We start from the raw sequence: 57,671 nt of genomic DNA, 5'->3' as shown, positions 1-57,671 counted from the left end.
TATGAGTAAGTTGCGCTCGATCCGACCGCCGGGGATTGATGGGACGATGAGTATGCACGAGCGATATTCGAGACACCATGTGGCACCGAAGGTCTTCGAAATCGAATCGTCGATCCCGTCCCAGCCCGGATGGGAAGTCTGCGGGAATTCTTCGTAGCTGACGCCCGGCGGAATCGTGATGCGGATGTAGTGCTGGTTCCCGGGAAGCACCCCGTTGAAGTGGGCGAGTTTCTCGATCAGCGCGGTCGCATAATGCTCAGAAGTGTAGAGCATCGGGCTGCTCGGGGTGTTCCAGCGTCCCGGGAAAAGGCGGGCTCCCTCGTCATCATAGATTGGATGCTTTCCTGCAGGGTCACCAATCCGGTAGCTGTAGAGAACCCTGTCAACGATCCCCGGCTTCAAGCGCCGCCGCCATAGGCCGCTCGGCCGAGGAGATTGATAACAAGATCGGCGCCAATTCCCGTGTCGGTAGCCACGTCAATCGGCCTCTGGTCCTCAAGCATTGGGTGCGAACGGTAGAGAAACTCGCGCGCCTTGATCTCGTCGTGATAGATCTCCATCGCAAATTCCCAGACCTTGGCGACGGCCGCGACACGATTGCCTTCGTCAACGGTGAGCTTTGGCTCGCTGGCGCTTTTGCGCCGCGTCAGCGTTGCACGGGGCACGAAGCGATACGGGAAGCTAGCGTCGTCCGGCGCGATCGCCTTCGACAACCGCTCTAGCGAGGAGAGCGGGAGTCCAGCCTTGATGCGGTTCGCGATCGCCAGCGGCGATCGCGGGCCTGTCTTTAGCCCGAGCGAGTCAGCGAGGCCGCATGCTTCCGCGATCATCATTATTCTCCTTCGTTCATATGAGCCATATATATGGCTCATATGGTCAAAAGACAAGATCGAACCGGTCGGACAATGGAGCTTGCTCCTCCCTGCAACCCGAGACAGCCTCAGCTAAACGCAGCCGTGCGTTCAACCCGCCAGAAAGCAAATTAATGCAGAGCCATCTTTGTCCGGTTCCAAGTAACCGCGGCACTTGAATGACCGCCCTTGGCGCGATGCCGAACGGCTGCTGGTTGATGGGACTGGCGGCAAGCTTGGTGGGGTACAGGGACCTAGCCTCTCTTATTCACGACGCTCGGTTTCGGGCCCGCTCTGGGCATTTGCTGCGGCTGGCTGTATTGCGCGGACGACCGGCATCGCTGGCGTTTGTTTCACCGCATTCGGATTGATGGGCTTTTCGGGTTGAAGGGCTGGGCTCGGAGTTCTGCGGCGCTGCCGCATGGGCTACGTCGGCGCAGGCTTCAGCCGGAGAACGAGGGCGCGGAACAGGTCGGCATCCGGACAGGCGGAAGCGAAGGCAATGCGGATGCGGCTAGCACTTTCTACGACGCGCGCAGCGACCTTGAGCAGCCGCAGGCGCAAGGTGGTAAACTCCGCGCTTGCCAGAGCAGCGGTCCTGGGCATCGCCTGCTGGATGCGCCATAGCAGCCAGTATGCGGCAGTGTGCAGTATCAGGCGCATCTGATTGGCATTGGCCGAGCGGCACGAGGTTCGGTCGCTGGCGAGCTGGGACTTGTGGCGCTTGATCAGGTTCTCGGCCTGACCACGCGCGCAGTAGAGCGTGTCGTAGATGTGCTCGGCCGATCCTGTTGCCAACGAGGTGACGACATAGCGGATGTCCATGCCCAGCGTGCTGGCCTCGATCCGTGCAACGACGCGACGCTGGCACTTCCAGGTCTTTGCCCCATAGCGGGTCTCGGCATAGTTGCGCAGGACGGGACACTGACGCTGGGCGCGCTTGACCGCGCAGGCATCGGCGACCGCAACAATGGCGGGATCGGCGCGCAGCGCTGAATTGGTGGGCAGGCCGAACACGTAATCGACGCGGGCCGCATCGCAGTAGGCCATGACCTCGGGTCGACCATAGTGCCCGTCGCCGCGGATAGTGATGTGGGTATCGGGCCAATTACGGCGCAGGTGACGCACCAGGCGTCGGATGTGCCCCGCCGCCTCCTTTCCAGAAGGCGTCTTGCCTGTGCGCAGCAGCATGGCCACCGGCCTGCCGGTCGCGGTGTCGTAGATATGGATCGGTAGGAAGCAGCGCTCCCCATGATGCCCGTTCCAGAACGAGAGCTGTTGATAGCCATGCACGACGTCGCACGTGTCGTCGATATCCAGCGTGACCGCTGTCGGAGGGGCGGGATAGCTGGCGCAGTAGATGTCGATCATCGCGGCCATCATGCTGGCCAGTTCGCGCGTAGTCGGTGCATTTTCCCACCGGCTCATCGTCGGTTGGCTGGCCAGCCCCGCGCCCGATTCCGGCAGCTTGCCGAGCGCCAGGCGGAAGCCTGGATCGTCGCGCAGAGCATCGAGATCATCGGCATCCTCATAGCCGCACGCAATCGCGAACACACGGGCACGCAGAATGTCATCCAGGCGATGGATCACCCGCGCTGGATCGCGCGGATCGGCAATACAAGCCGCCAGGCGCTGGCAAATCCCCATCGCGCGCTCGGCCTGTGCAAGCAGTAGAACACCGCCATCCGAGGTAAGCCGGCCACCGTCGAACGCAGCTGTGATTTTCTTGCGGCCGACTGCTGGGAATCCAAATGAGCTTGCGATATCATCGTTCATGGCGGGTGTGGCCCGTGGCATTTTCTGCCCTGCGGCAGGTTCGGCTTAGACACCCAGTTCCTAATTCAGATCAGAGGCTTACGCCACTCCCGCCAACCCTTCAGGACACTTTTGGTGAATAAGGCGGGCTAGTGTGCCGCCCACGTGATCGCCACCGCAGATAGCCTCGGGTAATCACATACTCTCAGGAGGCGTTTACCGCACGAGGTATATCCCCCGCTTCGGCCAGCGCCCACTGCACCGCCTGCTCCATCTCGGCGATCTCGGCATCGGTCAGTTCGTCGAACTGACCGCGCTTGCTATTGGAAAGACGTCCGCCGTTCTGAAGCATCAGGCGGATCAGCAACGCGGCGCGGCGGTCCGGCATATCGACGATTGTGCGGACCCCTTCCATCGCGCGGTCAAACATCGCCAGGAAGCTTAGTTCTTCGCGCAGATCCGTACGGACGGTATCGACCACGCGGTCATAGAGATATTCGGCGACAGAGGTGGCGTCGAAGAAGCGATAGAACAGCGCGCTGTCGCTGCGGACCGCGATCTCGCGCTCGCTGGTCCAGCCCCATTCGATCGCGCTGAGCAGGGGCCTTGAGAAGCCCTCCAGCACCGCGTCATAGCTGCGCCGATCGCGGACGATGGCGGCCGACACAGGAAAGATCATGCTGTCTGGGCTGAAACCTGTCTTGCTCAGCACATGATGAACGATGAAGCGGTGGATGCGACCGTTGCCGTCCTCGAACGGGTGAATGAAGACAAAGGCGAAGGCCGCGACTGCCGCTGCCACGACAGGCTCGATGTCGTCAGCGAGCATCCGCGCCATCAGCGTCATCCAGCCCGTCATCAGCGAGGGAACGTCTTCAGGTCGGGGGCAGATGAAATGCACCTCCTCGCGGAGATCAACGGTCGTCTCGCCGACGAAATTCTGAAAGCTGCGCCAGTCGGTCGCGACATAGCGGCGATCGACGATCGCATTTTGCAGCCGAACGATCGCTTCCTTGTCGCCCATGTCAAAGCCGGAGGCGGAGCGCAGCGCAGCGACGAACCGCTCGGTCCGATCCGGGCTGGGCGCCTCCCCCTCGATCGCAAAGGACGCGCGCGTCTCCTTGGTGAAGATATGCCGCACCGCCCGGGCAAGCACGGCCGGGTCATAGCGTTCGATGATCGCACGTGCTTCGGCATCGATATAGAGGCCGATCTGCCCTTCCAGCTTCGCCGTGCGGCGCACCGTGGGGCACAGGTCCGGCGTCCCGAGCAAGTTATCGATAACGCGGTGCCGCGACGAGTTCCGCCTTGCCCCGACGATATGCTTCTGCGGATCGAGCGCCTCGACATAATTGCCCGCCGCGGCATCGGGAACATCGAGAAGTTCGCCAGTCAGATACTCATAGAAGAACCAGGCGCGCCGCGCGTAGCTGCCGCTCGGCTCAGTGCGGACCCATGCCGCGATGACCTCGGCGTCGATAGCAACGAAGGTCGCGGCCAGCACGGCCAGATCCAGGGGTTCATAGCGTAGGGCAAAGCGCAGGTTGGCGATGATGTCGTCATCGGTCGCATAGGAGCGCGGGTAGAACTCGACCGTGCGATCAGCGATCACGTCGGTGCGCCGCGCACCCGAGACGAGGTAGCTTTCGGTATAGGGCGGCGGACTCTGCGGCGCAAACTTCGCCCGCAGCCAGATGTGCCCCAGTTTCGGCCGATTGTCACCTATGTCATCGTTCATGTGAAAAACACTTAGCGAGTCGATTTAAACCTTCGAATCAGTGAGGATCATCGGTCATTCCGCATCGTATCGAGATCTCCTCCCCAGGCGAGCTTGCCGCGAGCGCTACAAAGCTTGGCCTGCGAATGGAGCGAGAGGAGCAACCTTAACCCCGCTTCCACCGCCTCGCGCTTCGTCTTAAAGCCAATAGTACGGAGCACCTGAGTCATAAGATCATCGTCGGTTACGGTTTTGGTTCGCACAAGTTATTTCTTTCCTGGTTCTTCCCCATTACGCTCATAAAGCTTCGGATCAGTTGGGTTCATATGCTTGCTCCCGTCCCGAACCCTATCCGCGTTTGATCGAACGTTGGTCGCTAGGCGAGACTGCGAAAAGTGATCGACCACCGCGTCCCTTCCATTTCCGCGATGCTGTGCTCCCATGCATGCCGTGCCTGGCCACTCAGATGATAAATCGAGCGCGACGCCAGTGGCGCGTTCCGTCGCTCAAACCTCGTTCCTATCCGACGCCGAAACCGCATCGCGGCAGGTTCGCCCAGCGATATCCCGATGACATGCTCGAAAACAGGACGGTCGCGATGCCATCCGATGCCGGCGCCTGGATCATAGCGGATCAACAAAGCCTGGACGAGATCCTCAGCCCGAAGACCAGCAAAGGACGCCGCCATTGCCTTCAAAGGCAGCAGCCAATCCGGCATCGGTTCGGTTGGCGTGAAAGCACCTGTCTGGAAATCATAGCTCCAGCCGTAGCTCCGGGTCAGACGCTTCCCCATCCACTGCTGGAAGCGAAAGGGCGTAAGATCGCTAGCATCGATCCGGGCGATCAACGCCCTCTCCTCTTCCGCTGTGATGAACTCATGCCCCTGTCGCAGCCCCGGCAGAAGCGGCTGTCCAAACAGATCGGCCTGACTGGCGGATGGATGCGCGAACATATTCACCGCCCCGCTTCTGCTCAAAACGCCAGGCTGGTCTGCACCGGCTTGGTCAGGATCTCCTCGACCAAAAACAGATGCGCAGGCGGGGTGACCAGCAGATCCGTTTCGGGCACCTGGCAATCCAGCCACTGCATGACCTGCCGGCGCTGGATTATGGCGCCATGGCGCTCCTGATAGCGCATCACCTCTGGGTTCGCGTCAACGGTGATGATCCGGTAGCTGACCGGCCAGTCGCCAATGGCAGGCTCCCAAATGGCGGCGAGATAGAAGAAATTGCCGTCCTCCATGGTCACCCGGAATTTCTTCTCGCCATTGCGGATGTGAAATTCAGACGCCGGCACCAAGCAGCGATTGCTCGGGAATGATCGCCCTTCGGATCGGATGAACTCGTAGCACACGCCATCGCTAAAGCGCGGGTTGGAGCCCCAGGCCGCCTCAATCATCTCAACTTCATGCACGTCATCCGGGTTACGCCGGATGATGGCACGGCGACTTCCGAGTGCCTCGGAGTCGAAGGGCGTTGCTTTCGAGTCCATGACAGGAACATACAGAGAACAATTGGCAGGATCAAGGTTATCCGGCGAATTGGGTTGATGGGTCAAATCCCCGGTTCTTCATCAACGGACCAATACGCCGCCTTCATCAGCCTCAGCGAGGATCGCCGCCTTCTCGACATCCAAAAACTTCCTGCGTCGCTCGGTTCGCGCGATGATCTCCACCCGATCCTTCACTTGGCCTCCATTGGGGTCCAGAAAGAGGCTCCGTAGCGGAGGTCCATCAGCGCCTAGCCGAAATGCCGCAACACGCCCGAAGGCGGACGCTTACTCATCAACTACCTGATCCAGTTTTCAACCTGCAGGCCGCGAATGCGGGAAAACTCGCCCGTGTTGTTAGTCACGAGGATTGCGCCTGCGGCGTAGGCATGAGCTGCGATAAACAGATCGTTCGGACCAATGGGCTTGCCCGCGGCCTCATGCTCGGCGCGAATGCCGCCATACTCCGCGTCAGCAGGCACATCGAGCGCCAGAACCTGCACACTTTCCAATATCGCTTCGACATGCGCCAAGAGTTTCGCAGACCCTTTCCTGGCGCACCCATATCGCAGCTCTGCGGCTGTGATGATGCTCACGCAAATCGCGTCCGGGCCGACCTCGGCAATGCGCTTTGCCGCGCTGCCGTCAGGATGTCGCAGCAGATCGGAGACGATATTGGTGTCGAGCATGTAGAGGGTCAAAGGTCGATTTCCTTGGCCGGGAGAAGCGTCTCGTGCACATCAGGAAACTGATCCTCTGGCCCGAGCGGGTCTAGTCCGGCCAGCACTTCAAGCAGGTTCTTGCGGCGCACCGGCTCGATAATAAGCCGATTCCCATCACGATAGATGTTCACCCGATCCCCCGGCATCTCGAAGTCTGCGGGAATGCGGACGGCTTGGCTCTTGTTGTTACGGAAGAGCTTGGCTTCACGAGGCTCTGAATATGACTGCGGATGCGGCATGATCGCCCTTCTTGTTCATGTGTATATGCATAAACATATACATCATGCTGTGAAAATTTTCAACCTTCAACGCCGCCAGCCCCGTCCCTAGATGAGGCAAAACGCCGGAGCAGAAATGAGGCCGACCAGCGAGCCATCAGCCCAATATACCGGAGAACCAGGATCAAGCTGTCCGGCGAAGGGAGTTGATGGCACAGCCGGTAGAGTGACCGGCTGCGAGGTTCGGGGCTGATCAACGATCCCCCGTAGCGCATTCCCCCATATGGCTGCGTTGTTGGCAACCCTTTCGCAGCAGCTTTGGCAGGAAACGGCGATGAACCGGTCGGACTTGTCCCGCGTTCACGCCCAGCGTGCGCCAAGCCTTCAATCAACCCGGTTTGCCGCACGACCGGGAGCAAGCGCCGCCAAGAAGGAGGAGAGATGTGCAACGATTATAGGCTGGAGGTCGACATCGCCTCGATCGCCGAGGATTTCGAGGATCTCAAAATCAAGATCAAGATGCCCGAGGGCAAGCCCAACGTGCCCGCGCGTGAGGACATCAAGATGACCGACATGGCGCCGATCGTCCGATCGGTAGAGGGCGAACGGGGTACAGGGGAGCTGGTCAACCGACGATGGAGCTGGCCGGGCACGAAGGGCAAACCCGTCTATAATTTCCGCTCCGAGGGGCGCGAGTTCACCTCTCATCGCTGCCTCATCCTGGCGGACGGCTTCTACGAATTTACAGATCCCGCCGATCCCAAGCAGAAGCGGCTCGACAAATGGCTTTTCACCATGGCCGATCATCGCTTGTTCTGCATCGCAGGCATATGGCGTGAGAGCCCGCTGGGCGAAGCCTTCACCATGCTCACTATGGACGCGGGACCGGACGTGGCTCCCTACCATCATAGGCAGATCATCCCCCTCACCCGCGAGCAATGGGCCGACTGGCTCGATCCGACCGTGCCCGCTGGGCAAGTGCTGCGCTGGCTGCCGCAAGGAAGTTTGCCCGTCACCCAAGTCTACGGCTCGCCGCCAGCGCAGGGAGCGCTGCTCTGATGACTACCGATGCCACCCTCGCCCGCTTCGTCGAGGCGCAGGAAAATAGCTACGCCACCGCATTGGCGGAGATCCGGGCTGGCGCCAAGCGCTCGCACTGGATGTGGTACATTTTCCCGCAGCTGCGCGGCCTGGGGCAAAGTCCGACCGCCCATTATTATGGCATCGCGTCGATCGACGAAGCCCGCGCCTTTCTTGATCACGACCTGCTTGGCCCGCGCTATCGCGAATGTGTTGAAGCGCTACAGCAACTGGCCACTGATGACCCCGTCGCCGTGTTCGGTAGCGTGGACGCCATTAAGCTGCGCTCATCGCTAACCCTGTTCGAGGCGGCGGAGCCATGTCCGTTGTTCGCGGGCGCATTGGACCGATGGTTCAACGGAGAGCGCGACCCGGCGACTCTGCAAATGCTTGCAGACTGATCCATCTGAAGACGGGCGGAGGAAAAATGGCGATTCATCCCGCTTGACGAATCGCCCGGCCGAACGGAACATAAAGGGAACATCTGAGTCGATATGTTCCCATGATTTGCCCCGCTTCCACATCTGACCGGCCCCGCGCCACCACTCCTCTTGCCGCCCTACTGGCGGAACTCACGCAGGCGCGCGCCGCGCGGGGGCCTGCCCTGCCCTTCGGCATCGACGCGATCGACCAGCGCCTAGCCGATCGTGGGTTGGACGGCGCGGCCTTGCATGAGATTGCCGCCGCGTCTGCGAGCCTCAGCGATGACGCTGCCGCGACGCTGTTCGCGGCCGGCATTGCCGCCCGCTTTGCAGCACAGGCCGGATTTACCGTATTTTGGGCGCTCACAAAGTTCGACCTCTATGCGCCGGGGCTGGAGCAGATAGGGCTAAGACCCGAGCGGGTTCTCTATGCGCAGGGCACGAGCGACAGCGCCGTCCTCGCCATGACCGAGGATGCCGTGCGCGACGGCTCGCTTGCCTGCGTCATTGCGGAGGTCAAATCAGCTGATCAGACCGCGACCCGTCGGCTGCAGCTTGCCGCCTCTGACGGCAAGACCCCGGTTCTGCTCTACCGCCGCCATCGTGTCCGCGATCGCTGCCCGTTAAGCGGGCTTTCCTCTGCAATGACCCGCTGGCGCATCGGCTGCGTGCCCTCCGCGCGTCTTCCCCATCCCGGGGTCGGGCACGCGCGTTGGTCGGTCGAGCTCGTCCGTCAGCGAAACGGCAATCCCTTCTCCCTCGAACTGGACGCGTGCGATGATCAGGGTCGCCTCGCTCTACCTGCCGCAGCTTCCCATAGAGCGTCTGCGGCAGCTGGAGCGGCCAGCCAAGCGGCCTGAGCCCGCTGGCCTGTCGATCCGCGCCCGTTTGGCCGAGCCGGTCGATGACAATCCAGGCGCCTGTTCAGTGCCGCGCGGCGGTCACTGGCGGCCCGGCGCACGCTGGGCGCGTGATGATGCGAAGCGTCCAAGCCAGAGCGTAATCGACGCATTGCCCGCGCACCAGCGCCCCACCATGCGCGAAATGGGCCGCCGCAGCGAGTCGGCGGAGCATCCTTTCAAAGCTATGCCAGCTGATGAAGGCGGCACCAGCACCCGGTCTGCCCCCGCTGTCACATGGACGACCCTATGGGGGCAGCCGACAATTCTGATCGCGCGGACAGGGCAGCGTGAGGTGGTGACCGCCGCCTGCCCGGTGGCACTTAAGCTTGGCCTGCGTCCCGGCATGGCGGCCGCGCACGCCCGCGCGCTGGTGACCGACCTCGATGTGCGTGACGCCGATCCCGAGGCCGATCGGACCTGGCTCGAGCGCCTGGCCCTCCACGCGGTCGGTCATTGGACGCCGACAGCCTGCCCGTCAGGCAACGACGGAATGTGGCTGGATCTCACCGGCACCACCCACCTCTTCGGAGGCGAGGCGCGCTTCTGCCGACGGCTGCTACGTTTTCTGGAGCGGCTGGGCTTTACCGGCAGCATCGCCATCGCCGGTACGCCTGGCGCCGCCCATGCGCTGGCGCGCTATGGCGGCAAGGCCATCACCCTGCTACCGCCCGGCACAGAGACCCAGGCGATCGCCGATCTGCCGCTAGCGGCATTGCGGCTGGAACCCGAGGCGCTGCTGTCGGCGGCGCGCTTCGGCCTTGAACGGATCGCCGATCTTTATCCCATGCCGCGCGGCCCCCTGGCCCGTCGCATGGGCCTGGCGACCGTCCGTCGACTGGACCAAGCGCGTGGACTGGTCGCCGAGCCGATCGTTCCCGTCGTACCGTTCGAAGCGCCGCGTGCGGAGCGGCGGCTGCTCGAACCCATCGGCACCGCCGAGGCCATCACGCAGGTCATCGGTGATCTGGTCAACGATCTGGTGGTCCTGCTGCAGGAGCGCGGCATGGGCCTGCGCGCTGCCCATCTCACCTGCGCGATTGTCGATGGTACCGAGCAGCATGTCGCGATTGGCACCGCCCGCGCCACACGCGATGCCCGGCATTTAAAGCGCATGCTCGGCATGCGGATCGAGCGAATCGACCCTGGGCTTGGTATCGAGGCGATGATGCTCGTCGCGCCGCGGATTGAGGAACTTCGGGCACAGACGCTGGAGGCGGGCCTCGGCACAAGTGACCGCCCAGATGTCGATGCTGCCGCGGATCAAGCCGATGGAGTTCTACGATCTCGTCATCGAAGTCGCGATCGTCCGTCCGGGTCCGATCCAGGGGGACATGGTCCACCCTTATCTCCGCCGCCGCGAGGGCAAGGAGCAGCCCGAATATCCCAAGGAGGAGCTGAAGGCCGTGCTCAAGAAGACGTTGGGCGTGCCGCTCTTCCAGGAGCAGGCGATGAAGGTGGCGATTGTCGGCGCGGGGTTCACCCCCGCCGAGGCCGACCAGCTGCGCCGCGCCATGGCGACGTTCAAGCTGACGGGCGGGGTCAGCCATTTTTACGACAAGCTGGTGAACGGCATGGTATCACGCGGCTACCCAAAGGACTTTGCCGAGCGCACCTTCAAGCAGATCGAGGGATTCGGCAGCTACGGCTTTCCCGAAAGCCATGCGGCAAGCTTCGCCAAGATCGCCTATGCGTCCTGCTGGATGAAGCATCATCATCCTGACGTCTTCTGCGCGGCGCTGCTGAATGCCCAACCCATGGGCTTCTATGCCCCGGCGCAGATCGTGCGGGATGCCCGGCAACATGGCGTCGAGGTGCGGCCAGTGTCGATCAACCACAGCCATTGGGACTGCACGCTGGAACCGGCGCGAGGCCGCTACAAAGCGGTGCGCCTAGGCTTTCGGCAGGTGCGCGGGCTTGCCAATCTCCATGGCGCGGCGATCGTCGGCGCGCGCGGTCCGGCGCCGTTCGGGAGCGTTGAGGAGGTCTGGCGCCGCGCCGGCGTGCCGCGCGCCGCGATTGAGCGGCTGGCGGAGGCGGACGCTTTTTCCTGCATCGCACAGGACCGGCGGCAGGGGCTATGGAAGGTCAAGGGTCTGGGCGAAGCGCCGCTGCCATTATTTGCCGCCGCCGACGAGCGGGAGGGGAAATTCTCGCCCGAAGGTCTAGAGGCGCCCGTCACGCTACAGCCGATGACGCAAGGGCGCGAAGTGGTGGAGGACTATCGCTCGCTCCAGCTGTCGCTGCGCGATCATCCGCTGAGCTTCCTACGCCCGCAGCTCGACCGGATGCAGGTCGTGCGCTGCGCCGACCTTCGCGCCATCCGGGACGGGCGCAATGTCGAGGTAGCTGGCGTCATCCTCGTGCGGCAGCGGCCCGGGTCAGCCAAGGGCGTGCTGTTCGTGACCATCGAAGACGAGACCGGCGTTGCCAACGGCATCCTCTGGCCGAACAAGTTCGAGATTTATCGCCGGCAAGTGATGTCCGCATCCATGATCGCTATACGGGGGCGGCTACAGAAGGAAGGCGAGGTCATCCATGTCATCTGCGATCGGATCATCGATCATGATGACATGCTGCGGTCGATCGGCAAGAAAGACTTTACGGTTATGCCCGGTCGCGGTGACGGCGCGAGCCATGGCGGTGGGCCAGATCCACGCGATCCAAGGCTACGGGACGGGCGCACGCTCGCGTCACCGCCCTTTCACATCAAAGACAATCGAGAAGACATGGTGCCAATCCGCAGTCACGATTTCCATTAATTTCCAATTATCAATTCTGACGGCTCATTGAGCCTCCCACCCACCATGGCCGCTATATGGCCGATTACGGGATGGCAGCTTTCGGGTGAACCAGCGCAAGCTGTGGGCGGAGAGCAAGATTCGTTCACGTCAGTCCGATCCGCGAGAGGCGGTGATTAAACACCTATGAGCACTTTTAGCGGTAGCCGATTTTCACAAATTTTAGAATGCGGTTCAATCGTACTCTGCTTTAACAATGAAATTCTGCTGTGATAACCAATCTGATTTGATATTAGCTGCATCAGCTGCTGATGCCGCTATTCCAAACGAAGTGTTAATAGTAGTGATTGTCTCAATAGTTCCCGATTTTCCGCCCTCTATAGCTGCAGCTATTTCGTCGAAATAGGGCATCCAAAAGAGATCTGTATTTTCGACCAAAGGCTCTCGCGCCGGTTCATTGTATGTCGCAGCGAACCATCGCCTGTTTTGAGTATCAAACTCCCGAGACGCGGATCCTGAAGCTTTGCCCCAGCCACTCGAAGTGTAAAAATTCCCGGTATTATGACTATAGATTTCAATTGATATAAATTTTAGAGCAACCGAGCTTCGAAAATATCTAATTATCTGGGCTCTCTGCTCCTTTAAAATTTCGGTATGAAGAGCATCTGCGATAAAAAAATCGTCTTCTCTCAATGGATGCTGCGCATATATGTATCCTGGCAGAAGCTTTCTGCCACTCTTTGAAAAGTATTTTTCAGCAAAATCCAACGACACATTTTCAATCTCAACAGATCCTGCCGCACTCTTTTTGAAAAGTGATTTGGCTGATCGCAGAGTAGTGGTACTGGCAGCAGCGATTAATTCCCCCTGAGCCCTGCGACCTTCTGCAAAGGCATTCCGGAAATTCCCGAAAGCCTTACCAACTTTGCTTTCTGATATTTTGTCCCAGCCAGCATCCTTCGCGAGCGAGCCAATACCTTTAGCTACCATGTGCGAGGCCGCGAATGAATCATGCATCAATTTGGACCAGTCGGTCTTTGCTTCGTCTGAAACGACGTGGATCAAACGCGTCTGCATGTTACCTCAACTCAGGGTTATTCTACTGAAAACGGAATGAGAACTAAGCAATGCTGTTGTGATCCGCAAGCATCTTAGTAGCCCTGCTGCATCAACGCTCGGGAGGTCCCTAACATGAACCCGAAATCGAGGGTCCATCCCTTTCATTCATTCCACAAGAGCTGATAACGTCTGGAATGTTGGCCCCTTCGGCGCAGTGACGCGCCCAAACCAAGTGCCGTGAACATGTAACGATCCGTCCTCCAGACCTATAAGCGCTTGAAACTCCCCAACGGAGGTTTTGGGAAAAGCATATGGCTGGTGGACCGACTGAAACTGGCGCGTTCCGGCTCGTGGACTTGCAACCAGGACTTTCGGCTGCCGGTCTCAAGGGCGAGCATGCGCGATTTGGAAACGCTCGATGCCAAGTGACCGGCCGTAGTTGCCACTATCAGCAGCTTCCTTCTTATACATCCAACCAGGCAGCTCATCCGAGGCGGGCCTGATCGATGTGCAGCTTTGCCTTTGTCCGTAGTCTCATGCGGAGATGTTCGACCAAGAACGGGAGGTTGGCGCGCGTCAGGGGATAAGGCTTTTGCTGGATCGGCATGGGCAGTTTGATCGTCAAGACACGCTTGCCCGCGGATTCTCGCTGCGCCTTGTATCTAAACCGCTCGGACCACGTCCCGCGCCTGGTCACATCTGCTTTTTCAAGTTCGGCACAGAGTGCAGTTCCGCTTCCCTTCACGAAGACAGAAAATTGCCACGTCAGTTCCGTTGCATCAGCGCCCCAGCCGACTAGATCGCCATCGTCGCTACGGACATAGCTTAGCGATACTGCATTGTACGGGTTGCCAGTGAAATGACCGTTGTTCATCTCGGTAATCTGTAGGCCGAGATCCTCAAACGCCGGCTGAAGCGCCGTGATCACTTCCTGGCGAAGTTTCCGACGCTCCTGCCTCACGGCGTCAAGGGCTGTCTGGTGTTCGGCTACGAGCTTCTGGACGATGGGACTGAAGAGCCCTTGCGACGGGCAAACGTGCTCGCCGAGGAAGGCAAGGTAATCCTTGACCAGCTGGTCCCCAGCCCGCGGAGGGGATCGATCGATGACGGAGGAGAGAACCTGCGTGACATGACCGTAATGGGCCATCGTCCACACGCTATCTTCGTGGATGTCCGATTGGAAAACGCCGCCAGTAGGAATTTCGAACGGCCGCGCGCTCATCATCCCCTCCGCCACCCTCGTTGCGGCGTCAGCGTCCTTCGCAAGGAAGACGAAGTTGCACTGCCAGCTGGGGCCCTCGGAGTAGTATTTAGCAAAGAACTCTGTGGCCCACTGACGATAGCGCCTCCTCTGAGCCGGTCCCTCAGCTGAACCAATCTTCAGTTCGATGATCGCAAGACGGCGAAGAATGGGGTCATACACAATGACATCGGGCCGTCCGGGACGGTCTCTCGACGCTATGGCCTGATCGAAGACAACTGCGAACTCGTCACCGACGTGCTCGCGAAGTACGATGATGTCCTTGGGATCAGACGGAGGGGTGGATGCAGTGCCTCGAAACGCCGGACAAAGGCCAAACAGCACATCGGTCCCATATCCATGGGTTTGCCAAGGTGTAAGGAGGTAGGCGAGGAAGTTACTATGCCGCACCTCATCGGTGAGACGTCCCATCGCAGCGAACGGGTTGGCCGCCAAGAGCTGAGATGCCAAGATTTGAAAATCCTCTGACGCAGCCAAGCGATCGACGGCGGCCTGGCCGCCCGGCTCATCGACAATCTTAAGAGATTTGGAACTCGCCGGGTCCCCTTCTATCAGGAAGTCTAGGACTGGCTGGTAGCGAGTGTAAAATTGGCTTAGCGACATAAACCCCTGTGGTGTTTAGCGATGTATAGCTGACGACGAGCTGTGGATAGAGCGCGTTCTCGTTAAAATGCACTTAAGAAACGCAGGGACTTATCCAGTCCATCCGCGATCAAAAGCGTTGGCGCCCGGCACGAAACTACTCGTTGAGAAAAACGCAGACGGCCTTCTTCTCAAGCTCCTGTCGATCGTCACCCCGACCGATATTGAAGCGCTTCGGATCGCTATGGTCGATCGGGCCATCGTTGTCGGTGGCTGATATGGACGAGATCATCGCCGAACAGGCGCAGCTACGTTCGCGCAATTGATACCAGCATATCCTATTGGCTGGGCGTCGGCTCCCAACATTCAGGCAAAGATTCAGAGGGTTGACGCGTTCTTGAGCGACTTCTAGATGCCCGCTCGGGTCGCGACCGTAACGATAAGATTTCGCGAACAACCCAAGGGGGATCAATTGAACAAGCTTGCAATCGCTGCGCTGGCCGTCGTCGCCGGTGCCACTTCCGCTCACGCAGAAACCTTTTCTGGCCCGTATATCGGCGCGCAAATCAGCCGTGATGCATATGAAGTAAAGGCCGAAGGCACCGACCTCGGCTTTGCTGACCTCGACCTGGACGGCATCAGCGCGAATGGCGTCGGTGGCGGCCTCTATGTCGGCTATGATTATGCCCTGACGAACAATGTCTTCTTCGGCGTTGAGGCGAATGCCAACTATTCGGGCGCGAGCGCGTCGGTGAGCCTGGACGACGGCACCGATAGCATCAGCGGCAAGGTCCGCGCCCGTGAGTCCTTCGGTGCGAGCGCTCGCCTTGGCTTCATGCTCGCCGACAGCACCGGCCTTTATGCCAAGGGCGGCTGGCAGTCGACCAAGTTCAAGCTGAGCTATGACGACGGCGTGGATGCCTTCACCGCGAAGGACACCCAGGACGCACTCGTTTATGGCGCAGGCCTCGAAACGCGCATCGGCACTCAGACCTCGATCCGGGTTGAGTATCTGATCGAGGACTACGGCAGCGCCGGCCTCAATCGCGATCTCGACACGAACGGCATTCGCGTCGACAACAACAAGCTCTCGCTCGGCATCTCCTGGCGCTACTAAGCGTCGGCTGAACTGACGAAGAAGGGCGTCCCAGGAGGACGCCCTTTTTTCCATTCTCGACTGGCCCCGCTTATCACAGTCGGCGGGGCGCTTTTTGGGCGAGGCACCGTCCATGCGGCAGCAATATCGCTGGAAAGACCGGCATGATGATCTTGTAGCCAAGCGCAATCCTTGGCCTGTGCGGATAGAATTCGCTCTGCTTGTCGGGGCTGCCGCGCTGATCGCAGGCAATTATCTATACGATCGGCTGTTCTGACAAGGTTGGTTTGCGCGACAGGATCCGCGGCGAAGGCGAATTGCGACCCGCACGGGTGTCGGTGATGAATGTCGCGTTCTTCCTATCCGAATCAGTAGGATCCCGAGCAGTTTCACGTTGCGACCCGAAGGCTTGGCTTATCCAAGTTCTTCTACTGGGGCCGGCTGAGCCGGCCCCACTTTTCCATCTCAAGCAGCTTCCCATACCCGGTTCAGAATCTGAGCGGCCATCGCCGCTTTGTCCTGCGGTAGGAAGCGCCCATAATGCTTGGCTACCATCTCCGGCGTGTCTTGGATGGCATAGCTTGCCTGCTCATAGGAGCCGGTATGTTTGAGGATGTGGGTGGCCAGAACGTCGCGGACATTGTGCGGCCCGTGCGGCAGCAATCCCTTGATCGCGCCTCTCCCAGTATAGGGATTAAAGACGCCATAGCGTTGGATCACGAGCCTCCACGCCTCATAAAATGTATTCTGGTTATATGACGCGTCCCGGCTGGTCCTCTTCACCGTCTTGACGAAGAAGGTGCCAGGATCCTCCGCACCGTTGAGCAGGGTAGGACGATGCCGCTCGATATAGGCGCTGATATGGTCATAGAGGCCGCCGAGATCGGGCAGGACCAACCGGAAGGGCTTGCCGGCGAAGAAGGATGAATGGGCGTTCTTGAAAGCGACGGCAGGCACGAAAACTTCCCAGCCATGGTCGCGCTCGCTCCAGCGAATTTCGCCGCGCTTCTGTGCCTCAAGCTGCCGTTCTGAACGCGGCAGATGCCCGCGCGGGCAGACCATAAGTTGCCGTAAATTCTTCTGTCGCAATCCAAGATGTAAGCCCAGGCGAATGAGAAGGTAGGAGCGAGCCACTTCCGCGGCTGCACGAGGAAACCGCCGCGCGTCTGGGCGAAGCTTCAAAATTTCATCGGCAATCTTCAGATATTCCGCCACCGGACTCGACGCCTCCAAGATCGGCAGTATCGGCTCAAACGGATCACGATGGATCCGCGCTACCCGCTCCACTTCCTTCACTCGTGCGCCAGCATGCGCATGGAGAAAATCGCAAGCGCTCTGCCAATCGGCACGCACAGCTGCGACTTCCTCAGCCGATATAAGGCCTTCGACGGGGACAAGACGTGAAGCAAGTTCTGGATGCTGACGCAGCCAACCAGTCTCGGAACGGACCAACGCCATGGCATTGCGCAGCATATCGCATTCCCAGCGAGTGAAGAAGCCGCGCCGGCGCTCACGCCACTGGACATACCAGTCCCAAACGCGCGGAAAGATGAGCATGGCGAACGAGATGTCCTTGAGCGGCACGCCATGACCATGAACGGCCCCCGACGGCGAGGCCGCCAAAGCGCCGAACATGAGGCCGAAATGCTCGATCTTCTGAGCCGTGGTTTCCCCGTTCCAAACCCCAATGCGCTGGAAGCCGATATCGGTGAGGGTAGCGGTCTTGAAGCGGATGAGCTCGGTCAATTCCGACACCAGACGAGGCGGCGCATCCACCACGCCGATATGATCAGCTTGGTCATCGAGATCATAGGGCTCATCGCTCACAACCGACGCTTTCATCTGCTTGCCTGTCAGAGAAGGAAACCGGATCGCGTAGCGCAGCTTCATGGCTTGGGCCTGAAAGCGGCGATATTCGGTGGCGCCGGAGATCACGACGTTCTGAACCCAGTCCAGGATCTCCTTCTGCTCCTTGAGCGGCCTTGAGTTAAAATCATCGGGCAGGTGCCAAGCCAGCCGGCGCTGCTCAGCTCTCGGCAGCCCCTTCACCGATAGACCCGAAGCCGCGCGCGCGGGATTCGGCAGCTTCGATTTGAAGTAACCTAGGGGTAAATCGTACCGCCGCTCAATTCGCGTTAGCAGCTCAAGGCTGGTCGCGCTTTGCGGTGTGCGACGTCCCTCGACCCACGATTGCAGTGTCGCGCGATCAAATTTCTCCCCGGGCCGAACAATACAGCGGTGGAGTTGATAATAGCTCTCGGAAAAGCGTCCCAGATGGAGGACGAGCGCTTCGCGAAAAGAGGGGAGATCCACCCAATCTGTGAACTTTGGGACCGGGTGTTCCACGATCGGCAAAGGCTTGCGCCCCCGCTTCGATGAGACAGATTGATCCCCGTCGCCGTTACTCCGGCGTGTTGTTCTTAGCATCGTCGAGATTTCCAAATTTGATGGTCATTATCCAGCTTGAGCTGGCGACGCCTGCGATGCAGGCGCAGAGGCATGACGGCAAAGCCTCGCCTTCAACGTACCCCGCATTGATGACAAGTTCCGCGTCCGTGCGCGATCACGGCCTGCCAGGCATTGCTACGTTCAATATGAGCGGGACCAGGCGTCGAAGCTAACGACAGATGCCGGCCGTCATTCCCCGCAGTCTACCTTCTAGCCGCTGGCGTGAGGCATGCAGTGCTGTTAACCGTTCGGCAGCCTCTTCTTCATCTATGACCATCGACTCCCGGACGGCTTCGCCCGATCTGAAGGTGAGCATCTTCAGCACCAAATGCCATCGGCCACGATGATCGACGGTCACCGTCGCCATTCCGTGGCATAATAAAGATCGGAAGGTGTGATGTGCGCTCCATTCCGCAAGTGATTTAGCTACGCCTTTCCCCTCCACAGCGAACGCACCATTTTCACTCACCAATTCGCCCAACGCCGCGAAGCGCTGGCCAACAAGATGTGGCAGGCTCACTGCTTCGCCACGCCCAGGCACTTCCGTGTAGGGCGACATTTACGGAGGCCGGTCGGCGTCAATTATGATGGCCGGTAAGCGGCCGCACCGAGTGGTAGGATTTGGGTATCACGCAAGCTCCGCAGTGGCAACGGGCCTTGGGCAATTAGGGATGTTGGATAATTGTCGCTGGCGCCGGTGGTAAAGCCCGCTGTGGCGGTGCGGGAGTAATTGACGGTGGCGACAATTACCTGATCGCGGGTTGCCTCATTGGAGATGCATCCCGGATGCGAGGTCAGCGACAATTACGATGGCCGGTCCGGTACTGGCACGGGAGGGTGATTATTGGCTGGCTCTATGCGGCTGACGGCCGAGCGTTTTCGGTAGCTCTCGCCGTTCATCTCGATGATGGTCGAGTGGTGAACGAGGCGGTCGATGGCCGCGACAGTCATGGCGGGATCTGGAAAAACGTTGTCCCAAGCGGAAAATGGCTGGTTGGCGGTTATCGCGATGGAGTGGCGCTCGTAGCGATGGGCGATGAGCTCGAACAGGGCGCTGGTCTCGACCTGGTCCTTGCGGACATAGGACAGATCGTCGAGCACAATGAGATCATATTTGTCGAGTTTGTCGAGCATGGATGGCAGACTGAGATCGCGGCGCGCGGCCTGAAGCTTCTGGACCATATCGGTGGTGGAGCAGAACAAGACCCGGCGCCCGGTATCGATAAGCGCATGGCTGATCGCCGAGATGGCGTGCGTCTTGCCGGTGCCCGACTGTCCGAAGAACAGCAGATTGCCGCCACTTTCGATCCAGCTATCGCCGGTTGCGAGCGAGAGCAGATGGGGTTTGCGCACCCCAGGTGCAGCGTCGAAATCGAAGGTGGCGAAGGTCTTGCCTGCTGGCAGGCCGGACTGGTCACGATGTCGCTGGATACGCCGCGTAGTGCGTTCGGCCATCTCGATCTCGAGAAGCGAGGCCAGCAGATGAACGGCGGGCCAACCATCATGATCGGCGGTATCGGTAAGTCGCTTCCAGTTGCGATTGATGCTGGGCAAGCGCAGGGCCTTGAGCATGGTGGGCAGCACGGCTGCGGCCTGATCCTTGGTCCGGGTCATCAGCGCACCTCCATGCTGGTAAGCAAGCTGTTGTATCCGCGCGGATCCGGTGGCGGGATCGTCACCTCGTGCCTGGCTCGGACGGTCGGAAGAAACTCCTGCCTGAGCGCGGCGACATCGGGGAGTCGACCAGCATCGAGTGCCGCATCGATGCGCAGAGCCAGCGCATCGACACAATCTCCTCTTGCCGCGATATCGAGCAGGGCGACAGTGTCGCGGCAGGCTTGGCGGGCATCGAGCTGATCGTCGAAGGCTTGCCATGCCCGCCTGTAGGCATGGGCGGGGAACAGGGCGTCGCGGTATACCAGGTTGCGCAATGCCCCGGGCTTGCGCCGCAGGTTGGCGATCATGTGGCGAAAATCGATGTGGTGGCCTCTTTGGGGATGCGGGATACGGACCCGTGGTGTGGTCATCACCTTGTCGGGGCCGAGGAATAGATCGATGCGGTCATCGAAGAGATGGGCGTGCAGCCGACGACCGACCAGGCGGGAGGGGACCGAATAGATGACCCTCTCGATAGGAACGGTACCGTTACGGCTGACATCCACCGCGATCATGGCAAAGTCTGTGGTGCGGTGTGATGGCAGGCGCGCCAGCAGGCGGCGTTCCTCGTCGACGAGCCTGGCCTTGCGGCGGTTCTGCTTGGCGACTTCGGCTTCTACAAAGCCGCGCCAGGCACCGAGGCTGTCGAAGTCCCGGCTGCCGCGGCGGCGCAGGGCTTGGTCGAGGCGTCGCTTGAGATGGCCATGAGGGCCTTCGATCGAGCCGTTCTCGTGGGCCTCGCCGCGGTTGTTGCGGGTCGCGATCATGCCGTAATGCCGGCACAGGTCGTTGTAGCTGCGGGTGAAATCCTGCTGCGCATCGGCATCGAGGTTCTTGTAGGCAGCTGATAGGGAATCGCTGCGGTGCTCGGCCGGGACGCCGCCCAGCTTCCACAGCGCATCCTGCAGATGCTCGGACAGGGCAGCGAAGCTCTCGCCCCCCAGGACGACAGCGGCATGCTCCCAGCCACTGCAGGCCAGGCGGAAATGATAGAGCCGGTGGGCGAAAGGCTCGCCGGCGATGGTGACCTTCAGGTCGTCGCAGACCGTGAAATCCGACAGGCCCTGCCGCCCGATCTCGTGGCGCTGCGGGAAGAATATCTCCTTCTCCTCGCCATGCAGCGCCCGCCAGCGGGCAACCCGACGCTCGAGCGTGCGCCTGATCTTGTCGGGAACAGCCTCCTCGCCAAACTCGTCCTGTAGCGTCTCGAAGATGGTGACGGCGAGAATGCCGTCGATCTTGAGCAACTCCTCGATCCGCGGCCAAAAAGGCTCAAGAGGATCGGCGCGGGTGCGCCAATGACGCCCCTGCTTCTTCTGGGAGGGCAAGCGCGGATCGTTCTCGATCCGGCGTGCGCTGCGCTCGCTGATACCGGCCTTGGCGGCCGCAACGGACTGGGTGTGATGGCGACGTTCAACCATGAAAAGAAATACCTGCTGATCGGAAAGGTGGTGGCCCGGCATCGCAACCCATCGCTTCAATGTTCGATGAGTGTTCCGATACCACCGCTCGCCGCAGCCCGATCCGCACTCCCGCCCAGGGGAGAAAAGATCGCCATCGGTTGTCTGGCCTGCTCTCCGGTCGGGGCTCCGCCCCTCCCTGCGATCAGGCCAGACAACCGATCTTACCGGCCATCTTAGTTGTCGCTGAACCGGCCATCACAAATGTCGCCGCGCACTTCCGACAACAACAGGAGCGCTTCGCTGACGGCTGCCTCGGCTCGGGCGAATTCGTCCATGGCGCGTCCTCGCCATAAATTGACGTTGCTCCAAATTGACGGCCATGTGTCAGTCGCAGGTAGCGCCGAAGGGGTGATAGCAAGCACAGTCCGGCCTTATTCTTCATTCCTTGCTAAGCCGTTAGCCCTAATCAACGTTCAGGTTGAGCAGCGCCGCTCGCCTCCAAGGCAGGTTTGTTCATGATATGCCGAATATCCAAAAATTCCGTCGCATAAGCGAAGTGGACCACCACGAAAGCAGGTTTGCCACAGCGGAGGACAACTACCAGGTCATGCGTCGCCCGGGCGCAGACGGCGGCCGGGTGTTCTCGCAACATCCACAGGTCCAAACGTATAACGCGGCGAAGGTAACCGACTGGGAGCTTGGCGCCTTTCACCACCCAAGTTTATCAAGTTGACGCTGGATCACCCCGTGCTTCAATCTGATACGCTTCGCCGCTTGCCGCCGATGTGACCGGCTCATGACACCTCGCGTACCAGCAGCAGCAGCAGGGATCCGTTCGCCCGCCCGGTTGGCGGTTCAATCAGCTTCATACGGCTTCCACCCCGTTATACGCCAACCAGCTGGCAAGCGCTTCAGCCGCGCCTGCATCCGAGCAAGTGTCACGGGCGTGCAGCCCAAACCCATTCGCAGTCAGCCGCCGAGCTGGCACCAGGATATGGACATGGGGTTCATTCGCGGAGCCCGCCAGGAATGGCGCATGCAGGACGAGGACAGCGGCAAGTTGCAGCTCGCGCACGAAGTAGCTCAGTGCCCAGGCGCGGACCAGTTCCCAATCGGCATGGAGAGGGCGGTCGGCATCGAGAATGATGTTGAACTGGGCATAACCATTCCGTTCGATCACGGGCTGGGTAGCATCATAGCGTTCGAGCAAATAGCTCAGGTCCGCATATTCCCCTGGCGCACTGCTCGGAAGGAGAAGGTCATGCCGAGCCGCCTGATGGCCAGAGGGATTGAGCTTCGCCAACACCGGGGCGGCGATCCCGATGCGCGCGCCGTCGGTCTTCCAGTACCAACGCATGTAGCGAAACTGGGGATGGCCGGGCCAATCGAGATAGAAGCAAGACAATTCCTCAGGGCCCGACTTCGACTTCTTCTGGGTCATGCCGCATCCCTCCCTGCCGGCTGAATGTCGGCCGCACTCGGCCGATAGAATGAGTTCGGCAGCATTGGGGGGTTGAGGAAGAGCCCCTGACTATCGGCCCTGACGGTAAAGGATTGATCTTCGTGCGCGGGAACAAACCAAATCTGTCCGCCCAAAAGGCTTTGCCGATAATCCGACAGCCACTCGCCTTCGCCGTGGAAAAGAATATCGAAGCTGCAATGATATGCGTCGAACCGGACGAGCAGAGTGTCCATGCCGTAGAGGTCACCGATCTGGCCAAACAGCTGCTCCCCAAGGGGCCGAAATGCCGACGTACCAAGGATCAAGAGGTTGGCTTCCTGAAGCAGGAGCGCTCCACCCCCGAAGGCCGGATCGACGCTGATAGGCCCGCCGATTTCCCAAGCGACCTTGATCATCGCGCGCTGGACTGCGTCACGGACGAACGGGATTGTTGGCGCACCCGAGCCGGGCTGCGCGTTCATCGAGCTAAACATATTTATTATCTTCCTTTTAGGGGCGCGATCCGCTGAGCTTGGACGCGCATCACCCCAAGATTTTCATCTCATCTGCTCAGTCACCTGAGCTCTTCTCAACCGATCGAAACCGCTGCCGCTTGGTGTCGGCAGCGCTCGTCCTCAATCGTCTTTGGGGTACCGGAGATTGAGCGATATCATCGGCCGCCCGAGCGGTTTTGTGAAACCGGCCCCATGTTTCTCACAAAGTGTGGCATAGAGATAATTACCGACCATCAGCTCACCAGCAGCGCCACACTCTTGGCACATGCGGGTCGAACGCTGCTCAGCGGCTGCAATGAGCGGCGCTGCTGCTTGGTCAGGCTGATCAATATAGACCCTCAGCTCCCCGAACTTCTCTTTGGCTTGGGTCACTCTCACCGAAATTCCAGCCGAATGCAGATCGGCCAACAGCTGGCGAAACAGCGGTTGCCAACCGGCCGGAAGGCATGGTTCCCACTGCAAATTCTCGTCGTGGCTCATACGAAGTGACCTCCGATTTCCGCGACCCAGCGAAGATCGGCGATCCGCAAGCCTGTCTCAGCAGAGACCGGATCACCAAAAGGCGCTCCAGCTTCCTCCTTAAAGCCGGTGGCCCGACTGCTGAAAAAGCAGGGATCGAGATCTCTATCCCTTGGATCTGCGACTACCCACAGCAGCGAATCGAAGTCGGCAGACCAGAGCCGCAGACCCCGGTGGAGGCGGACCTCACCGGCCCGAGCGAGGATCAGCGAAAGATAATATGTCTTCCGCCCCGAGGTGTCGCGCCCTGGTTCAAGAATAAGAATGTCCGTTCGTATCTGACGGACTGCCTCGATCAATTTGCTCAACGAAATTTCGCGACGCCAGTGACCAAGAACGAGCCCGGCCCGCTCACTGTGACGATATTGGCTCAGAATCTGCGGGAATAGCCCATCGCAGGGCTGAGTGGCCCAGCCCCCCATCTTGGCAAGCGCGCGCACGGCCTCTTCGCCGTCCGAGATCCGCTGCCGATCTTCTTCATTCACATATACCATATTAAGTCTCTTCGACTTGGCGCGGAGGCGGCTGCCCTCCAGCGCCCGAGGAACATTTCACTTCTCAGCGACAGCCAAAATTCCCCCGCTAAACCTATCAAACATCCTGCTTCCAGCAGCCGCCCTGCGGGATTCCAGTGCCGCCTTTCCGAGCATCTAGGCAAAGCTTGGCGACACTAGGTCGAAACGCCAAGCCTCTGTTTTCGTGAGACGAACCTGTCACGACCGCCTTTGTCGTGGGCGCATTCATTAATGACATGACAAAGCATTTGCGCTTACGGCCAGCGATGCCGTGTGCTGACGAGGCAGCTCGCGGATGGGGGATAGTTAAGAATGAAGCTTATCTTCGGCCTTTCATGCGATGGCCCTTCCTTTCCGGATTTTCCGGGCCCGAATGAAGGCGTCTTCAATGCCGCCGTAGTGGGGCCACAAGGCCTCATAGAGATGCTCGAGGTGCAGCTTGGCCTCACAGCTCCCCGGGTGGCACATGCGGTTCGAGTTTCCAGCTACGCTGCTAAATTGCGTACCGCGCAGGCCACAGCCCCGGACCTGTTCTTCGGTCAGTCGTTCACCCTTGATCCGTGGGCCACTGCCGCATCATTGCTCGATTGGCGAGATGAACTGATCGCCGGCGGCTGGTCCGGCAGCCCTATTGGCGCCGGACGTGTTGATGCATTCGCGGTGGTGGAAGAGGCTGGTTCGCCCCTTTCCCCCGGGATCGCAGATCGCACGCGCACGCTCTGCGAGGCGGTTAAGGTCCGTGCCGGTCTACCGCTCGCCTCAATCGAGCTGGTCGAGCCCCGAGATTTGCTGCCGCCTCTCTGGCAGCGCCTTATCGATACGCTGGAGGGATCGGGGGTAGAAATCTCGCAGGCTCCTGCCTGTGCAACTTCCGCCAACGACCTGGGCCACGTGCAAGCCTTTCTCGCGGACGGCTCACCCTCGACGTTAACAGGCGATGGTAGCTTCGCGATCGTCCACGCGGACACTGCCTTGGCGGCGGCTGAAGCAGCTGCAGAGTGGCTTTCCCATTGTTCGGAAGCCGAGTTGCATGGCACGGTCATAGTGAGCGCTGACGGAGACACCGCGCTGCTGGACCGCGCGCTTCAAGCTCGCGGGCTTCCCGCTCTGGGCTTGTCGGCCTCGTCGCCGTGGCGTGGAGCACTTCAGGTGCTCCCACTCGCCTTCGCCGCTTCTTGGGCACCATTTAATGCGAAGGCGATGCTTGACTTGCTCATGCTACCGCGTCCTCCCATCGCGCGACGTGCGGCGCGCAAGCTCGCCTATGCACTGAGCCGCGAGCCTGGCACAGGCGGGCCAGCATGGCTCGCTGCATGGGGTAATATCGAGTCAGATCTTGCCGAAAGGATGTCCACAGAACCTCAAGAAAAGCGCGATGCGAAGCTTACGGCGTGGAGGCAATGGACGTCTGGAGAATTATATCCGCGGCACGAAGGCATGCCTGCGGAGGCGGCCAAGTCGATCGCTTCGCGCGTCGCGCAATGGGCGCTCGATACGAATGCTGGAAATGCTGATCCGCTTCTTCTGACGCTAGTTGGTGCCGCGCAGGCTCTCGTGCAAGCGATCGATGTTCTGAACGTCGAGATGCTCTCTCCGCTGCTGCTAGGACGCATGACCGACCAGGTGCTTGCGGACGGCGCTCAAAACCCCAACCACATAGCGACATCGGGGGGTTTGCGTGCCGTGCGTCATCCAGGCGCCATTTGGGGCGATGCCAAAAACGTACTTTGGTGGGACTTCAAAGGTCCCGGAGAACGCGTAAGCTCATCGCCATGGACCGCAGCTGAGGTTGCTGCTCTTAAGGGTCATGGCTGCGAAATCGAATCGCCGGCCGCGATCACCGCCCGGATTGGGTGGAGTAACGCCAACGCGGTGCATCGCGCTGGGGAGCGCGTCATTCTTTTCTCGCCAGCGCTTTCGGCGGGGGAGGAGACCACGAGCCATCCCCTCGCGCATCAGCTGAACCCATTGACGACACCTGCTAAGGACATGATCCAATGGCCAGCAGAACAGCTATTGCACGGGCCGTCTCATGAGCTCGCAGGGCGCGAGATTCTCCGTGAAGCGATCACTCCAAACCTCTTGCCAGCACAGCGCCCTCGCTGGTCTCTGCCGGTATCTGTGATCGCCAAACTCGACGATCGCGTCGAAAGCGCCACCAGCTTCGAGCATCTCGCGGACTGCCAGATGCGATGGCTCCTTCTCGACGTTTTGCGACTCTCAGGCGGCCGGGTTGCTGAGATCCCTGGCACAAGCCAGCTGCTGGGCAACCTCGCTCATGAACTTGCAAATCGCGTTTTCCCGCCAGGACCTGTGCCTGCTCCAGAAGACGTTTTCTCGCAAGCCAATGATCTATTTGACGAATTGCTCAGTGCGATCGCCACACCGCTTCAGCAGCCGGAATATGCCGGCGAGCTTGCGTCGGCCCGGTTCAAAGTCCCAGCTGCTCTGGCCCAACTCGCACGTCTTCTGCAGGCGATGGACGTAACGGTGATTGGGACGGAAATCGAACGCGCGAGGACGTTCGTCGATGGACCGGATGTAAAGGGCCGCATCGACATGCTGATAGAGCATCCGACTCACGGCACAGGCGTCATTGATCTGAAATGGTCAAGGAGCGCTAAAACGCGACGCAACGAGCTCGCCGAAGGTCGTTCGATTCAGCTCGCGACATATGGTGCGATAGCAAATTCCAACAGCACCACACCTGCTCCAGGCGCGTTCTATATGCTGAACCAGCGACAGCTGATCGGGCTGAGCGGTTCGTTCCTGGCGGAGGAATCGGTCGAATCCGACCATAGCCTGCCCGACACATGGTCGAATCTCGTGTCGACGTGGCAGGTGTGGCGCGATCTAGCCCGGGAGGGGATTGCGATTGCGACGGGTGCCGATGAGGCCGAGGCCCACATACCGGCCGATCTCCCGATCGAGACGGGGACCGAACCGTGTCGCTATTGCGAACTTACAGCGCTCTGCCGCGTAGGCGTGGAGGCCAACTGAACATGACCGTTCCCAATATCACGACCGTCGTGGCGTCTGCTGGCGCCGGCAAAACCACCCGCATTGTCGGCAACATCGCGACGGAGGTCACATCCCGTGATCCCGAGACGATCGTCGCAACCACATTCACGGTGAAAGCAGCGGACGAACTGATCGAGCGCTCGCGTGCCAAGCTGTTCGAATTGGGCATGCCGGATAAGGCAGCGCGATTGCTTGGAGCCCGCTTTGGAACGGTAAATGCCATTTGCGGTCAGATTGTATCTGAGAACGCCATCGCTCTGGGGCGATCTCCGCGGGCCGAGGTTATTCCCGAAGGCAGCGTGTCCCGTATTTTTGCGATCGCCGCCGATGCTGCGATCGAGCGTCACGCGCCAACGCTGAATTTGCTCGCCGATGTCATGGGGTTCTTCGAGCCTAAACGAGCCGCTGACGCTGAACGAAATGATTGGCGTACCACCGTCAGGCGTTTGATAGAGCTGGCTCGAGCGAATGGTATTCCCGCCCAAGATCTATCCGTTTCGGCGGAGCGATCAGTCGCAACTTTCCTCGAATTGCTACCAGCGGTGTCGATCCGGCGCAGTGACGATCTCGATGCGGATTTGCGAAAGGCCGTAAGTTCGGCAGTGGCTGCGATTCCCGTTGAGCCGAGCGCGACTGCCAAATCCTCCATTGCGTTGCTTCGCCAGACCGATGCAAGCATTCGTCGAGGAGAACGGATCTCCTGGCCAAACTGGGCCCGCCTGTCGAAGGTGGGCTGCGCTAAGAAAGATGGTCAGGCTTTCATCGACGCTCTCGACGCAGTTGCACAAACAGCGAGCCGCCATCCTGCACATCCGCGGCTTCGTGAGGATTGCAGGCAGTTCATAAGGTCGGTCTTCGCCTGTGCGGCCGAAGCCCTGACTGCATTCCAAGCTTATAAAGCAGAGCGCGGCTTATTAGACTTCACCGACCAAGAGGCGCTCGCGCTCGACGTCCTTCGCGATCCGGTAATGTCCGCGGGGCTGGGCGAGCGCATTGGCCGGCTGTTTGTCGATGAATTTCAAGACTCCAGCCCGCTTCAAGTCGCCATTTTCACGGCGATGTCCGGGTTAGTTGACGCAAGCACGTGGGTGGGAGACCCCAAGCAGGCCATCTACGGCTTCCGCAATGCGGACAGCGCCCTCACCCACGCCGCGTTCGCAGGGGTCGCTGCATCGTCGAGCGAACCGCAAGATGTGCTAGCGACGTCATATCGGAGCCGCGAGGGCATTGTAAACCTCGTCAACGCCGCCTTTGCGCCGGCTCTGAGCGCTATGGGTCTTAAAGCGGAGGAACATGCGTTCAGCGGAACGGGTCGCAGCGAAGAAGGATTCACGCAGGCGCCGCTCGCGGTTTGGTGGCTCGAAGGAAAGCTTGAGCTTCAATATGCCGCATTGGCCGCCCAAATCCGCGAGATGGTGACGGCCGACCAACCATGGGAAGTGGCAGCCAGGCCCAAAGGCGTTCGGGCGCTACGCGCCGGAGACATCGCTATTCTGTGCCGTAGCAAAGCCGATATCGCCAAAGTATCGGCTGCGCTTAGCCAGCAAGGCGTCAAGGCAGCCGTCGAGCGTGAAGGATTGGCGCAAACACCGCACGTCCAACTGGTGATGGCCGCGTTCCGCTGGGTTGCAGATCCCACAGACCGTCTCGCGCTTGCCGAACTTGCCCGCTTCTTCGCCGAGGATCCAGAATCAGAAACCTGGCTTGAGGCGCTTGGCGCTGAAAATGCCTCCGAGGCACTGCTCGCCATCGTACCCATCTCCGCGGCCCTCCAAGAGATTCGTGAGGGCATTCTGTCGCTGACGCCAGCCGACCTCGTCGATGCGATCATCCTTCTCCCTGAGCTCAATCGCCACATCGAAAGTTGGGGCGACGTGCCGGCGCGTCTCGATGATCTCGAAGCGCTTCGCGGCTTCGCTCAGAGCTATGAGGAAAGCTGCGCGGGCGAGGGATCTCCTGCGACGCCTTCGGGGCTGGCACTCGCGTTGGCTGCAGAGAACCCAGCCCGCCCGCGAAGCCTTCGTGACGATGCTGTTAAAGTCATGACCTACCATGGAGCGAAGGGGCTTGAATGGCCCGTCGTAATCCTGACCGGGCTGGGCAAAGAACCAAAGCCTCGACTGTTCGAACCCATGGCCGAGGCTGATGGTGACCTGGATTGGCAAAATCCTCTCGTCGGACGCTGGATCCGCTACTGGCCATGGCCCTATGCGAGCCAAGAAAAGGACGTATATCTCGATGCTTCAGCGCCCAGCTCGGCGCTTGGGCAACAGGCTGCGATCCGATCGAGGGATGAGGAGGCCCGCCTTCTTTACGTCGGCATGACCCGGGCTCGGGATCATCTTGTGTTTGCGCCTCCAGCTAAGGGAACACTTCACTGGTTGAAGGTTCTCGATGGGGACGAAACGGAGCATTTCGCTCTACCACCTAGCGCCAGCGAAGAGATCCGTGCTGGGACGAAAGCTTTTCCGGCAAGAACCGCAACGCTAGTGTGCGGCGAAGGCGCGGAGGCCAAACCTCCGGTTGTCTCATTCGGGCGCATCACGCGACCGACGGGGCACCGAGCACCGCTTCATCGTCGCCCTAGCGAGGCTTCCAGCGGCGAAACCTTCGTCATCGTAGAGAAATCGACGATCGGCCCCCGTTTGCCGTTTGCAGGCAGCCCGGACATGAACCTGCTCGGCGAAGCCGTTCACGCTATCATTGCGGCAGATCAGCCTCACGATCCGTACGATGCCCGGCTTAATCAAGCACAAGCGATCCTCAATCGCTGGGGGGTGCATCAGGTTGCCGCAAAGGACGTGCTGGGAGCCAATGATCGGCTGTTCGCCGAGATCTCGAAGCGATGGCCGAGCGGCCGAATTCATCGCGAGACCCCAGTTTCAGCCCGGATCGGTGATCAGCTGGTAACGGGACGCATCGACTTATTGGTTGAGCATGACAGCGGCTTCGCCATCATTGATCACAAATCCTTTCCGGGTTCGCCGGACAGCTGGGATGCACGAGCGGGTGGGCACGGCCCGCAAATCCAGCTCTACGCTGACGCGCTCGACAAGGCGCGGCCTGGTGTTCCCTGCGAACTATTCATCCACATGCCGATAGTCGGAGGCCTTCTGCAGGTGGGCACCAGTTCATGCTGATGCCTGCTTTCCGGCTCACCGCAGCAGCCATAAATTCCTTTCCCTATACCCCCGTTCAGCGACCAGAATGACGTCTGGATGTGGACATCCAAAATCCTGAGGGATGCTGTCAACCGACGGAAACCGGATAAAGATGCTTAAATTTTACGACGTCAGCTCTTTGGCTCGGTGGGACGCGGCCCATCCAGGTAACGCTGTGCGCGCGCTCTTCGAGCGATGGGCTCGGCCGGGTTGTCCACTTTCGCCAGAGACGCCACTGCGGATGATGCCCTTTAAGGACAGCATCGCCATCTATCATTACGGTAGGAAAGTGGGCTCTTTGCTTTCGGCTGATGCCGCACCCTTGCTCACCGTGACCGCCGATGGCGGTGTGCGGACCTATCGCCCTGCAGCACTTGCGACCCCGAAGCGAACGGATGAGATAATCAGCAGCATAGAGGAGGCGTGTACGACACGATACGAGGGTTCCTGTTTCCTTGAAGAGGTCATCGCAGCTAACCCTGGCGTAATAGGCGTGACCGCGGAGTCTGGTTCCGGAGACCGCCGATATGGAGGTCGCATTGCCGTTGCTCAGGTAGGAACTAACTACCCGGCCGGCATAGCTCTGTGGGACGTCATGACTGCCTGCTCCCACAATTTGCACGGGCGAGATGGTGGCGCCCCGGCCTTGTTGCAGCCCATTGAGAATGAGGATGACGGCAACGCCGCAGCGGCCCAATTGTGTCAAGCGGCCGAGACACTGGTGAATCTGGACGAGCTTTTCTGTAGCGGCACATGCCCTCGCAGCGCTTCTTTGTGGCGCGCAGTAGCCACGCATCTACCTCCAGCCATAATCAGCCGTCCGGGTTTAATCGTCAGCGCCTATTGGCCGAAAGGTTACAACCCTCCGGTGGCAAGTCGGCGGATCCAGCAGTGCGTTGATAAGCTCTCCCGAACTGGTGTTATCGACCTTCTGCAGGAAGGCGGCCGAACGGTCTTGATGGCACAGCAGGCAACGGACGCCACGTCCCCGGCCGAGCTGACACTGCCCTTACTGAAGCAATGATCTCCATGACCAAATCTGTCGCAACTGATGAGTAGAGAGCCTGCATGCCACTTTTTGAACGCAAATTCGACGTCGATGTCCTGCGCAACTACCGGGAAGTCCCCGTCATCAAAGCCCTGTTCGACCGCTGGGTGCTGCCGGGCGAAGATGCGGGTCCACATGGACTACGCGTTGCGGTGCGCAATGGATATTTGAATTTTTATGTAAAGGGCCAGTCCGTAGCCAAGCTAAGCATACGTTCCGGCTCACCTCGTTTCGAAGTCCACGACAAATATGTGGCGGGCGTCGTTAAAGGGCACGAAGACGAGAGCAAATATGCTCAGAAATATACGTCCTTCTCGCTCGGTCGTGGGACGGCGACACCCATGATGGACGTCGCTAAATGGGTTCACGCCGCCGAAACCTATGCAGGTGACGAGAAGCGTTTTGTAGATGATTTAGTGGCCGTCACTGCGGGCACGCTGGACCTGGAAATGGCTCTTCCTGCTCGTCCCGATGCCACCGGTAGAGTCGCACCCCGCATGGATCTAGTGGTGGCGCAGGGTCAGGACATCGGGTTCTGGGAAGCCAAATGCGCCGTGAACGGTGAACTACGGTCCGACCACAATAAACCAGCGGCACCACACGTGGTGGATCAGCTCCGCAAATATGTGGGTTGGATGGATCACGACGGCGGTCCCAGCGAGGTGCGCTCAGCCTATTCCGAAGCTGCACGGATCCTTCTCGCCCTAGCCGAAATGTTCGGCAAGACCGGCCCGGCCATCGCAGCTTGGCAGACATTTGCCGACGCCGGCGATGCAGCATCCGTGATCCTTCCTCCCGGAGTGGTCGTCGGCAATTACTGTTCGCCCCGAGCCGATGGAGTGCCGCGCAGTACAGAGATGGAGCGCTATTTGGCCCATGCAAATTCCTTCGTGCAAAACGAGCACGAGGCGCGTCTCTCTCGATTTGGTATCAAAGTCGTTCCAATTGGCTGCAAGCCAACGGCATCATGCCTTGGCGTTTTGGACCAAGGCAGTATCCCGGAACTGGAACCGCGCCCCTGATGCTTGAGGTGATTGTCCATCGCGGCACACGCGCGATCGGCGGCTCGTGCATCGAACTCGTCGCCTCAGGAGGCGAGCGCTTGATCCTGGATGCCGGCCGGCCGCTCGACGCACCGCGCGAGGCGAGCGGCCTCCTACCCCAGACACTCGATCGCTACGGTCCCGCCACCGTTCTGTTCAGCCACGCGCACATGGATCACTGGGGCCTGATCGACGAACTGCCCGCGCATTGGCCCCTTTGGACCGGTGAAAAAGCAGCGGAGTTGATGCGGCTTACTTCTGGTCTGTTCGGGACGCCGCTTTCCCGTTCGATCTCCACGTGGCGGGCTAGGTCATGTCCTCTTGCCCTCGGCGCATTCTCGGTGACACCTTTCCTCACCGACCATAGCGCCGCTGACGCATACATGCTCCTGATCGAAGCAGAGGGCCGCCGCATACTCTATTCAGGAGATTTTCGCTGCCACGGGCGTAAGGCCGCACTCGTTGAGGCGATGATCGCAAATCCGCCCCGAGATGTGGACGCACTGATCATCGAAGGCACGAACCTGGGAACCCACAAGCCTGTCGTCACCGAGGCAGAGCTGGAACAGGATTTTACCCAGCTTGCTCAGGAGGTGCAGGGACACATCTTCGTAAACTGGTCCGCACAGAATCTCGACCGAACAGTCACATTGTTCCGCGCCGCGAAACGCACCGGGCGTTCCCTGGTGGTGGACCTCTATGGCGCAGACGTACTGCAACGGATTGCACCTGGCACGGGGATCCCCTTCCCCGGCGATCCGCGATTCCCCGAGTTGCAGGTAATCATTACCGGCTCAGGAAAACGCCTCTATGCAAGGCAAGGTCGCGATGACTGGGTCGACGCTCTTGCTCGGAAACCATATGCCACCTCCCGCAAGCGTCTATCAGGCGGTCGCGCAATAGTTATGACGCGGGACTCCATGGTGGCGGAGTTCGCGCGCGGCGGCCTCGGCTTCACAGAGCGCGATGCATACGTCTTCTCTAACTGGCGCGGCTACTTGGATGAAGCCGCGGGTTGGGGTCGTGCCCGGCAGGCCGGTGCGAAGGCACTGCACCTCCACACCAGCGGCCACGCCAGCCCTTCCGACATCGCGCGCTTTGCCAAAGCGGTAAACCCGCGCGCCCTGGTCCCAGTCCACGGTTTGTCATGGGATGCACCCGGCATCGACCTTCCGCCTATCCAGCGCCTTGCCGATGGGGAACACTGGCTGGTGCCGTAACTACAGTGGTCCCGACGCCAAAGACCGGCCGCATCAGGCGTAATGTTTGATCGCGAAATGCTTAGTCATCACGCCATCTCTGGAGTCAGCTCTGAAAGGATACAGGATTCCCGCAATCTCGATATCGACCGGGGTGATATTACGCTGCGTCAATTTCGAACTTCTCCTGCCAATGCCCACGGGCTGCCTGCCCTATGCATCGATCCCAAGGGGCGCTGAGGGATGATATCTGATTGCACGACAAAATTGGTCGCGTCGAGCCGATCCCTGCCGTTCCAGAAGTCACCATTCCGCAGTCGTTACGTTCTAAGTTCTTAATTTTTTGTGGAAGCGTCGCCCGCGACATCTTCCTTCCAACCAGCACCGCATAAGCGGGCTCTTTGATCCGTGGTGAGGTTTGAGGATAGGACTCCCCCTCTTGCGACGTTCATTCAGCAGCTGCGCGTCATTGGCGAAACAGCGTCGGTTCCCGCACTCCATTCTCCATGCTAGCGGGCAGATATTGCGCTGAGGAACTGGAGACATAATGAGCTGGCTTGATCGCAGAACACCAGAGTTGCGAAAGTCTTTCGATGCGCGGTCTGAGGGCGACGTGGATTATGGCCGCGTCGTTCACTCAGCCTCCTTTCGGCGGCTGCAGGGTAAGACCCAAATCCTCAACCTAGGGGAAAGCGATTTCTACCGCACTCGCCTCACGCATTCGCTTGAAGTCGCGCAGATCGCTGGCGGGTTAGCCAAACAGTTGGTCCATAATCTGCCCGGCCATCCGGCCCTCGAGCACCTTCCCGAACATGCGCTCCTTCAGGCGATCGCCTGCACCCATGATCTGGGGCATCCTCCATTCGGCCATGGCGGCGAAATTGCCCTCAACTACTGCATGAGAGATCATGGCGGCTTTGAAGGGAACGGCCAAACGCTTCGGATTCTATCGCGCTTGGAGAAATTTTCTGAGGTTGCGGGTTCGAACCTGACGCGCGAAACGCTGCTCGGCGTTCTCAAATATCCCGCGCCGTTCAGCGAAGTGGCCAACCCAGACCTCCGTCCGGGAATGTTAGCAGATACAAGCGGCACGCCGCTGCTTGATCGCAAGGTATCCGAGCCTCCGAAATGCTTCATGGATAGCGAACAGGATGTCGTGGACTGGATCCTCTCCCCGCTCTCCAAGAGCGATCAGGATGCTTTCCGCCAGTTTGACATTCGAGCAGGTAGGCATGCCAAGGCACGTCATAAATCCCTCGCTTGCTCGATCATGGACCTTGCAGATGACATCAGCTTCGGCATCCACGACCTAGAGGACGCGCTCGAGCTCAGACTGATAGATCAAAAGCAGTTTCAAACGCACGTACCCGCCGCGGCCTGCCAGGGCCTACTTGACTATCTTAGCAGCCAATATCGCGGGCAGTATGGCAACGACGTATATGGGGGCCTACTCGATCGCCTATTTGGTGACGGCAACGACCGCAAACACCAGATCAACCGGATCCTCAACTTCGTCATCCCGAGCATCCAGATCCGCGACGAAGCCGAATTTGAGGAGCCGAGGCTTCGGTATCGTGCGGAGGTCCCAAAACCCGTAGCGGATTTCCTGACAGCGGTAACGAACCTGGTTTACGAGGAAGTCATTTGTAGCCCCAGCGTCCAGCATCTCGAGTTCAAAGGGCAGATGATGGTAATCGCCGTATTCGAGGTCATGAAGTCTGAGCCCAAGAGGTTCCTGCCCGGCGATGCGTACGCCAAACTCGCCAGCGCTTCCGATCCGATGAGGATCATCTGTGATTATGTTTCAGGCATGACGGATTCCCACCTGCTGCGAACCTATGAACGCCTTTTCGCACCGCGGATGGGATCGGTTTTTGACAAGCTTTGAAATGCTGAAGGTGTCCCTCAGCTGTTACGGCGCGGATCTGAGCTAACCAAGTGCAGGCGGCTTGCATATCAGCATCTCAGAAGGCGGGTGGTCAAGATCGAGATCCAACTGCAAGTCTTGTGACCGATTTTGACGCAGCGTCATGTCATCAGACTCCGAACAACGGCGGGGAGCAGGTGTGGCGGAACGCGAGAAGGATCTTCTAGCCTGGGTGGGCGCGGGCGTCGCCTTCGCGTTAATGATGCAGGTAGCCCCTTTCCGTTGGGCCGTTTACGCGCTCGTCGCATGGCTGGGATTTCTAGCGTTTCAAGATTGGTGGAGCGAACATGAGCTACCCGCAAGCTCTCCCATCGCAGAATGGACAATCAAGGAGCAGGCTCTTCAATCCAACGCTGACGATCAGCAGCTTCGCTATTCCGTGAAAGGATGGTTTCAAAACCATGGGAGGGAGGCACTCGAAAGCGCGGCTCTGGTCGGTCGCCTTTACGAATGCGACACACCCGACCAGCCGATCGGCCGGTGCACTCCGGTCAGCGAAAGCCATGATAATCTGTCGCTCGACCTGAAGCCGGGCTTCCGCACGCATTTTACGGTATATCCCCAATTCAGCGGCGCAGGAGGACCTCATCCACGCGTGGTTTGGAAGATGCGAAACATCATTGCAGATAATGATTGGAAACTGGACCAGTGAAGTCGATTCCCGCAAGTCCTCTTTTCTACCAGGATGAAACGACGGTGTCAGATTCCAGGGCTAGCCAAAACAGAATTTTGATAGCCCGCCGAGCGTCGACATGATATATCTGTGTCGCAAAGGAGTCGGTCATGGGTCGTGCCGAAAATATCCAGCTCAACGTCCGCTCGGCTTTTGCGCGCGATCGGGTCCATGCGCTTACGAAGCTCACCGGCATGACGGCCAGTGAGGTGATCGAGGACGCGCTGCGAGGTTATGTCCCGCCAGGTATTCCAGCCAATACCGGCAAGCTGGTGCGGCGCGGCGCGCTGCTGGTTCGTCCGGCGAGCGGCAAGCCCGTCAGCCTCGAAAGCGCCAATGAGGCTCTCGATCGATCCCGTGAACATGACATTGACGATTGACGCGCTGATCGACAGCAATGTGATTATAGCGGCGTTGGCAGGCGATCATGAGCATCATGCTTCGTCGGCCGACCTGTTCGACGCTGGTCGCGGTCATGTGCTGGGCGTTGCCGCACACAGCTATGCCGAAGTCTATAGCACCCTGACCCGTCGCGGCACACACGCGCCATTTCGTTTCACGGCAGAGGAAGCCTGGGCCGCGCTTGAAAGCGTGAGAACCGTCACCCACTTGATCGGCTTGACCCCGGCGCAGACGTTCGACACGGTGCGCAGCTATGCAGCCGATGGCGGGATCGGGGCTCGCCTCTACGATCGAATGATCGGCCAAACAGCGGTGGTACACGGTGTCCCAACGATCGTGACCTGGAACATCGGTCATATGCGCGGCCTATTCCCGACGCTCGATGTCCGCACCCCTCGCGATTTTCCGAGGGCATGACAGCTTCAATCCGCTCGAAATCCAGCGTTTATATGACGACTAGGCCACCGCCCCAGCTATTAGTCTGATCGAAATATCTCCATACAATAAGGCTCACGTCAAAACGGGATATGTCGTACGCGGCTGCTGGATAACTTTGGAGTGCTGATCGCGGGTATCGCACTTGTACTTACCGCCTACGGCTACGGTATCCTTGGCGAGCACCGCTATCGCTAGAAGATGACGGTGGAAGTCCAGACGCCGTCCGGCGTTAAGAGCTAATCCAGGAGAGCGATAGGATGACCAACGATCATATCGCACTGGGCGCAGCCATGATGCTGTTGAGGAGACATGGTAACCAAGCGCCGGTCAAAGTAGCCGAGCGGATCGGCGAACTTGCTGTCGAAGCTGATTGGGAAGGGTTGTCCTTCTGGAAGCTGATAGCATCCAAAATGGACCAAATACTTCGACCAGACTCAATTCAGTAAAACCGTCGGCCCACAAGGTTTTTCAATCCCTGTGGCCAGTCGCTTGACATCCCGACCGGCGCTCTGCAACACGTTGACTGGCCTTGGGGAAGGCCAAATATGGGGGTAAAATCAATGAGATTGATGTATGTTGCGCTTGCGTGCGCAATCGCGTCGTCAACGCCTGCACATGCTCAGGTTCAAGCGCCTGCCCTCGCTGTCGGACCGACGGCCAGCAATGTTCTCCGCACTGGCACTGAAATCCAACTCAAGATGGAAGAGCCCCTGACGACCGAAGGCAAGAAGCTTCGGGTAGGTCAGCACTTCAGGCTCTCCGTGATCGAGCCGGTTTCTGTTGGGGGGCAGGTCGTCATTCCGGTCGGTTCGCCAGCCGTCGGTGAAATCACCGAAGTTCGTAATAAAGGGATGTGGGGCAAGTCTGGCCATTTGACCGCCTCGCTCCTCAATGTGAGCGTGAACGGGCGCCAGATCCGGCTGACCGGCACGTTTGATGACAAAGGCGTTACCGGAACGGCAGGTGTCGTAGCTGCTGTGGCCTTCGTTCCTGTCGTTGGATTTTTCACTACAGGCACAAGCGCCAAAATCGCTGCCGGATCGCAGGTCAAGGGCTTCATCGGTGAAGACGTGCCTTTGGTCTTCGCCGCGGCTGCGCCTTCTGAACCTGTGACCGTTCCCATTGCAGCTTCCTCATCTGTTGCAACCGCAATTCAGCCAGGTTCGGCAGTAGCTACTGCCGCGAAGTAAGCCGGCTCCAACAGGGAAAGTACACTTTATGCGTTTCGTTCTGATTGCTGCCCTCTCGATGGGTATTGCAGCGCCTGCCTTTGGCCAAGCACCGCAAGCCCAGCCGCTTGTGAATGAGGAAGTCGGCGTACCCGTTTTCCCGTATGACATCACTGATCGCCCTTATGAGGTCCTGGGAGAGGTCAAGGCGGGCGTCCGCAAAGCAACCGTTTTCAGCAAGTCGCCCTCGCAGGACAAAATCTACAAGGAGCTTTGGGAACGCGCGCAGAAGCTCGGTGCTGATGCCGTGGTCAAAGCGCAATATGGCGATGCTCACGTGTCGGCATTCAGCTGGGGCAAGGCAAATGCGACTGGCACGGCGGTCCGCTTCTTGCCGGCCAGCGGCACCACCGCGGCAGTTACCGCTGCGGGCTCTCACTAACCCAATGTTGCGCGCAGCCTTTATGGCAGGACTTCTCCTAGTCGGCAGCCCGTTGGCGGCCGCACAGGACGTCACTTCAGAAGCCTCGGTCGTCCCGGCCTCATTCCATCCACGTTGGGTAAAAGGGACGGACATCGAACTGATGGTTGTTCGGGAAGTGAACAGCCGATCAGCGAAAGCCGGCGAGCGCTTCCGGCTGCGCGTCAACTCACCCGTGACAGTTGACGGGACAATCGCAATCCCGATCGGATCTGTCGCTTGGGGCGAAATCGTTTCCGTCTCGGGCACCAGCGCGGCGGGAGGAAAAGGCCAACTGAGCCTGCGCTTGATCCACGTCGACACGCAATGGGGGCCGGTCGCGTTGACTGGTACAAAGGGCGCTGAAGGAGCCTCAAACACAGGCGGAGTCATTTTGGGCGTGTTAGGCTTTGGTCTCCTCGGCCTCCTTAACAAAGGCGGCAATGCAACCTTCAAGGCGGGCGATATTATTCATGGATATATCGCAGATGGCGAAGAGCCTGCGGCCCCTCCTCTCTTGATCTCGAACCAAGACGGTCCTCATTCATGATAAATGTTGGCCGGTTGCGCGATCTTTACATCGTAGAACTATCTTAGACATCTGAAACAGAGAAGCTGAGCAATGTCTTTCCGCTACCCATCTTCTAGTCCGCTTCATCCTGAGGCGCTCAAGCGGAAGCAACGTAGCCTTCGCGACAGCTTCGCCATGCCTCTTACGCTTCGCGTTCACCGAGCACTTTCCTGGCTGCGCCGTGCAGAAGCCGACGAGGGCGATGAAGATGTGCGCTTCATACTGCTTTGGATCGGGTTTAACGCAGCGTACGCAGGCGACGTTAGCCTAGCGTTGGGTGGAGAGAGTCAGCGCGAGCGCGATGCCTTCGCGCGCTTTTTCTCCACTTTGGTTGGCTTTGACAGCAAACATCGAATTTATGACCTGGTCTGGCAGCGCTTCAGTCAAGAAATTAGGCTGCTGCTAGACAACCGCTATGTCTTCGCGCCCTTCTGGCATCATCACAATGAGGTTGCCGGTTTCGAGGATTGGAGCGGAATGCTGGAACGGGAGCGCGTTGCTACGGCGAACGCCCTTCGTCGCCACGACACCGCCACCTTGCTGTCGATATTGTTTGGACGCCTGTACGTCCTGCGGAACCAATTGGTCCACGGAGGGGCAACCTGGAATAGCGAGGTCAACCGCACTCAAGTTCGAGATTGCGGCGCCTTGCTGGGCTCCCTTCTGCCCCTGTTTATCGACCTGATGATGGACAACGCGGATCATGAATGGCCGATGCCGCACTACCCGGTGGTCGATTCACCGGCTTGACGGCTCGGGGCCGTGCCGGACTTCAATGTCTTAAGCATCAGCGTCGTTGACGTGCAGCATGCCACAAAGTCAAAACCCGCCGCCGCACCATCAGGACGCATCGCGTGCTGTCCGGTTCGCAATATGAGTTCGGATAACGTGCCAACTGTTGCGAAGCTGATGGCGGCGACTGTCGACTTCCTCGCGCGCGCGGCTCGCGATCCGTTCAAGGTCAACGACCAGTTCACCAGCAAGGCCGCTCCGCTCTGAGTGGTCGGCGTCCTTCATCAGTGCTGCTGCCGTTGAAACCGCATCTGGCACGGTGCGCGAGATAAATGTCGAACAATCTACGACGCTCCATTCGACCTGGCCCCCGGCTGCCATCTCCAACACTTGAGCACAGCTGCGCCTTGCTGCTGAAAGACGCTGAGCATATTCCGGTGCAAGCTCTCCCGCCATTTTCCACGCCTCAGCAATGCGAGGATCCGCCTCAGGCTTGATCGCTTCCTCGACGATCGGGAAGGACGTCGACTGATCGTTCTCCACCGGGGACAGCGGACGAGCGGCGCGTCCGTCTCGAACCGCGAATTTCCTCCAACACAGGGCGAAGGCCGCGATCGCGACACTCACAACCGCAATTCCGAACCAGTCACCCACGACAGCGATAGGCAGAACAAAGAAGGCGACGAGGCCAGCCAATCCCGCCACCAGCGCCGCTCCCGCCACCTTGGCTGAGATAGAGGCGAGTTTGACGATGGCCTGCAAAATCTTAAGCGCCGCATTCCAAGCTAAGCGCAGAAAAACAGCGCCGGTGACCAACAGGAACGCAATAAAAATCAGCCGCGCCAACTCATTTCTCCGAGACAGATACACATGAGGCAACTGTTCTCGCGCCGCGTTTATCTGGTGCACTTACCAACCCGCACTCCTCCATCTCCTGCATAATGCGGCGCGCATAGGCATATTGAATACCCAACTCTCGGGCTAATCGGTTTGTCGAACCGGAACGTGATTTTGTTATCAGGTCGCGAGCCATCGCGATGCGATTAGCATGTATGACCGCGCTATCGCTTTGGCACTCGCCCTTCATCCCGTTCCCTCTCAACCGAAGAGACCAAAAAGCCACCTTACGCCCGATACCAACATCATGCCCGTGCCCAGCAGGATAAGCCCTCCAATGATGATTGCTTCCAACGCCACTAGATAAGGGAATGCAGGACCATCCGCCTCTGTACCCTTCTCATCCCAGCGACGAGCCATCACCTGCACTCCCGCGCCAGCTCGAGCCCATTGTCCCACTTCCTCATGTAAACCGCCTGCCCGCGGCCGATCTGCTCACAGGCAACGTTCACGCCGTTTACGTAGACGTGCGCTAGGGTACGGCCATAGCGGTCGTGTCCGACGCGGCGAATGCTGAGGGATCCGTTCATCAGATTTTGTAGGCTGCGTTTGCTCGCCTGGCCGTCGCCAGGAGCACAGGCGCGCCCCGCCGGACACCCATGTATCTCAGGGGCATCAATACCTACCAGACGTACGCGTTCTCCGTCCAAGCGCAGGGTATCGCCGTCAACGACGGTTACAGCCGCCAGCAGGAATATTCCAAACATGTTAGGTTCCGTTCAGCGTTTCTCGATCACCTCGCAGCCTCTACTGAGGTGGGGCTGACCATGGCAGGTTGAGACCGTCTCGCCATTGGCAGGCTTCCGGTCCCAGACGAGGTTTACTGACCCGACCTGACGTTCTTCGCCAACACGGAAATCGCGCCACCGATCAGCAAGCCGGCTCCAACCGTAACGAACGGGACGACCGCAGCGATAGCCGCGCCGGCCGCAGCGCCGGTGATGGCGGTGCGCCCCATCTCCGTTTCCCAAGCCTTCTTCACTCCACCGACAGTCTTCTCGCCAATTCTCTGGCCGACCTTTGCGGCGCTGGCTCCTGCCTCTTTCAGCGTATCTCGATCAATCTTCATGATATTTCCCCTCTGACGCTTTCACCACCCTATCGAGACTGCTGGGTCAAGACAGTTTAGCCCCACAAAGGCCATGGAGAAGTAGGTACGACCGTATCTGTCAGATTCGGTCGTAATAGCTCTGACCGAGCCAAGCTGGTGACATCAGGAATGGCTAGAAAGGATAAGAATGAAACAAAGAGACGCTGCCCATACGCCCCGCACCAGCGCGAGCCATCCGCTGCAAATCGAGTTCGTCCAAACGCGCGACAACGGGGGTAGAATAGGAATCACATTCTGCCCCGGAAAAAAGCAGCATGATGCACTAACGGGTGCGTGGGACCGCGACCTTTGCGTCGACCTAGACGCCATTCAAGCTAGCGGAGCGGCGGCTGTCGTTTCTCTCATTGAGCCCTCAGAATTCCAGCGTCTCGGCGTGGATCGGCTCGGCGAGGAAGTACGCGCGCGTCACATGGACTGGTTCCATCTGCCCATTGCTGACGTGAGCATACCGGGGCCGTTGTTCGAGCAGGAATGGACCACCATCGGCGCAAATCTGCGCTCACGGCTACGCCAGGGCTTCGACATCGTGGTACATTGCAAGGGCGGCTTGGGACGCGCTGGAATGATGGCCGCACGCCTGCTGGTCGAGTTGGGAACCGAACCCAGCGCTGCCATAGACCAAGTGCGAATGGCTCGTCCTGGAGCGATCGAAACGCACGAGCAGCTCACTTACGTGAAGCAAAAAGCCGCAGTCGCAGAGGTCAGTCCCGCCCAGACGCCCGCGGCCACGCGTGATCGAGGCCGAGGCGCCTTGATCGGATTGGCTGTAGGCGACGCACTGGGAACGACATTGGAGTTTGCGCGCCGGGACACCTATCCCATTCTAACCGACATGATCGGTGGCGGCCCCTTCGGCCTGAAGCCCGGGGAATGGACAGACGACACGTCAATGGCGCTTGCCTTGGCGGACAGCGTCATATCCTGCAACGGCATCGATGAAGCGGATCTGATGAAGCGCTTCGTCGCGTGGCGAGATGAGGGAGCATATTCATCGAACGGGCACTGCTTCGACATCGGCACGACCGTCAGTGCGGCATTGGCCCACTGGGAGCGATCAGGAAACCCCATCGCCGGATCAACAGACCCCACCACCGCGGGGAACGGCAGCTTAATGCGCCTGGCGCCAATCGCTCTGCGGTATCATGAAGATACCCCTTCCCTCGAAGAAGCAGCTGCACGTCAAAGCCGTGTCACGCATGGAGCGCCTGAGGCTGTAGATGCCTGCGTCATCTACGGGCGAATGATCGCGATGGCGATTTCCGGCAAGAGCCTCCACGATGTTCTCAACATCCACACAGAGAGCGTAACTGGGAAAATCTCTCACATCGTTGGTGGATCCTGGCGCGGTAAGCCGAGGTGGGATATCCGCGCTTCAGGCTATGTGGCGCATTCGCTCGAAGCCGCATTCTGGTGCATCGGCCGGACCGGCAGTTTCGCCGAGGCTGTCCTCACTGCCGCCAATCTAGGCGAGGACGCTGATACGACAGCTGCCATTACGGGCCAGCTCGCCGGCGCACTCTATGGCGAGAACGGCATTCCCGAAGCTTGGCGAAACCGGATCGTCGGATATGAACGCATCGGTGAAATGGCTGACCAGCTTCTGTCTCGGTAGATCCTCAGCGCGGTCCCTCCAGCCACAGCGCCGCACCTCCACGGTCGCGGGCCTCAATTTCCGCCTTTAGGCCCTTGAAAAAACGACGGGTGCGGTCGTAGTTGGACATAAATGGGGGGTAGTGCAGCATGACCGATCGTATGGCCAAACTGGATCGATTGTTGGCGCTCGTTCACGCGCTTTCGGAATCTACAGAGGGCCTGACGCTCGATGAGATGGCGGAAACGCTCGGCGTCAATCGCAGAACTGCCGAACGCATGCGCGACGTCATCGCTCGGCACTTTGACCTTGAGGAAGTGACAGAAGATCGCCGAAAGCGCTTTCTCATACGGGACAGCCTTCGCCGCGTTTATACCCGCCCCACTGCCGCTGAAGTCGCAGCACTACAGGCCGAGGTGGATGGACGACGAGAAGCTGGCCAAACGGTTCGTGCCGACCAATTGGCGAACCTTCTGGCAAAGGTGAAAGGGGCGTTCGATGATCGCGAGAAGCGCCGCATTGACCCTGATCTAGAAGCGCTCACTCGGCTTCAGCGGACGATGGTCACCGCGGGCCCTGTTGCGACCGTGCCTCCCGAGACAATCGCAACCGTCCAAGCTGCGATATTGTCCGGTAGCTGCCTCGAATTCAGCTATGCCGCCGTTCAGCAGCAGGAGCCTCGCTGGCGACGGGTCATTCCCTATGGCATCGTTCACGGCCCCCTGTCGTACTTGGTCGGAAAGATGCCCGACCGAGAGAATGATCCGGTCTATTATCGACTGGATCGCATGATTGACCCCCGGCTGAGCGAAAAGCTCGGCTGCGCCCCAGATGACTGGGACATCGACGCCTGGCTCGCCGACAGCTTCGCTGTCTGGCGAGACGAGAAGCAAGACGTCGTGCTTCGCGTCCACGCATCGGCCGCCTCGCGAGCGCGAGAATGGCGCTTCCATCGCCATCAGCAAATCGAGGAACTGGAGAATGGAGATCTTCTCATCCGCTTCACCAGCGGCGGCATGCGGGAGCTGGCCGAGCATCTGTTCACGTGGGGCAATGAGCTCGTCATCGAGCAGCCTGATGCCCTGATTGAGATGATGCGCCAGCGCATCGTGGCTGCGTTGACGATGTTGCCGTCTCAGGCCCAGCCATCCGAAGCGACCATTTCTGTCGCATCGACGATGCATGGTTGAATCATGACGATCAGCTCTCCAAGATTTTTCAGCCCCCTCCTCAACCTCATCATGAGGGTGGCAGCATGAGCGTCTCACCGCGCCCGCATGGTCTTTCCAAATCGAGGATCACCTACTTCGAGCAATGCCCGAAGCGGCTATGGCTATCGGTTCATCGCCCTGAACTCGCGGAAGATGATGAAGGTGCAGAAGCGCGATTTGCTGCCGGGCACGAGGTTGGCGCGGCTGCCTGCTCGCTTTTGCCGGGCGGTGTCATGGTGGAGGCTGAACCCGATCTGTCCGCTGCGTTGGCGACGACAAAGGCTTTGCTGGAAAACGGTCACGAGGATCCGATATTCGAGGCCACCTTTCAGCATGATGGCGTTCTGGTGCGCGTCGATATTCTCGAGCCAAATGGCCTCGGTGGCTGGCACATGGCCGAGGTAAAAAGTTCGACGAAGCCCAAGGACTATCACGTCAATGACCTAGCCACACAGGTCTGGGTCGCCCGCCAAGCCGGCGTGCAAATCGGCAGCGCAGCGATCCGCCATCTGGACTCCGACTTCGTCCTCAAAAATGAAGGTTCGCTCGAGGGTCTGTTTTTCGACAGCGACCTGACTTCAAACATCGAGGATCGCGTCGAAACGCGAGCCGCAGTAGTGGCAGCTGCACGCGAAACGCTCACTGGCATCGAACCCAGCATCCTTCCTGGCCCACATTGTAACGGGCTCCCGTGCAATTTCGCCACATATTGCGAAGCAGCGCTTCCTCCCGGCCCGGAATGGCCTGTTACCGTACTTCCATACGGGGGCGGCAATCAGTGGCTAAAGCGCGGGGTCGAGGATCTTCTCGAGGTCGACCCTGCGGCGCTGACCAATCCGACCCATCAACGGGTGTTTCAAGCCACCCTTACCGGCGAACCCGATCACAACGTGGAAGGGGCCAGATCCGCCATGGCGGATTGGGCCTTCCCCCGAACGTGGTTGGACTTTGAGACGATCGCTTTTGCTATTCCTCGCTGGGTGGGTACCCGCCCCTATCAACAGGTGCCGTTCCAGTTTTCCGCTCATGTGGAAGCGGAGGATGGAGGCCTTCAGCACCATGAATTCCTCAGCCTGGACGGGGCGGACCCACGCAGGGCCTGTGCCGACGCGCTGGTGACGATGATCCCTAAGTCGGGCGCGGTAGTCGCTTACAACGCTAGCTTTGAAAAGGGGCGCCTCCGCGAACTTGCTGACTTTTTTCCCGATCTGGCGGACGATCTCAATTCGATCATTGAGCGGGTCGTTGACCTTTTGCCGGTCACGCGCGCCAACTGGTATCACCGTGACCAGCGCGGCAGTTGGTCGATCAAAGCCGTTCTGCCCACAGTGGCCCCAGATCTTGATTATTCAGAGCTTGAGGTCAAAGACGGCGGGAACGCCCAGGCCGCCTATCTGGAGGCCATTTCCCCCGCAACGACAGAAGATCGCCGAGCGGCGCTCGGTACGGCGCTACGAGCTTATTGCGGGCGAGACACAGAAGCCATGATCGTCCTTGCCAAACACCTCTGCCAGCACGGGGATGGCTGCTAAGGCAGCACCGGCCAGATCTTCCGCGATCGAGTTACGTCCATTTCTGTCGCCAATTTTGCGAAACTGAACCCATGACCGAATCGATACCCGCCTTCCGGCTGATCCATAGTTCTGACTGGCATATCGGGCATGAGCTGTTCAGCCATGAACGAGAGGCAGAGCATGAGGCTTTTCTCTCCTGGCTCCTTGATCGCCTCGTGGCCGAAGAAGCGGATCTGCTGCTCGTCACGGGCGACATTTACGATGTGGCGAACCCGCCGGTGTCAGCCATGGCACGGCTTTATGCCTTCCTACGGGATGCCACGACGCGCTGCCCCGATCTGCAGATCGTCATCATTGGCGGGAACCATGACAGCGCCGCGAGGATCAATCTACCCGCCGCACTTCTCGGACCAGGACGCATCCACCTTGTGGGCTCCCTGCCGCGCACAAACGGCATAGCAGACCCGGATCGATTGCTGATCCCGCTCACCGATCGGACGGGTAAGCCCGCAGCATGCTTGGCAGCCGTTCCCTACTGCCGGCCTGGAGATATTGGCGCTGGCGGGCTCCCAGAGTTGTACGCCAATGTTCTGACGGCGGGCGCTGCACGAGCAGACGGGCTGCCTCTCATAGTGACCGGCCACCTTCACGTCGCGGAAGGGGACATCTCTGAACATTCAGAACGTCGAATCACCGTAGGGGGTGAGGAAGCCCAGGCCACAGCCCTTTTTGACGACCGAGCAGCTTATGTTGCGCTTGGCCATCTTCATCGCCCTCAGACGATCAAGGGCGATACTCTGATCCGCTATGCGGGTTCGCCATTCCCCTTGTCCGCAACGGAAAGGCTCTACCGACATTCAGTCAGCATAGTCGACCTTGCTCCGGGCGGCGCGACCGTCCGAGAGGAAGAAATTCCCCGAATCGTCCCCTTTCTGACGATCCCGGCTGACGGCCCAAAGCCGATCAGCGAGGTGGAGGTCGCAATTCAGGGACTGGACCACGATCACGATCTTCCTCGCGGGCTGCATCCATTTGTGGAGGTTTCAGTCCTCGTTGATGGCCCTGAACCCAACCTACAAGCTCGGATCATGACGGCACTCGATGGGAAGGCTGTGCGGCTGACGCGCATTGCACGGGTCTCGGCTCGTGAGGCCACCAACCAAGCCATCGCTGAGCGCGATGTAGAGCTAGCCGAACTGCTTCCTGATGCCGTGTTCGCAGAGCTGTTCGAGCGGGCTCACGGCAGCGAACCGCCGGACGATTTAAAGCAAGCGTTTCAAACCCTTCTCATCGAGACACAAACATCGAGGGAGGACGCCTAATGCGTGTCCTGGCAATCCGCGGCCGTAATCTCGCCAGCCTGAACGGCGATTTTGAAGTTGATTTCGAAGCTGAGCCACTGAGCGACGCCGGCATCTTTGCGATCACCGGTCCGACCGGTGCAGGGAAATCTACCCTGCTCGACGCCATGTGCCTGGCATTGTTCGATTCGGTACCACGTCTCGGCGCAGCACCGGCACGAGCCAAGTTCGAAACTGCCCAAGGTGACGAGCTGTCGGCCGGAGACCCAAGGGCCATCCTTCGGCATGGCTCCGGCGAGGGTTTCGCCGAGCTCGACTTTGTTGGGCGAGACGGAGAGCGCTACCGCGCCCGGTGGACCGTGCAGCGCGCTCGTCAGAAGACCGATGGCCGCATGCAGGCCACCCGGCACAACCTCACGCGCCTTGCTGACGGCGAGATCCTTGGCGGGACCAAAACTGAAACGCTGGCGGAGATTCACCGTCTCGTCGGTTTGTCAGCTGAGCAGTTTCGTCGGGCCGTCCTCCTGGCACAGGGCGATTTCGAGGCCTTCATCAAAGCTGACGATAACGAGCGAGCCCAGCTACTCGAACGGCTGACGGGGTCGCATATTTATGCGAGTCTTGGCCGCGCAGCTCATGAAAAGGCTACGACGCTCCGGGCCCAGCAGCAGGCAATCCTTGACCGCATTGAGGCGCAGAACGGCCTCGACGACGAAGCCCGTCGGATTGCCGAAGAACGGCAAAGTGAGGCGAAGGCGGTCGCGGATCGAACCGCCGCTACCCTTGGAGAACTCTCCAACGCTGTTCGCTGGGAGACCGATCGTGCGGCCTTGGCCAACAAGGTGGCAGAATGTGAGCTAGCCGCGTCGACCGCAAGCGCAGCCCGCGAAGAAGCCGCCCCTCGGCATGAGGCCCTGCGCCTGCGTAAAGCCGCGTTCGCCCTCGCAGGAGACTGGACCGCCGTCCAGGATGCGGCCATCCTGGCGCAGGAAGCGCGCCAAACTGTTGTAGTGCGGCAAAGTGAATTGGAGCAAGCGAACGATCGCGCGACGCAGACGGCAGCTGAAGAAAAGCACGCAGCAGCTCAGCTCCGGCTCGAAACTGAACGGGTCGCCGCTCAATCTTCTGAGATCGAAGAAGCCCGTGCGATCGACCGGAAGCTTTCCGAAACAAGCGCATCGCTTGATGGCATAGCAGACGTTCGCGCTGCGCGCGCGCAAGCCCTGTCCAGATGTCGGCAGCTTGAGCAGGCCGCTAACACCTTGTTGGCTGAGGCTACAGAAACTCGTGACGCTCAGGCGTCGTGGCTTGCGGCGAACGCCGAGCTTGCCACGTTGGCTGCACAGCAGCAGGAACTCTCTGCAGAGCTCGTCGAGATCGCAGCCGTCGATATAAAGCTGTCCGAGCTTTCAGAGAGCGCAAAGGAAGCAGAGGCCTCCAAAATAGAGGCCAACGCCACATGGGAAGCCGCGAAGGCAGCGGAAGAGGGAACCGCCGCAGCTGCCACATGGGCTCGCAACATTTTGGACGAGGCTAAGGCTTCAGCACCATCCGATGCCGCCTTCTCAGCGATCATTGAAAAACGGGATCGCCTGGGAGGTCTTTCCCCTCTCCTGGTAGACTGGAAGCATCAAGAAGCTCAGGTAGAAACATCCCGTGATCTCCTGGTCCGTCTACGCAGCAATCTCGATGACGCTAAGGCCGAACGCAAAGATCTGGTCGTCCGGCATTCCCAGGTCAGCTCCTCCCTTCCTATTCTGCGAGCGCAATTGCAGGAGGCACGGCGTGCGAGCGAGTTAGCCGAAACGGCCTCGGGCGAAGCGGCAATGCAACTTCGCGCCACGCTTGAGGATGGACAGGCCTGCCCGGTTTGCGGGGCGACCGAACACGCATTGAGTGCAATCGACTCGCTCTTGGGGCTACAGCTTCGGGAGCAGCGGGAGCGCATCGCCCAGCTGGACGCCTCACTGTCTTCAAAGACCGCTGAAGAGGCCGTTCTGGCCACAGGGATTCAGGCTACTGACCAGTCAATCCTCCGACTGGACCACGAAATAGAAAGTCAGACCGCCGCATTGGCGGCGGCCAGCAATAATGCCCAATCTGCCTTTGCCATCCTGTCAGAAAAATGCGGCTCGGTGGGCCTTGATCCGGCCGGGCCGGACTTCGAAGCTACTCTGCAAAGCGAACACGCCGCGCTGGACAAGCAGCGCGCTTCGATGACGGAGGCGAGGACCGCAGTCACGATCACGCAGGTCGCCGATGAAAAGGCTCGAAACGAGTGGGAGAAATGCCGCGCAGCCTCCAGTCTCGCCGCTCAGACAGTGCGCGATATCGAACAGCAATCGAGCGGCATAGCGGAGCGCCGATCGCACGCTAAAGAAACACGAGATCGGCTCGCGCGATCGATCGACGCAAGGGTCGGGGGCAGCGCAGACTGGCGACAGTTGCCTGACCCAGCAGCCTGGCTCGATGAATCTGCCAAGGCTTGGCGTGCCCACTCTGCGGAACATTCACGGCTTCTCGCCGCAATTCCGGGGCTGGAGAAATCCGTTGCTGACGCGCGTACAGAGACCGCCACAGCCGCCGCCCGGTTCGACGAAATCGAGTCTCAAGCGAAGGGGTGGGAGGAAGATCAGCTTCGGCAAACAGACACTCGGAAAAGCCTGCTTGACGGCGACACGGTGGATATCGTCGTCGCCCGCAACGAAGCGGCCCTATCGCAGAGCCGCCGCGCTTTGGAAGTTGCCCAAGTAGAGGCCAGCAAGGCGCGAGAGCAGCAGGCGGCCGCAACCGCTCACAAAGAGTCCGCGGACCAAGAAGCAGAGCGCAGGATCAAGGACCATCTGGATCGCCAAGGTCGATTTCACGCACGCCTTACTGAGTTGGCGATCGAAGAAGACGTCGTCGCCGACGCAGCTCAAGCGGGACAGGAGGCGATCGATCAGGAGGTTGAGGCTCTTGCCAACATCGACAAGGCTGCGGAGCATGCCGCTGCCCTACTGATTCAACGGCAGCAGGATCTGACCCGCCACGATCAGACTGACCCTCCTTCCCTCTCCGGCGACGCCCTTGCTCAAGCGGTCGGCGAAGCCAAGCGCGCGGACGAGGCGGCCCAGAAGGCGTTCCAAGATGTTCAGTTTGTCCTCCGCCGGGATGATGAGGTACGGACGCAGACTACGAAGCTGCGTGCCGACCTGGAACGCGAGCGGGCAGCGGCGCGGGTGTGGCTCGCCCTTGATGAACTCATCGGCGATGCGACGGGTGCTCGGTTCCGGCGCTTCGCCCAAGGGCTAACGCTTGACCGACTGCTAGCGCACGCAAATTCGAGGCTGGCGGATCTCAAGCCCCGTTATGAACTCCAGCGCGCGCCCAGCGGCGACATGCTTATCCAAGTGATCGACCATGACATGGCTGGCGAAATCCGTGGGGTGCACAATCTTTCAGGCGGCGAGCGTTTCCTGATTAGTCTTGCCTTGGCACTCGGCCTTGCCGAAATGTCGACTGGCCGCGGCCTCAAGATAGAAAGCCTGTTCATCGATGAAGGATTTGGCGCACTGGACGGCGCCAGCCTCGGCCAAGCCCTGTCTGTCTTGGAGCATCTTCACGCGACCGGGCGCCGAGTAGGCGTCATCAGCCATGTCGAAGAGATCAAAGAACGGATCCCCGTGAAGATTGAGGTGACGCCCGTCGCCCGTGGTCGTAGCGAACTATCGGTGATCAGTGGATAGCCCGCTGATTTTGCATCCGGACATGCTCTGATGTTCGGACTCAAGATGCCCGCTGGCCAAACGGAGTGGCCGTTGATGAAATCTCCGGTCGGGAAGGCTGCGATTCTGCTGGCTGGCTCTTTTCGTTCTCACAGGAGGCACTTTCCGACACGTGCGCACTCACGGAGCGGTTGAGAAAAGGTGCGTTCGCTCAAACTGCCATCTCCTCAGGGACAAGCAACACTTCGCCTCTTACGGTCGGACGGGTCATGCCTTCTGCGATGCCTGGCGCTGCCTCATAGGCGTGCGCCAGCAAGGCCTTGGTGAGCGTTGCCAGAGCCGCGCCTCCGTTTTGCAGGGAGGTTGTCGCAGCATCCGATCGGCCAAGACGGTTCAACCGCTGTAGCAGTTCCCAGTCGCGAAGGATGTGCACCTCGCCCTCAGGATCCTGCCACGCCCCGATCACAACACGGCTGACCGTTTGGCCTTGGCCAGTGACTTCATCGCTAATCGTGGCAACAAGCAGCGGAGAATCAAGCCTGTTGCACGTTGCGAGAAACACGTCGCGCCTCTCACTTTCCAGCAGAGCGCGGTCGAACAGTGCATGGCCGACGCCTACCAATCTGGTCGGAGCCTGCTTTGAGTCGATCGGGGCGTTGCGATCGAACACGAGGCCCGAGTACTTCTTACTGATAGCGTAGTCGGACTTGCTCCAGGCATCGGGCGAGTTCACCTCTAATCCGTCAGCGCGGCTCATGGCGCGGCGCCCCTGACGTTCCAGCTCAAGTTTCAAAAAGCGTTCGAGATCTGGCAGATCAACTTGGGGCAGATTACGCCCGACTTGCGCGAAATCGAAGCGGCTGACGCTGCCAAGCATATTCCGAACGCTCTCTACGACGTCGCGCCCACCGATCGTGGCGGAACGCTGGTCGAACCATTGAGTCAGCCCTTCTCTCCCGCGCGTCTGCCCATCGGCAAAGATCGCTTCGATCGTCGCCGGACCGCTCATGCCTACAACCAGCTGGCTGATGTCCTCGCGCTCATCCATCGCGACGTCGAGCGCGGCCTGTATGCGCTCCAGCTTGGCATTGAGAAGATCCCAGATCCGCGCCTCGACGGTGTCTGGATTTCGCAGGATGAAAACTTCGACTGGCCGCTTCTGACCATAACGCGACAGACGGCCAACCCGCTGGTGCAGCCGCATCGGGTTCCATGGCATGTCCACATGAACCAGCGTGGCGCAGCGTTCCTGAAGGTCGATGCCTTCCCCTGCAGCCTCCGTCGACACGAGGAAGCGCACCTTCCCACCGTTGAATGCGTCGGCCGCTGCCTCCCGAGTCCAACTACGCGGGCCGCGGCTGCCATTCGCGAGCGAAAGGTCGTCGAGCCGTCCGTCACCGTTGATGAAGGCGCAGCATCCATGCCCGAAGCGAGCGTGAAGCGCATCGACGACCATCGCCTGCGTCGCCTTATATTCAGTGAACAGCAGGACCGGTTCATTTTCCGGCAAATCCTTGTCGATCAGGCCGACAAGTCGCTCGATCTTCTGCTCGCGCACGATCGGCTCGGCGAGTTCCAGCAGTTCATCGAGACGCGCGACCTCGCCGTCCATCAGCTCTACCAGCATCTGCGCCAAGGTGTTCTCTACCTGGACCGCCTGCTCGTCGAGCGTTTCGGCCTCCTCGGGAATGCTGAGTGCCACTCTCGCATTCTCGGCCACGGCCGCCAGTTTTGCTCGGCGCTTGATCAGCGCGCTACGGATAGCCGCAATCGAGGATGCGGCGAGCTTCTGCAGTGCAATCAGGAGCAGCATCCTGGCAGACTGCGCTCTTCCATCGAGTGTAGAAGCATAGGCGCGGCCGTCGATGATGAAGGCGCTTAGTGTTTCGTAGAACGCGGCCTCGGCTCCGGAGAAGGCATAATCGCGCGTCTCGACTGTGACCGGCGTGAACAGGCGTTTGCCCTTAAGATCGGTGACCGTAGCCTTGTTGTTGCGGATCATGAAGTCGGGCAACGCGGCGAGCTGTTCATCGACGTCTTTGTCCGGCCCGAACCGTTCGGCATCAAGCAGGCTCAGCAGAGAGAAGAAACCATGATCCTTCCCGCGGTGAGGCGTCCCGGTGAACAGCAGCAGCGACCGGATTTTCTGTCGCCTCTCCATCTCCTTCAACAACTCAAGCGAAAGCGTCTCCCCTGTTCTCTCGTCGGCATGAAGGTGATGCGCTTCATCGACAACCACCGCGTCCCACGGCTCGGCATCCAGGAATCGACTGGCCTGAGCGCGACCCTCAGCGACCTCGCGCCTAAGTGTATGAACTGAGGCAACGACCATCTGCGCCGTTCCCCAGAAATCGGCAGTGGGTTTGTCGACCTCACGGTCGTACATCTGCAGGCGGAGATCGAACATCTGGCGCAGTCGCGCCTGCCACTGCGGCACCAATTTGGCGGGCGCGAGTATCAGTAAGCGGCGCACCTGCGCGCGTGCCACCAGTGGCATGAGGACCAGGCCCGCCTCGATTGTCTTGCCGAGGCCCACATCGTCGGCGACCAACCAGCGGAACGGCCACTGGCGGTTGACCTTGTGACAGACCCAGAGCTGGTGTGGAAGTAGCTGCACGCGCGAGCGCGAGAACACACCCCACTGGTCGTTGACCGAACGGATCGCGAGCGCGCTGGCACGCAGCAGGCCATCGGCGCTATCATCGAGCTGGCCGGCGCCCAACGCAAGTTCGAGCGAGCGGGCAAGAGCGAGTTCGGAACGCAGGACCTGTTGGATCTCCGCGCCGAAACGGACCACTACCGTGGCACCGGTATCGGCAATGACTTGTCCAGTACCGTGAATCGGGTGCGAAACGGGGGTATTGGGCGCTAGCGCATCGGCGGCATCAAGCATTTTCCGTCACCTCATCGAGATCAGGGGCGATCCAGGTTCCCTTGAGAATTTGGGTACGGGCGGGCAACCATCCGCGGCCGGGTTCACGGGTATTGAGCAGTTCTAGCGGCAAGTCGCCGTCTGTCCCGAAGGGCATGTCAACCCCCACTTCCTCAAGCACGGCGTCATGCAAGGCCCGCCCCTCATCAATGCCAGATTCGAAATCGCCGAGGCCGATCGCGCTGGCAAAATGGCGAATTCGGAGCCGTGCGCTCCACGCGAAGGGTTGGACGATTTCCGCGTCATCCTCGTCATAGACGCCACGCCTTGCCAGCTCACGCACGATCCAATTCGCCCCCATACCGAGGGACCGGGCGATCGGCGCGGCATCTAGCCCCATCCGGGCGACGATGTGGCTGCTGGACGGACGCAACAAATCACGGAGCGCCAGTTTGTCGTCATGCTGGCGCACCATCTGTGGTAGATTGAGAAAAATCTCACGATAGGTTTCAAGATGCCTCGCGATCATGCACATATCGCCAAGGCAACGTCGCCACATGAGATAGTCGTCTGCCGCGCCGATCTCTGTCCAGTCGAGCAATCGCTGGACATACGGCTTCAATTCGCGATCACTTTCGTCGATGGTCGCGAGATCGCGCCACCACCCTTCATTTACACAGCGCTCAATGAAGCCACGCGACTGCTGAGGCGTGATCCGGCCCAACGTCTGAAACGAACCGAGCGAGAGCAGCGTGAACCAGGCCACGTCATCCATATCGATGAGGTCCGCCGGGTCGCAGAGCTCGCCGTATGTGAGGCGATCATGCCGCGCAACTAGGGCAAAGCGGTTTTCCTCCCACCAGGAGGCCACGTCTTGAAGGATTTCCTCGGCGCTGCGTACGACATCATCCTCGAAATCGAACGCCGATTGGGGAGAAGAAGGATTTTCGCTGTTGTTGACGAGTCGGGCCTCGATCGAAAGCTGCTGCTGGCGGCTAAGCTGACGATATTCTTTCAAAGATTGAAGGTCGGCGACGGTGGAGAGCCATTCGATCCCACCAATCTCGCTGGGGCGATCGGCCAAATAGGTGAGGGCCGCAAAAAGGCGAGCTGAGTCCTGATTAGCGGTTGCGAGATATTTGCGTACGATGGTCTGAGAATAGCCCGCCAGCGCGCGCACGAGGTGAGCAAATTCCACCGCATTGCCCGTATAGTCAGAGTTAAGCCTGCCCGCGGCGGGCGCAAAGGCGGCGCGCTGTCGCTCAGTCTCGCCCTCCTGAGTCTCGCGTGTGTCTTGCGGGAACAATAACTGGTTAGAACGCACATAGCTGCCGTCCTCAGGCAGCAGTAGAACATCGCGCAACGCGCGTTCCGCCCGCTGGCGCTCCTCAGGATGCCAATTCTGGCGTTCACTCGAATTGAACACCGTGCCGAACGCCGCAGCACGAACCGGATCAACACCGCCACCGGAGAACAGCCGCTCTGCGAGTACGCCAAGATCGATCCCGGCCACCTTGTCGAAGCCGAGTGCCTCTAGATTTGCGGCCCACCCCGCGTTTATCGCGTGGTTGTGAAAACCGAGTTCATCGCCCCAAGCTCTAACGCACTGCAATGTCGCGGGATCTGCTAGGGTATTTCGATAGACGCCCTCAACCTCATCAGCGCAAACCAGACCGCCTCCGGACAGTGGTACCACCGGACATGCATCGACGAGCGCAGCCAGTCCGCGCAATGCGCCAACTTGGAGAGACTGCCCAACTCGCCCATGCAGTTCAAGGGCAAGTTGGTCATGCGTGTCATCGATCATGCGGTCGATTAAGAGCGCGAAGAAATCGTCGCGACCATCGACAGCCAGCCCAGCTATAGGCGCTATCTCGTCCCAGCCCTGAAAAAATTCGACTAGCCGATCACCAAGCGGGGCCCCAAGCGCGCGCATAGCGCGGCGTTTGTCTTCTCCCTGACCATGGAGCCCGCGTCGCCCCTGGTCCATCTCAAACCGGCCGTCAATCAACCACGCGGCGTTCACCGTCTCGCCATCCAGCGGAGCAAGGTTCCACAGCCGGCTCCACCCTTTGGCGAACGGCACTGGCGTACCCGCGATGAGCTTGATGTAGAGATAATGCTGGCGGCCAAGATCAAGGCGCAAAGAGCGCTGATCGTGGCCATACTGAACCGCAGCGATACCTGGAGCGACCTCAGTGACGGCGGCTTCGCCACTACGGGTTTCGCCGCCGTCCTTGATCACGATTTCGCCGATTTCTGGCGCGGTAACGGGCAGGAACGGTGCGACCTCAACGAAGCAGTTCCACGCATCGGCTGCAGCATGCTCCAAACCGGGGGAAATCGGCATATCGATGATCGTCGCCTGCGCGTCTTTGGTGTTATGCAACTGCTGAAGAGCACGGCCATCTTCCCAATTTTTAGGAATCAATCCACCTTCGATGCGAAAGCGCAGCCGCCCGCTAGCGACACCCACATTGTCGCTCAACATGTGGGTCGTCTTGAAGCCAAGGCCGTGCTTGCCGTGATCGGCTTCCTTCTCAGATGAGTCGAGATCGAGCATATTATCGAGATCGCGCGCATAGCGGGCAGGCGTCAGCGGGCCGCCCGGCACGTTGACCGGCCGCCCCCAGTGGATGAAGCGAAGGTGGCAAATCGCGCCCGTTTCGTCGCGTTCAGCCTCGACGCGAACGTCGGAAGGCTGGCCTTTCTGACGGGCCGCATCGACCGCGTTCTGGAAGAGCTCGAATAGCGTCCGCGATGGCGCGTAGTTGCGCCGCAACATCTTCTCTCGGACCGACGCGAGCAATTCCTTGCCTGCCTCCGGGCGAGAGATCGCTGCCCACAGATTGTCCTTGGCGCGCTGCCGCGCAGCGGTATCGTCCTGTTCGTGGCGGCCCTGTTTGCGGTCGTCGTCGTAGCGGCTCAATGCCGATTTGAGATAAGTTCCGCGAGTCAGCTTCTTGATCCGCTCGGCCAAGCCGTCGCGGATGTCGGCGATTAGTTCGTCAAGAGTTGCTTGGTCGGAGGCGAGGTAGCCATCGAACTGGGCCAGCACCGTGCTAGACTGGTTTTGCATCCGCATACCGATCGGTTCGACGAGCTTTTTCACCGCATCGCGCAGCAGATTTGTGGCGTGCGTTAGATCCCGGGGTTCGATCGGCGACATTGTCAGCTGCCAACTATGGACCCCATCGCCCGTCTTCAAACAGCCGTAGAGCAGCGCGCCTTCCCG

50 protein-coding genes and 2 pseudogenes (2 of these 52 cut by a window edge) are annotated in these 57,671 nt (G+C 59.8%); 25 read left to right on the top strand and 27 right to left on the bottom strand.

Annotation, left to right across the window (positions count from 1 at the left end; translation table 11 throughout):
• The 9 genes from NUH86_RS15605 to NUH86_RS15565 all read right to left on the bottom strand — a co-directional run.
• Nucleotides 1-402, bottom strand: the 5' portion of a protein-coding gene (locus tag NUH86_RS15605) for an RES family NAD+ phosphorylase (protein ID WP_267250330.1). 84 nt of this gene lie to the left of the window's left edge; the window shows 402 of its 486 coding nt (coding positions 1-402); its start codon is at nucleotides 400-402; its stop codon lies off the left edge, out of view.
• The gene (locus NUH86_RS15600) at nucleotides 399-833 is read right to left on the bottom strand and encodes an antitoxin Xre/MbcA/ParS toxin-binding domain-containing protein (protein ID WP_222886403.1); all 435 of its coding nucleotides are present in this window, start codon (nucleotides 831-833) and stop codon (nucleotides 399-401) included. Before NUH86_RS15600 ends, NUH86_RS15605 begins: the two co-directional genes overlap by 4 nt.
• 444 nt (nucleotides 834-1,277) lie before the next feature.
• Entirely contained in the window at nucleotides 1,278-2,627 is a 1,350-nt protein-coding gene (locus NUH86_RS15595) for an IS1380-like element ISSp1 family transposase (RefSeq protein WP_013039775.1), read from the bottom strand.
• A gap of 184 nt (nucleotides 2,628-2,811) precedes the next feature.
• A complete protein-coding gene (locus tag NUH86_RS15590; RefSeq protein WP_267250329.1) occupies nucleotides 2,812-4,344 on the bottom strand; it encodes a Fic family protein in 1,533 nt (510 codons plus the stop codon).
• A gap of 47 nt (nucleotides 4,345-4,391) precedes the next feature.
• Nucleotides 4,392-4,553 (bottom strand): type II toxin-antitoxin system VapB family antitoxin, encoded by a 162-nt coding sequence (locus tag NUH86_RS15585; protein WP_323749024.1) that lies wholly within the window; start codon nucleotides 4,551-4,553, stop codon nucleotides 4,392-4,394.
• Between the two features lie 146 nt (nucleotides 4,554-4,699).
• On the bottom strand, nucleotides 4,700-5,170 hold the full coding sequence (locus NUH86_RS15580; protein ID WP_323748992.1) for an alpha-ketoglutarate-dependent dioxygenase AlkB: 471 nt from the start codon (nucleotides 5,168-5,170) through the stop codon (nucleotides 4,700-4,702).
• Between the two features lie 125 nt (nucleotides 5,171-5,295).
• A complete protein-coding gene (locus tag NUH86_RS15575; RefSeq protein ID WP_267250327.1) occupies nucleotides 5,296-5,880 on the bottom strand; it encodes an SOS response-associated peptidase family protein in 585 nt (194 codons plus the stop codon).
• 230 nt (nucleotides 5,881-6,110) lie between these two features.
• Nucleotides 6,111-6,500 (bottom strand): type II toxin-antitoxin system VapC family toxin, encoded by a 390-nt coding sequence (locus tag NUH86_RS15570; protein WP_267252163.1) that lies wholly within the window; start codon nucleotides 6,498-6,500, stop codon nucleotides 6,111-6,113.
• 8 nt (nucleotides 6,501-6,508) lie between these two features.
• Nucleotides 6,509-6,772, bottom strand: a complete 264-nt coding sequence (locus tag NUH86_RS15565) for an antitoxin (protein WP_267250326.1) — start codon at nucleotides 6,770-6,772, stop codon at nucleotides 6,509-6,511.
• A gap of 420 nt (nucleotides 6,773-7,192) precedes the next feature.
• On the opposite strand from NUH86_RS15565, the gene NUH86_RS15560 reads away from it, so the two are divergent.
• From NUH86_RS15560 to NUH86_RS24755, 4 genes and pseudogenes are all read left to right on the top strand, one after another.
• Nucleotides 7,193-7,810: an SOS response-associated peptidase gene (locus NUH86_RS15560; protein ID WP_267250325.1), complete on the top strand. Its 618-nt coding sequence runs from the start codon at nucleotides 7,193-7,195 to the stop codon at nucleotides 7,808-7,810.
• Nucleotides 7,810-8,232, top strand: coding sequence for a DUF1810 domain-containing protein (locus tag NUH86_RS15555; protein ID WP_267250324.1), 423 nt, complete (start codon nucleotides 7,810-7,812; stop codon nucleotides 8,230-8,232). The genes NUH86_RS15560 and NUH86_RS15555 overlap by 1 nt, the downstream gene beginning before the upstream one ends.
• A gap of 101 nt (nucleotides 8,233-8,333) precedes the next feature.
• Nucleotides 8,334-9,113 (top strand): ImuA family protein, encoded by a 780-nt coding sequence (locus tag NUH86_RS15550; RefSeq protein WP_267250323.1) that lies wholly within the window; start codon nucleotides 8,334-8,336, stop codon nucleotides 9,111-9,113.
• Nucleotides 9,031-9,720: pseudogene (locus tag NUH86_RS24755) on the top strand (DNA polymerase Y family protein); the annotation flags it as partial. The gene NUH86_RS15550 and the pseudogene NUH86_RS24755, both read left to right, overlap by 83 nt.
• Before the next feature lie 138 nt (nucleotides 9,721-9,858).
• Here the strand turns inward: NUH86_RS24755 and NUH86_RS15540 are convergent.
• On the bottom strand, nucleotides 9,859-10,257 hold the full coding sequence (locus tag NUH86_RS15540; RefSeq protein WP_267252202.1) for a hypothetical protein: 399 nt from the start codon (nucleotides 10,255-10,257) through the stop codon (nucleotides 9,859-9,861).
• Between the two features lie 133 nt (nucleotides 10,258-10,390).
• Between NUH86_RS15540 and NUH86_RS15535 the strand changes: the two are divergent.
• Nucleotides 10,391-11,914: pseudogene (locus NUH86_RS15535) on the top strand (OB-fold nucleic acid binding domain-containing protein); the annotation flags it as partial.
• A gap of 213 nt (nucleotides 11,915-12,127) precedes the next feature.
• Here NUH86_RS15535 and NUH86_RS15530 read toward each other — a convergent pair.
• The 3 genes from NUH86_RS15530 to NUH86_RS15520 form a co-directional block, all read right to left on the bottom strand.
• Nucleotides 12,128-12,970 (bottom strand): hypothetical protein, encoded by an 843-nt coding sequence (locus NUH86_RS15530; RefSeq protein ID WP_267250322.1) that lies wholly within the window; start codon nucleotides 12,968-12,970, stop codon nucleotides 12,128-12,130.
• Nucleotides 12,971-13,436: 466 nt separating this feature from the next.
• Complete coding sequence (locus NUH86_RS15525) at nucleotides 13,437-14,816, bottom strand: PD-(D/E)XK nuclease family protein (protein ID WP_267250321.1); 1,380 nt, start codon at nucleotides 14,814-14,816, stop codon at nucleotides 13,437-13,439.
• Between the two features lie 136 nt (nucleotides 14,817-14,952).
• A complete protein-coding gene (locus NUH86_RS15520; RefSeq protein ID WP_267250320.1) occupies nucleotides 14,953-15,117 on the bottom strand; it encodes a hypothetical protein in 165 nt (54 codons plus the stop codon).
• Between the two features lie 150 nt (nucleotides 15,118-15,267).
• Here NUH86_RS15520 and NUH86_RS15515 point away from each other — a divergent pair, with 150 nt between their 5' ends.
• Both NUH86_RS15515 and NUH86_RS15510 read left to right on the top strand, forming a co-directional pair.
• The gene (locus tag NUH86_RS15515; protein WP_267250319.1) at nucleotides 15,268-15,912 is read left to right on the top strand and encodes an outer membrane protein; all 645 of its coding nucleotides are present in this window, start codon (nucleotides 15,268-15,270) and stop codon (nucleotides 15,910-15,912) included.
• Between the two features lie 112 nt (nucleotides 15,913-16,024).
• A complete protein-coding gene (locus NUH86_RS15510; RefSeq protein ID WP_267250318.1) occupies nucleotides 16,025-16,168 on the top strand; it encodes a hypothetical protein in 144 nt (47 codons plus the stop codon).
• Between the two features lie 188 nt (nucleotides 16,169-16,356).
• Here NUH86_RS15510 and NUH86_RS15505 read toward each other — a convergent pair whose 3' ends face one another.
• From NUH86_RS15505 to NUH86_RS15470, 8 genes are all read right to left on the bottom strand, one after another.
• Nucleotides 16,357-18,237, bottom strand: a complete 1,881-nt coding sequence (locus NUH86_RS15505; protein ID WP_267252162.1) for a hypothetical protein — start codon at nucleotides 18,235-18,237, stop codon at nucleotides 16,357-16,359.
• Between the two features lie 271 nt (nucleotides 18,238-18,508).
• The gene (locus NUH86_RS15500; RefSeq protein WP_267250317.1) at nucleotides 18,509-18,859 is read right to left on the bottom strand and encodes a hypothetical protein; all 351 of its coding nucleotides are present in this window, start codon (nucleotides 18,857-18,859) and stop codon (nucleotides 18,509-18,511) included.
• Nucleotides 18,860-19,143: 284 nt separating this feature from the next.
• Nucleotides 19,144-19,953, bottom strand: a complete 810-nt coding sequence (gene istB / locus NUH86_RS15495) for an IS21-like element helper ATPase IstB (RefSeq protein ID WP_100237201.1) — start codon at nucleotides 19,951-19,953, stop codon at nucleotides 19,144-19,146.
• Nucleotides 19,953-21,458, bottom strand: coding sequence for an IS21 family transposase (gene istA, locus NUH86_RS15490; protein ID WP_100237200.1), 1,506 nt, complete (start codon nucleotides 21,456-21,458; stop codon nucleotides 19,953-19,955). The genes istB and istA overlap by 1 nt, the downstream gene beginning before the upstream one ends.
• An 805-nt stretch (nucleotides 21,459-22,263) precedes the next feature.
• Nucleotides 22,264-22,839 (bottom strand): hypothetical protein, encoded by a 576-nt coding sequence (locus NUH86_RS15485; RefSeq protein ID WP_267250316.1) that lies wholly within the window; start codon nucleotides 22,837-22,839, stop codon nucleotides 22,264-22,266.
• Nucleotides 22,836-23,333, bottom strand: a complete 498-nt coding sequence (locus tag NUH86_RS15480) for a hypothetical protein (protein WP_267250315.1) — start codon at nucleotides 23,331-23,333, stop codon at nucleotides 22,836-22,838. Before NUH86_RS15480 ends, NUH86_RS15485 begins: the two co-directional genes overlap by 4 nt.
• Nucleotides 23,334-23,474: 141 nt before the next feature.
• Nucleotides 23,475-23,834 carry a hypothetical protein gene (locus NUH86_RS15475; RefSeq protein WP_267250314.1) on the bottom strand — a complete coding sequence of 120 codons (360 nt, stop codon included), beginning with the start codon at nucleotides 23,832-23,834 and terminating at the stop codon, nucleotides 23,475-23,477.
• A complete protein-coding gene (locus NUH86_RS15470) occupies nucleotides 23,831-24,367 on the bottom strand; it encodes a hypothetical protein (RefSeq protein WP_267250313.1) in 537 nt (178 codons plus the stop codon). The genes NUH86_RS15475 and NUH86_RS15470 overlap by 4 nt, the downstream gene beginning before the upstream one ends.
• A gap of 333 nt (nucleotides 24,368-24,700) precedes the next feature.
• Between NUH86_RS15470 and NUH86_RS15465 the strand changes: the two genes are divergently transcribed.
• The 13 genes from NUH86_RS15465 (at nucleotide 24,701) to NUH86_RS15405 (ending at nucleotide 40,250) form a co-directional block, all read left to right on the top strand.
• The gene (locus NUH86_RS15465; protein ID WP_267250312.1) at nucleotides 24,701-27,388 is read left to right on the top strand and encodes a PD-(D/E)XK nuclease family protein; all 2,688 of its coding nucleotides are present in this window, start codon (nucleotides 24,701-24,703) and stop codon (nucleotides 27,386-27,388) included.
• A gap of 2 nt (nucleotides 27,389-27,390) precedes the next feature.
• Entirely contained in the window at nucleotides 27,391-30,549 is a 3,159-nt protein-coding gene (locus tag NUH86_RS15460) for a UvrD-helicase domain-containing protein (protein ID WP_267250311.1), read from the top strand.
• A gap of 1,089 nt (nucleotides 30,550-31,638) precedes the next feature.
• On the top strand, nucleotides 31,639-32,640 hold the full coding sequence (locus tag NUH86_RS15455; protein ID WP_062017155.1) for a hypothetical protein: 1,002 nt from the start codon (nucleotides 31,639-31,641) through the stop codon (nucleotides 32,638-32,640).
• Nucleotides 32,640-33,881, top strand: a complete 1,242-nt coding sequence (locus NUH86_RS15450) for an MBL fold metallo-hydrolase (RefSeq protein WP_064232640.1) — start codon at nucleotides 32,640-32,642, stop codon at nucleotides 33,879-33,881. The genes NUH86_RS15455 and NUH86_RS15450 overlap by 1 nt, the downstream gene beginning before the upstream one ends.
• A 526-nt stretch (nucleotides 33,882-34,407) precedes the next feature.
• Entirely contained in the window at nucleotides 34,408-35,748 is a 1,341-nt protein-coding gene (locus NUH86_RS15445; protein ID WP_062017159.1) for an anti-phage deoxyguanosine triphosphatase, read from the top strand.
• A gap of 178 nt (nucleotides 35,749-35,926) precedes the next feature.
• Nucleotides 35,927-36,439 carry a hypothetical protein gene (locus NUH86_RS15440; RefSeq protein WP_267250309.1) on the top strand — a complete coding sequence of 171 codons (513 nt, stop codon included), beginning with the start codon at nucleotides 35,927-35,929 and terminating at the stop codon, nucleotides 36,437-36,439.
• 131 nt (nucleotides 36,440-36,570) lie between these two features.
• Nucleotides 36,571-36,840 (top strand): hypothetical protein, encoded by a 270-nt coding sequence (locus NUH86_RS15435; protein ID WP_062017162.1) that lies wholly within the window; start codon nucleotides 36,571-36,573, stop codon nucleotides 36,838-36,840.
• Nucleotides 36,824-37,279, top strand: coding sequence for a type II toxin-antitoxin system VapC family toxin (locus NUH86_RS15430; protein WP_267250308.1), 456 nt, complete (start codon nucleotides 36,824-36,826; stop codon nucleotides 37,277-37,279). The genes NUH86_RS15435 and NUH86_RS15430 overlap by 17 nt, the downstream gene beginning before the upstream one ends.
• A gap of 278 nt (nucleotides 37,280-37,557) precedes the next feature.
• A complete protein-coding gene (locus NUH86_RS15425; protein WP_062017168.1) occupies nucleotides 37,558-37,746 on the top strand; it encodes a DUF6961 family protein in 189 nt (62 codons plus the stop codon).
• A gap of 252 nt (nucleotides 37,747-37,998) precedes the next feature.
• The gene (locus tag NUH86_RS15420; protein ID WP_323748991.1) at nucleotides 37,999-38,490 is read left to right on the top strand and encodes a hypothetical protein; all 492 of its coding nucleotides are present in this window, start codon (nucleotides 37,999-38,001) and stop codon (nucleotides 38,488-38,490) included.
• A gap of 28 nt (nucleotides 38,491-38,518) precedes the next feature.
• Nucleotides 38,519-38,911 carry a heavy metal-binding domain-containing protein gene (locus NUH86_RS15415; RefSeq protein WP_267250306.1) on the top strand — a complete coding sequence of 131 codons (393 nt, stop codon included), beginning with the start codon at nucleotides 38,519-38,521 and terminating at the stop codon, nucleotides 38,909-38,911.
• Between the two features lie 22 nt (nucleotides 38,912-38,933).
• Nucleotides 38,934-39,479 (top strand): hypothetical protein, encoded by a 546-nt coding sequence (locus tag NUH86_RS15410; protein WP_153023166.1) that lies wholly within the window; start codon nucleotides 38,934-38,936, stop codon nucleotides 39,477-39,479.
• Between the two features lie 72 nt (nucleotides 39,480-39,551).
• Nucleotides 39,552-40,250 carry a HEPN domain-containing protein gene (locus NUH86_RS15405; protein ID WP_062017177.1) on the top strand — a complete coding sequence of 233 codons (699 nt, stop codon included), beginning with the start codon at nucleotides 39,552-39,554 and terminating at the stop codon, nucleotides 40,248-40,250.
• A gap of 90 nt (nucleotides 40,251-40,340) precedes the next feature.
• On the opposite strand, the gene NUH86_RS15400 is transcribed toward NUH86_RS15405, so the two are convergent.
• The 4 genes from NUH86_RS15400 to NUH86_RS15390 form a co-directional block, all read right to left on the bottom strand.
• Nucleotides 40,341-41,078, bottom strand: a complete 738-nt coding sequence (locus tag NUH86_RS15400) for a hypothetical protein (protein WP_267250305.1) — start codon at nucleotides 41,076-41,078, stop codon at nucleotides 40,341-40,343.
• A 1-nt stretch (nucleotide 41,079) separates the two neighbouring features.
• Entirely contained in the window at nucleotides 41,080-41,265 is a 186-nt protein-coding gene (locus tag NUH86_RS24860; RefSeq protein ID WP_416365370.1) for a DNA translocase FtsK, read from the bottom strand.
• Nucleotides 41,266-41,488: 223 nt separating this feature from the next.
• The gene (locus NUH86_RS15395) at nucleotides 41,489-41,836 is read right to left on the bottom strand and encodes a thermonuclease family protein (protein WP_020819326.1); all 348 of its coding nucleotides are present in this window, start codon (nucleotides 41,834-41,836) and stop codon (nucleotides 41,489-41,491) included.
• A gap of 113 nt (nucleotides 41,837-41,949) precedes the next feature.
• Nucleotides 41,950-42,198 (bottom strand): hypothetical protein, encoded by a 249-nt coding sequence (locus NUH86_RS15390; RefSeq protein ID WP_267250304.1) that lies wholly within the window; start codon nucleotides 42,196-42,198, stop codon nucleotides 41,950-41,952.
• A gap of 169 nt (nucleotides 42,199-42,367) precedes the next feature.
• Between NUH86_RS15390 and NUH86_RS15385 the strand changes: the two genes are divergently transcribed.
• From NUH86_RS15385 to NUH86_RS15365, 5 genes are all read left to right on the top strand, one after another.
• Entirely contained in the window at nucleotides 42,368-43,852 is a 1,485-nt protein-coding gene (locus NUH86_RS15385; protein WP_267250303.1) for an ADP-ribosylglycohydrolase family protein, read from the top strand.
• Between the two features lie 128 nt (nucleotides 43,853-43,980).
• Entirely contained in the window at nucleotides 43,981-45,021 is a 1,041-nt protein-coding gene (locus tag NUH86_RS15380) for a helix-turn-helix transcriptional regulator (protein ID WP_267250302.1), read from the top strand.
• Nucleotides 45,022-45,086: 65 nt separating this feature from the next.
• Nucleotides 45,087-46,574: a DUF2779 domain-containing protein gene (locus tag NUH86_RS15375; protein WP_267250301.1), complete on the top strand. Its 1,488-nt coding sequence runs from the start codon at nucleotides 45,087-45,089 to the stop codon at nucleotides 46,572-46,574.
• A 71-nt stretch (nucleotides 46,575-46,645) separates the two neighbouring features.
• On the top strand, nucleotides 46,646-47,878 hold the full coding sequence (locus tag NUH86_RS15370) for an exonuclease SbcCD subunit D (RefSeq protein ID WP_267250300.1): 1,233 nt from the start codon (nucleotides 46,646-46,648) through the stop codon (nucleotides 47,876-47,878).
• Nucleotides 47,878-51,585 (top strand): AAA family ATPase, encoded by a 3,708-nt coding sequence (locus NUH86_RS15365; RefSeq protein ID WP_267250299.1) that lies wholly within the window; start codon nucleotides 47,878-47,880, stop codon nucleotides 51,583-51,585. The genes NUH86_RS15370 and NUH86_RS15365 overlap by 1 nt, the downstream gene beginning before the upstream one ends.
• Nucleotides 51,586-51,775: 190 nt before the next feature.
• Here the strand turns inward: NUH86_RS15365 and NUH86_RS15360 are convergent, their stop codons facing one another.
• Both NUH86_RS15360 and NUH86_RS15355 read right to left on the bottom strand, forming a co-directional pair.
• Nucleotides 51,776-54,457 (bottom strand): DEAD/DEAH box helicase, encoded by a 2,682-nt coding sequence (locus NUH86_RS15360; RefSeq protein ID WP_267250298.1) that lies wholly within the window; start codon nucleotides 54,455-54,457, stop codon nucleotides 51,776-51,778.
• Nucleotides 54,450-57,671: the 3' end of a sacsin N-terminal ATP-binding-like domain-containing protein gene (locus NUH86_RS15355; RefSeq protein WP_267250297.1), read on the bottom strand. It continues 4,014 nt past the right edge of the window; the window shows 3,222 of its 7,236 coding nt (coding positions 4,015-7,236); the start codon falls outside the window, past its right edge — the gene reads right to left on this strand; the stop codon is at nucleotides 54,450-54,452. Before NUH86_RS15355 ends, NUH86_RS15360 begins: the two co-directional genes overlap by 8 nt.

The sequence above is a fragment of the Sphingobium sp. JS3065 genome, from assembly GCF_026427355.1.
In the GTDB taxonomy this organism is placed as follows: domain Bacteria; phylum Pseudomonadota; class Alphaproteobacteria; order Sphingomonadales; family Sphingomonadaceae; genus Sphingobium.
Note: the sequence above shows the minus strand (reverse complement) of the source record. Positions and strands in the feature narration are given on the sequence as shown.

Excerpts from the sequence above, each read along its gene's own strand:
- NUH86_RS15430 (WP_267250308.1), top strand. The coding sequence starts at position 36,824 with ATGACATTGACGATTGACGCGCTGATCGACAGCAATGTGATTATAGCG.
- NUH86_RS15385 (WP_267250303.1), top strand. The coding sequence starts at position 42,368 with ATGAAACAAAGAGACGCTGCCCATACGCCCCGCACCAGCGCGAGCCAT.
- NUH86_RS15420 (WP_323748991.1), top strand. The coding sequence starts at position 37,999 with ATGGAAGAGCCCCTGACGACCGAAGGCAAGAAGCTTCGGGTAGGTCAG.
- NUH86_RS15485 (WP_267250316.1), bottom strand. The coding sequence starts at position 22,839 with ATGACCCAGAAGAAGTCGAAGTCGGGCCCTGAGGAATTGTCTTGCTTC.
- NUH86_RS24860 (WP_416365370.1), bottom strand. The coding sequence starts at position 41,265 with ATGGCTCGCGACCTGATAACAAAATCACGTTCCGGTTCGACAAACCGA.
- NUH86_RS15360 (WP_267250298.1), bottom strand. The coding sequence starts at position 54,457 with ATGCTTGATGCCGCCGATGCGCTAGCGCCCAATACCCCCGTTTCGCAC.
- NUH86_RS15570 (WP_267252163.1), bottom strand. The coding sequence starts at position 6,500 with ATGCTCGACACCAATATCGTCTCCGATCTGCTGCGACATCCTGACGGC.
- NUH86_RS15470 (WP_267250313.1), bottom strand. The coding sequence starts at position 24,367 with ATGGTATATGTGAATGAAGAAGATCGGCAGCGGATCTCGGACGGCGAA.
- NUH86_RS15530 (WP_267250322.1), bottom strand. The coding sequence starts at position 12,970 with ATGCAGACGCGTTTGATCCACGTCGTTTCAGACGAAGCAAAGACCGAC.
- NUH86_RS15390 (WP_267250304.1), bottom strand. The coding sequence starts at position 42,198 with ATGAAGATTGATCGAGATACGCTGAAAGAGGCAGGAGCCAGCGCCGCA.
- NUH86_RS15380 (WP_267250302.1), top strand. The coding sequence starts at position 43,981 with ATGACCGATCGTATGGCCAAACTGGATCGATTGTTGGCGCTCGTTCAC.
- NUH86_RS15550 (WP_267250323.1), top strand. The coding sequence starts at position 8,334 with ATGATTTGCCCCGCTTCCACATCTGACCGGCCCCGCGCCACCACTCCT.
- NUH86_RS15365 (WP_267250299.1), top strand. The coding sequence starts at position 47,878 with ATGCGTGTCCTGGCAATCCGCGGCCGTAATCTCGCCAGCCTGAACGGC.
- NUH86_RS15565 (WP_267250326.1), bottom strand. The coding sequence starts at position 6,772 with ATGCCGCATCCGCAGTCATATTCAGAGCCTCGTGAAGCCAAGCTCTTC.
- NUH86_RS15480 (WP_267250315.1), bottom strand. The coding sequence starts at position 23,333 with ATGTTTAGCTCGATGAACGCGCAGCCCGGCTCGGGTGCGCCAACAATC.
- NUH86_RS15595 (WP_013039775.1), bottom strand. The coding sequence starts at position 2,627 with ATGAACGATGATATCGCAAGCTCATTTGGATTCCCAGCAGTCGGCCGC.
- NUH86_RS15460 (WP_267250311.1), top strand. The coding sequence starts at position 27,391 with ATGACCGTTCCCAATATCACGACCGTCGTGGCGTCTGCTGGCGCCGGC.
- NUH86_RS15375 (WP_267250301.1), top strand. The coding sequence starts at position 45,087 with ATGAGCGTCTCACCGCGCCCGCATGGTCTTTCCAAATCGAGGATCACC.
- NUH86_RS15455 (WP_062017155.1), top strand. The coding sequence starts at position 31,639 with ATGCCACTTTTTGAACGCAAATTCGACGTCGATGTCCTGCGCAACTAC.
- NUH86_RS15475 (WP_267250314.1), bottom strand. The coding sequence starts at position 23,834 with ATGAGCCACGACGAGAATTTGCAGTGGGAACCATGCCTTCCGGCCGGT.
- NUH86_RS15585 (WP_323749024.1), bottom strand. The coding sequence starts at position 4,553 with ATGACTCAGGTGCTCCGTACTATTGGCTTTAAGACGAAGCGCGAGGCG.
- NUH86_RS15445 (WP_062017159.1), top strand. The coding sequence starts at position 34,408 with ATGAGCTGGCTTGATCGCAGAACACCAGAGTTGCGAAAGTCTTTCGAT.
- NUH86_RS15525 (WP_267250321.1), bottom strand. The coding sequence starts at position 14,816 with ATGTCGCTAAGCCAATTTTACACTCGCTACCAGCCAGTCCTAGACTTC.
- NUH86_RS15560 (WP_267250325.1), top strand. The coding sequence starts at position 7,193 with ATGTGCAACGATTATAGGCTGGAGGTCGACATCGCCTCGATCGCCGAG.
- NUH86_RS15540 (WP_267252202.1), bottom strand. The coding sequence starts at position 10,257 with ATGCCGGGCATCGCGTGTGGCGCGGGCGGTGCCAATCGCGACATGCTG.
- NUH86_RS15405 (WP_062017177.1), top strand. The coding sequence starts at position 39,552 with ATGTCTTTCCGCTACCCATCTTCTAGTCCGCTTCATCCTGAGGCGCTC.
- NUH86_RS15465 (WP_267250312.1), top strand. The coding sequence starts at position 24,701 with ATGAAGCTTATCTTCGGCCTTTCATGCGATGGCCCTTCCTTTCCGGAT.
- NUH86_RS15510 (WP_267250318.1), top strand. The coding sequence starts at position 16,025 with ATGCGGCAGCAATATCGCTGGAAAGACCGGCATGATGATCTTGTAGCC.
- NUH86_RS15555 (WP_267250324.1), top strand. The coding sequence starts at position 7,810 with ATGACTACCGATGCCACCCTCGCCCGCTTCGTCGAGGCGCAGGAAAAT.
- istA (WP_100237200.1), bottom strand. The coding sequence starts at position 21,458 with ATGCCGGGCCACCACCTTTCCGATCAGCAGGTATTTCTTTTCATGGTT.
- NUH86_RS15410 (WP_153023166.1), top strand. The coding sequence starts at position 38,934 with ATGGCAGGACTTCTCCTAGTCGGCAGCCCGTTGGCGGCCGCACAGGAC.
- NUH86_RS15425 (WP_062017168.1), top strand. The coding sequence starts at position 37,558 with ATGACCAACGATCATATCGCACTGGGCGCAGCCATGATGCTGTTGAGG.
- NUH86_RS15590 (WP_267250329.1), bottom strand. The coding sequence starts at position 4,344 with ATGAACGATGACATAGGTGACAATCGGCCGAAACTGGGGCACATCTGG.
- NUH86_RS15450 (WP_064232640.1), top strand. The coding sequence starts at position 32,640 with ATGCTTGAGGTGATTGTCCATCGCGGCACACGCGCGATCGGCGGCTCG.
- NUH86_RS15395 (WP_020819326.1), bottom strand. The coding sequence starts at position 41,836 with ATGTTTGGAATATTCCTGCTGGCGGCTGTAACCGTCGTTGACGGCGAT.
- NUH86_RS15600 (WP_222886403.1), bottom strand. The coding sequence starts at position 833 with ATGATGATCGCGGAAGCATGCGGCCTCGCTGACTCGCTCGGGCTAAAG.
- NUH86_RS15370 (WP_267250300.1), top strand. The coding sequence starts at position 46,646 with ATGACCGAATCGATACCCGCCTTCCGGCTGATCCATAGTTCTGACTGG.
- istB (WP_100237201.1), bottom strand. The coding sequence starts at position 19,953 with ATGACCCGGACCAAGGATCAGGCCGCAGCCGTGCTGCCCACCATGCTC.
- NUH86_RS15415 (WP_267250306.1), top strand. The coding sequence starts at position 38,519 with ATGCGTTTCGTTCTGATTGCTGCCCTCTCGATGGGTATTGCAGCGCCT.
- NUH86_RS15435 (WP_062017162.1), top strand. The coding sequence starts at position 36,571 with ATGGGTCGTGCCGAAAATATCCAGCTCAACGTCCGCTCGGCTTTTGCG.